Genomic DNA, 55,230 nt, shown 5'->3' on the forward strand with positions numbered 1-55,230 from the left:
GTACGCCCTCGTCCGCGGCACCGCCGTCGCGCACGGCGGCCGCACCAACGGTTTCACCGCGCCCAGCCCCCGGGCACAGGCCCGCGTCCTGCGCGAGGCCCTGCGCCGCTGCGGGGTCGACGCGGCGAGCGTGAACGTGATCGAGGCCCACGGCACCGGCACCGAACTCGGCGACCCCGTCGAACTCGCCGCCCTGGAGGACGCCTACGGCCGCGGCGCCGCGGCCGGTGTGCCGTGCTCGATCGGTTCGGTCAAGTCCGCCGTCGGCCACGGCGAGTCCGCCGCCGGGATCACGGCCCTGACCAAGGTGCTGCTCCAGCTGCGGCACAAGACGCTCGCCCCCACTCTGCACGCCGACCCGGTCAACCCCCAACTACGCCTCGCCGACAGCCGGTTCACGGTGCAGCACGAGGCCGCCCCCTGGCCCCGCCTGCGGGACACGGACGGAAGCGAGCTGCCGCGGCGGGCGGGCATCAGCTCGTTCGGCGCCGGCGGCGTCAACGCCCACGTGATCGTCGAGGAGTACGAGCCCCCCGCCCCGCAGCCCGCCCACGACGGCACACCGCAGCTGGTGGTGCTGTCCGCCCCCAGCCGCGAGCACCTCACCGCCACCGCCCGCCGCCTGGCCGGCCACCTGGCCGGACCCGGCAGCTCCACCGGCCTGCGCGCCCTCGCCCGCACCCTGCGCACCGGCCGCGCGGCGCACGACCACCGCCTCGCGCTCGTCGCCACCGACGCCGCCGAACTCGCTGCCGCCCTCGCCGCGTTCGCGGACGGCCGGCCGGCCGTCCGGGCGCTGCACACCGGCACCGCATCACGCGACCGGGCCGCCCAGGCGCCGGAGACCGACGAACTCATCGCCACCCTGTGGCGGGCCGGACGCCTGGACCAGCTGGCCGACCTGTGGTCGACGGGCTGGGAGATCGACTGGAACACCCTCGACACCGACACCGACACCGACACCGACACCGACACCGACACCGGCGCGGGCGCGGGCGCGGGTGCTGGTGCTGGTGCGGCGGTGGTGCCGCTGCCGCCGTCCGCGTTCCTGCGCACCCGGCGCTGGCTGCCGGACCCGGCCACCACCACCCCGCCGGCCCCCGCCCCCGAACCCGCCGCGGCATCCCCCGGACCGGCCCCCGCTCCCGAACCCGCCGCTCCCGAACCCGCCGCTCCCGAATCCGCCGCGCCCGGGCCGGCCCTCGCGCCCGGGCCGGCCGCCCCCGACCCGTCCCCCGGCCCCGCGCCCGCGCCTGCTGTCGCGTCCGACCCGCGCCTGGCGGGCGTCGTCGCCCTCGTCGGCGAACTCGCCGCCGGCCCCGGCGCCGAGGGCCCCATCGACACCGGCCGCACCCTCGTCGAGCTCGGCGTGGACTCCCTGGGGCTGATGAACCTCCGCTTCGAGATCACCGAGCGGTTCGGCGAGATGCTCCCGCTCCAGCTGCTGAGCGAGTTCAGCGTCGACGAACTCCTCGCCCACCTGTCCGCCCTTCACGCCCCCGACCGGGCCTGACCGCAGAGGGAACCGGAGCTCCGCCATGCCGCAGACCGACCCCGACGACACCCGCTACGAGCCGTTCGCGCTCACAGAAGTCCAGGAGTCCTTCCTCGCAGCACGCACCCTGGGCGGCGGCACCGGCGCGGGAACCCAGATCCATCTGGAGTTCGAGGCGGACCACCTCGACACCGACCGTATGGAAGCCGCCTGGAACGACGTGGTGGCCGCCACCGACATGCTGCGCGCCCGCATCCTGCCCGACGGCCGCCAGCAGGTCCTCGCGCACGTGAGCCCCTACCGCCTGGAGCGCACCGACCTGACCGGCGCCGCCCCCGCCGAGGCGGCCACGGCGCTCGAGCAGCTGCGCCGGCGTGCCCTGGACGGCTTCGACGCCCACCAGTGGCCGCTGTTCGCCGTCCGCGTCGCGCACCTGCCCGCCGGGCGTGCCCGGGTGCTGTTCACCGTCGACGAGCTGATCGCCGACGGGCCGAGCGTCTCGCTGCTCCTGCAGCAGTGGTACGCCCGCTACACCGACGGCACCTGGCCTGAAGCCCCCGGCATCTCCTTCCGCCAGTACGTCACCACCGCCCGGCAGACCCCGGTCCCGGCCGCGTCACTCGACTACTGGCAAACCCAGCTCGCCGGCGTCGACTTCGATGTGCCGCTGCCGCTCGCCGCACCCTCCGGCGAGCACACCGGCCCCGGTGGCACGGCGGCGCACTCCCGGCTGGCGCTGCGTCTGGAGCCCGACCGGTGGGAGCGGGTGAAGGCCGTGGCCAAGCAGGTACGGGCCACCCCCACCGCCCTGCTGCTGGCGCTGTGCACGGCCGCGGTGCAGGGCGGGGGGGACGCGCCGCTGCCGGTGGTGCTCACCACCTACAACCGGCGCCCCGTGCACCGGGACGTGGCACGGGTGGTGGGCCCGTTCCTGTCCACCTCCGTGTTCGTGGCACCGCCGCCGCAGGGCACCTTTGGGGAGCGGCTGGATGTGGTGCGCAGCCGGCTGTGGCAGGACCTGGAGCACTCCGCGGTCAGCGGGGTGCGCGCCCTGCGCGAGCGGGCCAGGACCGAGCCCGGGCGCCGGGGCGTCGCGGTCCCCATGGTCTTCACCAGCCTCCTCGGCAGCCTCAGCACCCTGGCCGCCGCCGGCGACCCGGCCCACTGGGCGTCGCGTATCGACCAGGACGCCTCGGCGACCCTCACCTCGGGCGTGCAGCTGGAAAGCTGCGTCCAGGAACGCGACGGGGCCCTGCTGCTGTCGTGGGACTACGCACCGACGGCCCTCGACGCGGCCCGCACCCGGGCCGCGTTCGCCACCCTGCGGGCGCTGCTGGAGCAGATCGCCGACGACGGCGCATCGGCCCTCGCCACCCCCGCCGCCCAGCCCCGCACCACCTCCGCGGCCCCGGCAACACCGGTTGACGACGATGCGCCGGTGCCGCTCACCGAGGTCCAGTCCGCCTACCTGGTGGGACGGATCGGCGGCCTCGACGGCGGCGCCCAGACCCGCGTCTACCAGGAGTTCGACCTCGGGCGGCACGACATCGACCGCCTGGAGCGGGCCTGGAACCGGCTCGTGGCCCACCATCCCATGCTGCGCGCCGCCGTCCACGCCGACGGCACCCTCACCGTCGCGCCGCACGACCGGGCCGCGGGCTACCGCATCGCCCGCCACGACCTCACCGCCGTCGCCGACCCCCAGGCCGCGCTCGCCGCCACCGGCGAACGGCTGCGCGCCGAGGCGTTCCCGCTCGGCGCCGCGCCCCTGTACGCGCTGGAAGCCAGTGCCCTGCCCGACGGCACCACCGTGCTGCACGTCGTCCTCGACGCCCTGCTCGCCGACGCCCGCAGCTTCGCCCTGCTGTTCGGGCAGCTGTTCGCCCTCCACGACGGCGACGACAGCGTCCTTGTCACACCGGCCGACCCGCGTCCCCATCTGCGGGCTCTCGCCGGCAGGCCCGGCAGCCGAGCGGGCGAGGCGGCCCGCGCCGCGTGGCGCGAGAAGTTCGCTTCCATGCCGCCCGGACCGGCGCTGCCCGACCCGGCACCCGGCGCCGGGCGCGCCCACCGCAGGGCCCCGCTCGGCTCCTGGCGCCGGCTGACCGAGCACGCCGCCGCCATCGGCGTCCCCGCCGACATGGTCCTGCTCACCGCCTACACCGACGAACTGCGCGCCGAGTTCGCCGGCGGCGGGCCCTTCACCGTCACCGTCGTCTCCTGGGACCGGCCCGCCGGCCTGCCCGGCGCCGCCGCGATGGTCGCCGACTTCACCCAGCTCGCCTGGCTCACCCTCGACGACACTCTGCCCGAGGACTTCGCCGCCCGCGCCCGCGAACTGTGGGCCCGCGTGCGCACCGACCTCGAACGCTCCGACATCCGCCCCGGCCTCGGCGAACTGCGCACCCGCGTCTTCCGCTCCGGCGGCGCCCTGCGCCTGCCGGTGGTCTTCACCCGCGTCCCCGAGATCGACCCTGCCCTGCACCCGGCCGGCGTGGCACTGCGCACCAGCCAGTCGCAGACCGCGCAGGTCGCACTCGACCATGTGCCGCTCCTCGTCGGCGACGACCTCGTCGGCCAGTGGGACGCCGCCGACGGCACGCTCGACGCCCGCCGCCTGGACACGATGTTCGACCGCTACGCCCGCCGGGTACGGCAGTTCGTCACCGCCGCCGCGCCCACCCCCGCAGGGCTGCTGGCCGCCGACGCCCACGTGGACGCCGACACCTACCCGCCCACCCCCGCCGCCCCCGCACTCCCCGCGGCCCCGGCGGCGCGGCCGGCACCGGCCGCCACCGCCGACGGGCACATCGACGGGCACACCGACGAGGGCACCGGCATGCGCGTCGTCGGCCCCGTCGACAACAACAGCGCCCTCACCCTCGCCGGCCTGCTGGAGTCCGGGCTCGCCGGCCGCGCCGACCGCACCGCCGTACGCCACGAGGGCCGCGAGACGACCTACCGTCAGCTCGGCGAGCAAACGGCCCGCCTGGCCCACCACCTGCACGCCCTGGGCGTACGCCCGGGCGACCACGTCGCCGTGCACATGGACCGCTCGCCCGACCTGGTCACCGCGCTCGTCGGCATCGTGCGCGCCGGAGCCGTCTACGTGCCCGTCGACCCCGCCAACCCGCCCGAGCGCGTGCGCTACCTCCTCGACGACAGCGGCGCCCGCGTCGTCGTCGCCGACCAGGCGCACGCCGGCGTCCCCGCCGCCGCGGGCGCCCACGTGGTCTGCCCCGACCGGCCCGCCGACCGGGCCGTGCTGGCGTCGTACCCGAGCACCCCGCCCGCCGTCACCCTCGGCGCCGACGACCCCGTCTACACCATCTACACCTCCGGAACCACCGGAAAGCCCAAGGGCTGCCGCAACACCCAGCAGGGCGTCGCCAACCGCCTGCTGTGGATGCAGGAACGCTTCCCCCTCGACGGCGCCGACCGGGTCGCGCAGAAGACGCCGTACGGGTTCGACGTGTCGGCCTGGGAGTTCTTCTGGCCCCTGATCGCGGGCGCCTGCATCGTCGTCGCCCGCCCCGACGGCCACGCCGACCCCGCCTACCTGGCCCGGCTGCTGCGCGACGAGAAGGTCACCGTCACCCACTTCGTGCCCTCCGTGCTCGGCATGTTCCTGCGCCACCCCACGGCCGCCGAATGCACCGCACTGCGCTACGTGTTCGCCAGCGGCGAGGCCCTGCCCGTCGCCACGATGCGCCACTTCTACGACGTCCTGGGCACAGGCACCGAGCTGCACAACCTCTACGGGCCCACCGAGGCCGCCATCGACGTCACCCACTGGGCCTGCCGCCCCGACTGGGACGAGCCGACCGTGCCGATCGGCCGGCCCGTCGCCCACACCTCCGTCCACCTCCTGGACGAAGACCTGCGCCCGGTCGAGCCCGGAGTGCCCGGGGAGATCGTCATCGGCGGCCCCCAGGTCGCCCTCGGCTACCACCAGCGGCCCGAGATGACCGCACAGCGGTTCATTCCCTCTCCCTTCCCCACGCGCGACCCCTCACCGCGCCTGTACCGCACGGGCGATCTGGGACTGCTCGGCCCGGACGGGCAGATCCGCTACCTCGGCCGGATCGACAGCCAGTTCAAGCTGCGCGGGCTGCGCATCGAACCGGAGGAGATCGAGGCGGCGCTCACCGCGGTGAGCGGCATCGCCGAGGCGCGTGTCCTGCCGGTCGCCGACGAGGCGTCCGGCGAGCAGGCCCTGGCCGCGGTGTGTGTGGCAGCGGCCGGGGCCGGCGCCCCGAAGGTCTCCGCGGTGCGCCGCGCGCTGGGCGAGAGCCTGCCGGCGTACCTGGTGCCGAGCCGCTTCTGCTTCGTGGCCCGGCTGCCGCTGACGACGAACGGGAAACTCGACCGGCAGGCCGCCGCCCGCCTCTTCGACATCCCGCCCCGCCCCGAACCCGCCCCCGAGCCCGCCCGCGCCCCGGCCTGTGAGCCCGTCCCGGACCCGGCCCGCGAACCCGCCTGCGAAGCGGCCCGTGAGCCCGTTCCGGCCGCTGCCGGCGGGACGCCGGTCCGTGCGCAGGTCCGTGCCGCGGTCGCCGCCGTCCTGGGGGTTGCCGAACTCGACGGCGACGCCGACCTGTTCGACCTCGGCGCGACCTCGTTCACGATGATCCGCCTCGCCCAGGAGATCGAGCGGCTCACCGGCACCGCCCTGCCCGTCGACACGCTCATCAGCAAGCCGACGCTCAACGCCCTGACGGCCGCCGCCCTCCCCGCGGCTCTGCCCGCCGCCCCGCAGGCGCAGTCCGCGCCGGCCGGCGGCACGGTCACCGCCGAGACCCTCGCCCGCACGGCCGCCGCCGTCCTGGGCGTGGACCGGGTCGGCGTGGACGACGACCTGTTCGACCTCGGCGCGACCTCCTTCACGATGATCCGCCTCGCCCAGGAGATCGAGACGGCGTCGGGCGCGCAGGTCCCCGTCGACGTACTGATCCAAAGCCCCACGCCCCGCAGCATCGCCGCCTCCGTCGCCTCCGCGGCCCCGCCCGCCCCGCCCGCCCCGCCCGCCGCGCCCGCCGCGCCCGCCGCGGCTCCGAGGGCTGGGCGGGCGGCCGATGTGCGCATCGCGCTCGACCCGAAGGCCAAGGCCGCCTTCAAGGACGCCTGTATCGCCGAACGGCGTCTGCCGCAGACCATGCGCCGCCTTCCGGTGCCGGCCGCCGGGCCCGGCGAGGCCCGCGCCCTGTTCGACGCCTCCTCGTTCCGCGAGTTCGACCACGGCCCGCTGCCCGCGCACGACCTGCTGCGCCTGCTGTCCACCGTCACCTGGGGCGAACTGGAGGGCCGCGCCAAGCGCCGCTACCCCTCCGGCGGCGGCTTCTACCCCGTCCAGGTGTACGTGTACATCGCGCCCGGCGCCGTCGACGGCGCCGAGCCCGGCCTGTACTACCTGCACCCCGCCGAGCACTCCCTGATCGCGCTGGCGCCCGACGCCCGCTACGGCACCGACCTCCACGTCCTGCACAACCGGGCCCTCGTCGAGGCGTCCGCGTTCGGCGTCTTTCTCGTGTCCACGCCCGCCGCCATCGCCCCCGCCTACGGCGAGCGCAACGCCGCCCGCTTCTCCACCATCGAGGCCGGGCACATCGCCCAGCTGCTGCTGACCGGCGCCCCCGAACGGGGCCTTGGCCTGTGCGCGGTGGGCGAGATGGACTTCGACGCCGTCCGCGGCGACTTCGCCCTCGACGCCGACCAGGAACTGCTGCTGTCCCTGTGGGGCGGGGCCCTCACCCCCACAGGCCGTGCCACCCGCGCCGCCCTCACCGCCGACCCGGCCCCTGCCGCCGACCCGGCCCCTGCCGGCGGTGGGGGAGCGGGCGACCAGGAACGGGCCGTGGCCGTCGTCGGCTTCGCCGCCGACCTGCCCGGCGCCCGCACCCTGGCCGAACTCGACACGCTCCTGGCCCAAGGCGCCACCGCGACCGGGCCCGCCCCGCACGAGCGCTGGGCGCCGCTGCGCTCCCACGCCCGCCGCCAGGGCGCGCAGGCCGGCGGCTACCTCGCGGACGTCCTGTCCGTGGAGGCGGAGGAGTTCGGCATCGCGGACGCCGAGGGCGCCGCCATCGACCCGCAGGAGCGGCTGCTGCTGTCCGTGACACGCCGCTGCCTCGAGGACGCCGCGCTCACCCCGCAGCGGCTGGCCGCCGCCGGCCCGGTCGGCGTGTTCGTCGGCACCATGTGGCAGGACCACGCCCTGTACGGGGTCGCCGCCCGCACCGGACAGCGCCCCTCGGGCAGCACGCATGCCACCCGCGGCGGGCTCGCCCACCGCACCTCCCACGCCTTCGGACTGACCGGACCGAGCGTGGTGATCGACACCGGCTGCGTCTCCGGACTGGCCGCCGTCGAGGCCGCGTTCCGGGCCGTGGCGAGCGGCCGCTGCGAGGCCGCCCTGGCCGCCGGATCCAACCTGGTGCTCCACCCCGACCACCTCGACGTCCTGTCCGAGATGGGCCTGCTCGCCGACGACGCCGACTCGTGCGCCTTCACCGACCGTGCCGGCGGCTGGCTGGTCGGCGAAGGCGTCGGCGCCGTACTCCTCAAACCGCTGGAGCGCGCCCTGGCCGACGGCGACCCGGTGCACGCCGTCCTGCGCGGCGCGGCGCTCCAGCACTCCGGCACCACACGGCAGTTCGGCATCCCCGACCCGCGGCGGCAGGAGGAGACGATGCGCGCCGCGCTCGACGACGCCGGCCTCGCGCCCGCCGACATCGGCTACGTGGAGGCCGCCGCGGCCGGCGCTGCGCTCGCCGACGCGCTCGAGTTCACCGCCCTTACGCGGCTGTTCGACCAGGGCGGCCACGACGGCGCAGGCCCGGTGCCGGTGGGAACCGTCAAGCCGAACACCGGGCACCTGGAGGCCGCGTCGATCTTCGCGCAGCTCGGCAAGCTCGTCGCACAGTTCCGTCGCCCCGCCCTGTATCCGACCCGGCTGACGTCGGCCCTCAACCCGGCGCTTGCCCGCACCGAAGACACGGTGACCCTGGCCCGGCCAGGCGCCGACCACTGGCGCACCGCACCGGGAGCCGCCCGCCGGGTCCTCGTCAACGGCTTCGCCGGCGGCGGCTCCTACGGCAGCCTCGTCGTGGAAGAGCCCCCCGCACCGGCGGCGGGCACCGGCGACACGGCCGCCCTGGCGCTGCCGCTGTCGGCGGACACGCCTGGGAACCTGGCCGACCTCGCGGACCGGCTCGCCGCCGCCTGGGAGGACGACCCGCACCTGGACACCGGCCCGGTGGCCCGCGCCCTGCGCGAGGGCCGCCCCGACCGCCCGGCCCGCGCCGGCATCCTGGCGGACCGCACCACCGCCCCGGCCGCCCTGCGCGCCCTCGCCCGGCGCGTGCGCACCGAAGGCCCCGGCATCCTGGAACGCCACGCCCCGGCATCCGGCGAGGAGAGTGCCGCGCTCGAGGCCTGGCTGAGCGGCGAGGCCCCGGCCTGGCCGCCCCTGACCACCCCCCGCGCGTCCCTCCCCGCAACGCCCCTGACGCGCCGCACCTTCCCCCTGCCCACCCCACCCGCCGGGCCCGCGCCCACGGCCTCCGCAGGGGGAGGCAGCGCGCCCGCCGAGGCCGCGCCCACGGAGCCCTCCGAGCCTGCGCCCTCCGAGGCCGCGCCCACGGCAGCGGCCGGAACCGGGACGCCGCCCGTCCCGGCGCCCGCCACGGGAGCGTCGCACCCGCAGGGCGGGCACACACCGCCCGTTGCGCCCGCCGCGTCCGTGTCCGCCGGGTCCAGCGCCACGGCGGAGCCCGCCGGGCCCGGCGAGCACCCGCTCGCGGCGGACGGACCGCCCGCATCACCGGCCGCACCGCGTGGGGCCGAACGCCCCGCGCCCGCCGCCTCGCTGTCCGCGCGGATGGAGGCCGTGTGGGGGATCGGGGGCAGTGCCCCCGCCCCCGAGACCCCCGCCCCCGAGACTCCCGCCGCCCCCGCACCCCACGGCCCCGGCTCCGCGTTCGCGCGGCTCGCGCGTGTCGTCGCCGCGGAGATCGGCGCGGACGCGGTGCAACTCGACGCACGCCAGGACCTGTTCGCGCTCGGGGCGACCAGCCGGCAGCTGCTGCGGATCGCCGCGCGGATCGCCGCGGACGGCGGACGCGAGCTTGCGCTGGAGACCTTGTTCACCGCGGCCGACCTCGGCGCTCTCGCCGACGAGGCCTACCCCGCCACGGCCACCGCTGTCGCCCTCTGACCCGACCCACCGACTTCCGCACCACCACGAAGGCTGTGATCACGATGACCCGGATCCTCATGTTCCCCGGCCAGGGCGCCCAGCGCGTCGGCATGGGACGGGAGTTGTTCGACCGCTTCGGCGAACTGGAGCAGCAGGCCAGCGACGTGCTCGGCTACAGCCTGCGTCGGCTGTGCCTGGAGGACCCCCACAACCAGCTCGGCAACACCCGCTACACGCAGCCGGCGATGTTCGCCGTCAACGCCCTCGCCCACCGCGCCGCCCTCCAGGACACCGGGGTGCGGGCCGACGTCGCCGTGGGGCACAGCCTGGGCGAGTACAACGCGCTGGAGGCGGCGGGCGCGTTCGGCTTCGCCGACGGTCTGCGCCTGGTGGCCGCCCGGGCCGCCGCGATGGCCCGTATCGAGGGCGGCGGCATGAGCGCCGTCGTCGGTCTGCCCGAGGCGCAGCTGCGTTTCCTGCTGCTGCGTGCCGGATTCGCCTCCCTGGACCTGGCCAACCTCAACACGCCCGCCCAGATCGTCCTGGCGGGCCCGGCGGCGGACCTGGAGGAGGCCGGGCCGATCCTCGAGGACGCGGGCGCCCGCATGGTGCGCCGGCTCGCCGTCAGCGGCGCCTTCCACTCCCGCTACATGGCCCCGGCCGCGGAGGAGCTGTACCCGGTCGTCGAGCGGACCGGCTTCGGCCCGCTCGCCTTCCCCGTGATCGCGAACGCCACCGCCCGCCGCTACACGCCCGAACAAGTCGGCGAGCTGCTGCTGCAGCAGATCCACCAGCCGGTGCGCTGGCGCGAGACGATCGAGTCGATCCTCGACGAGGAGTACGGCGCCGAGCCGGAGTTCACCGAGATCGGCACCGGGAACGTGCTGACGGGCATGCTGCGCCAGATACGGCGCGAGCGGGTGCCCGCGGGGGCCCGGTGAGCGCCACCGCCGCCGGCCCGGACACGGTCCAGCTCTGGTTCTGCCTCAACGAGGCCCTCGACGAGGCGACCAGCACCCTGCTGGCCGGGCACTGGCTCGATGAGCACGAACGCGAGATCGCCGGCCGTTTCCTGTTCGAACGCGACCGCCGCCAGTACCTGGTCGCCCACGCGCTGGTACGGCGGGTGCTGTCCTTGGAGACCGGCATCCCGGAGGCGGAAGCGACGATCTGGCGTTCCTCACGCGGCCGGCCCTTCCTGCAGATGCCGCCCGCCTCGCCGCTCCCGCCCGGTCCCGGCACGGAGCTGGACTTCAACCTGTCGCACGCGCACGGCTGCAACGTCGTGGCCGTCACCCGCGGCCGCCGCGTCGGCGTCGACGTCGAACGCCTCGACCGGGGCGGCGAACGCGGCCTGGACTGGATCGTGGAGAGCTTCGCCCCCGAGGAACGCGACTACCTCACCGGCATCGGGCCCGGCAGCAGACGCGACCGGGCCACCTTGCGGCTGTGGACGCTGAAGGAGGCCTACGCCAAGGCCCGCGGCCTCGGTCTCGGCCTGCCGTTCGACTCGTTCGCCTTCGAACTCGCCGAGGACCGCGGGGTGGTGGGCTTCCGTCCCCCGCAGGGCGACAGCGCGGAGCGCTGGCTGTTCGCCGAACTCGAGCCCAGAGCTCAGGTGCTGGTGTCCCTCGCCGTCGAGAAGACGGCGCACGAGGCCGCGCCGCCCGCCCGGCTGCTGATCCACGACGGATTCCCCTGGGGCCGCGCCGCGCCCCGCGAGGTGGCGCTGCCCGCCGGGCACCGCCACCTGCCGGCCCTCGCGGGCGCCGCCGCCCACTGACCGAGCACCCACATCCGACGGAGGAGCACCGTGACATCCGTGACAGGAGCAGCCCAGGACACGACACGGCCCGTGGCCGACCAGCAGACCTTCCGGGACGCGATGGCCCTGCTGGCCGCGCCCGTCACCGTCGTCACCGCCCTCGACGCGGCGGGACGCCGGTATGCCTTCACCGCCGGCTCGGTGACTTCCATCTCGCTGGACCCGCCGCTGGTGATGGTGGGCATCGCGCTCACCTCGAGCTGCCATACGGCGATGGCCGCGGCCGGCGAGTTCTGCGTCAACATCCTCGGCGAGGACCACCGCGATGTCGCCCAGCGGTGCGCGACGCACGGCGCGGACCGGTTCGCGGGCGGCGAGTTCGCCGCCTGGGACGGGTCGGGCGTGCCGTATCTGCCGGACGCCACGGTCCTGCTGCGCTGCCGCACCACGGAACGGGTACGCGCCGGCGACCACGATCTCGTCCTGGGCACCCCGGTGGAGATACGCACCGGCGACCCGGCGACGCCGCCCCTGCTGTGGTACCGCCGCGGCTTCCACACCTCGGCCCCCTCGGCGGCCGCGCTCGTGTGACCCGGGCCTGCGGCCGAGTGCCGCCCTCGCCCGTCGTCCGCCGGGCCGGAGCCTGACGGCGCGGAGGTCCTCTCGTCGCGGATGACGATGCCGCGCCCTTGCGTTACCGGGACTCTTGCAGAAAGCCCCGGCGTTCACGCCAGGGGGTGAATGCATCTCCTGCGCCTGACGGGCGTCCAGCGTGCCACCGTCGAAGATGAACGCCATCTGGTCGTCCCACGGTCCGTGCGGGGGCACCCAGCCGGCCATGAGAAGGCCGCGCAGGGTGATGTCCTCTTGGCGGATCCGGGGCCGTTCGTCGGACGGGGTCAGCTTCGATAGGGGTCGGCGTACGGTTCGAGTGACTGGCGGACTGTCTCCTGCACAGACGCCATGCGCGGACCGGGCCCGTAGAAGCGCGCCCTGGCCTTTCCGTGCGGCACCAGCCAGTCCAGGCGGACGAGCTCACGCATGTCGCGGATGGCCTGCTGGTCGGAGAGTTCGGCGTCCTGCTGATAGACGGTGCGCCGCACCTTCGACCCCCAGAAGGCCGGCAGCAGCGCGTAGACGACACGCTCGTCCAGACCCATCTCAGTTGCGGCTTCGCCCAGGTGGATCCAGGCCCGCGACAGCAGGTCGGTGCGGCGCTGGGCTTGCTGGGCCTGCCGGTGGTGGGCCTCAAGGCAGAAGCGGATCCACGGGTGCGTGTCCCGTCCCGGGCTCCACTTCGGGCCGCCGACCTGCTGCAGCACGCGGTAGTAGCCGTAGGTGTTCTGGCCGCGACCGAGCCATTCCTCGATGGAGGAGAACTCCGGCGGCATCAGCGCCTCACGGGCGAACACCAGCGTCGACAGCGCGCGGGACATGCGCCCGTTGCCGTCCTTCCAGGGGTGGATGTTGACCAGGTTCAGGTGCGCCATCGACGCGCGCACGTGCACCGGAGCGTCCAGGTCTCCGGTGTTGAGCCAGTCGATCAGCTCCCGCATCAGCAAGGCCACCTGCTCGAAGTCGGGAGCGGTGTAGGCGGGGACGAGCGGGTCGTCGGGGCTGGTGACGAAGACCGGTCCGTCGCGCCACCTGCCGGGCCGCTTGTCCAGGTGATGGCCCTGCAGCATGAAGTGCAGGCCGTTGAGCAGGCCCGCGTCATACCGGAAGCCGTCATCCGTGTCCGCGAGGGCCTGGATGTAGGTCATCGCACGCTGATAGCCCTCCAACTCCACCCGGGTGCGATCCTCCGTCTCCAGCGGCTCCTCCCCCGCCATCAGCGCCTCGACATCGTCCACGGTCGCGGCATAACCCTCGATCGTGTTCGACCCGGCGATCGCCCGCGCCGTGAGATTCCGCCGTAGCTGCCCCGACCAACGAGGCTGCGCGCGCAGCTGATGTCGCAACCGCAGCCGCATCTCCTCGATCTCCTCAAGGACACGACGATCTTCAGCATCCAGCGTCGGCGTCTCATACAACATGCTCCATGACACCATGACACAATCATTATGTCAAGCCTTACGGCTTCTCTCGACCGTGCGGGCTGACCGGCGTAGTCCGACGTGCAGACCCTGCCCTCGGAGAAGAACGGGCAAGCCAGGCCCTCTTCATCTGCCGGAGCTGCGGGGTCGTTGCCCACGCGGACCGGAACGCTTCCCGCAACATCGCCCGCAAGGGCGAGGCCGCGTGCACTGCGGGGCGTGGGCCACGCGTCCCTGCCACCCCATAGGGGTGTCTGGACGGAGGAGCCCACCCGGCAGCCAGTTGGGCGCTACCTCCAAGCCCGGTCCTTCAGGGCCGGGTCAAGTCGACAAGGAGACCTCCTACTGCCCCGCCGCCGGATTGGCGACCAGAGCGTCGAAGCGGCGCATCAGCGCCTCCTGTTCGAGGGAGAGCCGCTCGATACGGCTGCGCAGCCGGGCGATCTCCCCGGTCAGGCTCAGCACGGTCGCGTCCGGGCCCGCCTCCGGTCCGGTCTGCGGACCGGTCGGCAGGGGAGGAGCGGACGGCCGCGGCATGGGGTGGATGCGGGCCGTGAACTCCGCGGTGCCCGGTACGGCCAGCCGCGGATCGTGCTGCAGGATCGCCTCCATGCGGCCGCGCAGCGCCGGGCCCGGCTCGACGCCCAGCTCGTGGACCAGCCGTTTGCGTGCCCGGTCGTAGACGCTCAGCGCCTCCGCCTGCCGGCCGCACCGGTACAGGGCGACCATCAGCAGGTCGTAGAAACGTTCCCGCATCGGGTGGTCGGTGGTCAGTTCCTCGAGCTCGCCGGTGATCTCACCGTGCCGCGACGCCCGCAGGCACGCGTCGTACAGGGCCTCCAGGGCGGTCAGCCGGTTCTCCTCCAGCTGGGCGGCCTCGGCCGCGCAGATGTCGCCGAGGACGCTGCCCTCCAGGGCCGGTCCGCGCCACAACGCCAGTGCCTGGCGCAGCAGTTCGGCGGCCTGTTCGGGGTCGGCGGCGGCCGCCGCACGGCCCTGGGCGGCCAGCCGGTGGAAGCTGTCGGCGTCGGTGCCGGCCCGGCCCAGCCGCAGGACGTAACCCAGGGAGCGGGTCACGATCCACTCGTGGTGCTGCTCGCCGGAGCCCGGTTCGGGCACCGGCAGCAGCCGGCGCAGCCGCGCCACATGGGCCTGGAGCGCGTTGGTCGCGTTCGCCGGCGGCTGTTCGCCCCACAGTTCGTCGATGAGCCGGTGCACGGACACGATCTGCCCCGACTTCACCACGAGCGCGCCCAGCAGCGCGCGCTGTTTGGCGCCCGTGGGAAGGATCCTGACACCGGTTCGCTCGTCGTGGATCTCCACCGGACCGAGAATGCGGAACTTCATCGTCTTCCTCGCACGTCCCTCAGAATCGGTCGGGATCGGTGAACCCCAGCGGCACGGCCGGCTCCTTGCCCAGCGCGAGGTCGGCCACCACCTCGCCGATGCCGGTGGAGTGCTTGAAGCCGTGGCTGTTGCAGCCCCCGGCGACCACCAGGCGCGGGTTGCGCCCGGGCCGGCCGATGACGAACTGGCCGTCGGGGGTGCGGGCGTAGACGCCTCCCACCGCCCGGGTGGGCGTCTCGCCCACGCCGGGCACGGCAGTGGCCAGATGCCGCGCCAGCACGCTCCAGTCGGTGGGGGACACCGAGCGGTCCACGGCCTCGATGTCGACGGTCGTGAAGTGCCGGCCGCCGTCCTCCAGGCCCAGCTTGAGCTCGGCGTGGCCGGGCAGCACTCCGTGCCCCCAGATCACGTCGCCGCCGTCGAGTTCGCGCATGAACACCGGCAGCCGCCGCAGCGTGAACCGCTCGTGCGGCCGGGCCGGGGTGAACCAGGTGGTCGGCATCCGCACCACCTCGAGCGGCAGCGAGGGCACCAGCTGGGAGAGCCAGGGACCCGCACTGACCACCGCCTGCCCGGCCCGCAGCACCCGGCCCGCCGCCGTGTGCACGGCCACGCCCGGGCCGGTGAACTCCAGCGCCACCACCCGCGTGTCGGTCAGCACCTCGGCCCCCGCCGAGCGGGCCGCGCCGACCGCCGCCCGGATCGTCATCTCCGGCAGCGTCAGCCCGCCGGCCGGTTCGACGACGCCGATGTGGCCGGCCCCCAGCCCGTCGTGGGCCGGCGCCCGGCGGCGCAGCTCCCGCTCGTCGAGCACCTCGATGTCCAGGCCGTGCTCGCGCGCGGCCCGCAGCGCGCCGCCCACGATCCGCCCCTCGGGCGGGCCGATCAGCATCGCCCCGGTCGGATCGAGCAGATGCGCGCCGCTCTCCCGTTCCAGCTCCTGCCACAGCTGCCGTGAGCGCTGCGCCAGCGGCACGAGCCCGGGATGCTCCAGGCACGCCGTGCGGAACATGCGGCTCTCGCCGTGCGAAGAGCCGTGGGGGCTCGCCAGACCGTACCGTTCGACGCCGGTCACCCGCGCCCCGCGCCGGGCCAGCTGCCACAGCGCGCACGCGCCCCAGGCGCCGAGCCCGACGACGACTATGTCCGCGTCCGTGTTGCTGCCGCTCACGGCGCCCCCACCGCCCCCACCGCGCCCGCCGGCCCCGCGGCTCCCGGCGCGTTCAGTGCGGCCGTCGCGTCACGGGCCACCTGCTGCAGCAGCGTGCGCGGGTCGGCCTGGAAGTAGAAGTGCCCGCCGTCGAACATCCGCAGCCCCATGAAGCGGGCGCAGTGCTGCTCCCAGCCGGCCAGCCGCTCCGGCGGGACGACCACGTCGCCGTCGCCGCCGTACGCGGACACCGGCATGCTCAACGCCGGCGCGCCGGGCAGCGGACGCCAGCTCTCCACCAGCTTCAGGTCGTTGCGCAGCGCCGGGGCGAACATCTCCCACAGGTCCGCATCCTGCAGGACCTCCAGCGGGGTGCCGCCCATCGCGGCCAGATGCAGCCGCAGTTCGTCGTCGGGCAGGTCATGGCGGCGGGTGCCGTCGCCCGCCGGGCGCGGCGCGCCGCGCGCGGACAGCCCCAGCCACACCGGCAGCCGCTGCCCTTCCGCGGCCAGCTGCTGGGTGAGCTCGTAGGCGATCAGGGCGCCCATGCTGTGTCCGAAGAACGCGAAGGGGCCGCTCAGATCGGCCGCCAGCCGGCGCCGGAAGAAGCCGGCGAGCGTGCGGGCGTCGTCGATCTGCGGTTCGCCGGTGAGCCGGCCGCGGCCCGGCGCGTCGAGCAGCCGCACGTCCCACGAGGAGGGCAGCAGCCCGGGCCAGTCGCGGTACAGCAGATGCGAGCCGCCCGCGTGATGGAAGACGAACAGCCTCAGCCCGCCATGAGTGCCGTACATGTCTGCTCCCTCGGGTCGGGCCGCGCTCACGCGGCGGCTGCGGCAGCGGCCACGCCGTCGCCGGCGAACGCGGGAGCGACGTGCTGGGCGAACAGCTCCATGGCGCGCTCGGCGCGCTCGTAGGGCAGATGACCGGGGTTGAACTGCAGGCTCAGGCACACGTCCGAGCCGTACCAGCCGCGGATCGTGTCGATCTGCGCGCTCACCTCGTCGGGTGTGCCGGCCAGCACCTTGTTCTCGGCCAGCGCCGCATCGAAGTCGTAGCCGCGGGCCTTGTCGGCGAACTTCTCGTAGCCGGGGTACTGCGCCGAGCGCGCACCCGCCCAGGACGCCACCGCCGCCGCCATCTGCTCCACATAGTTGAGCTCGCACGCACGCGCGTCCGCCAGGACGGTGTCGCGGTCCTCGCCGAGGTAGCAGGTGTACTTGATCTGGATCCGGCCCGGGCCCTGGTGGCCCGCGGCCCGCCGCGCCCGCCGGTAGGCGTCCGTCATCCCCGTCAGCTGCTCGCGGCTGGTGACCGACGGCACGACCTGCAGATGGTGCCCCTGCTCACCGGCGAGCGCACACGATTCGGCGCTCGTCGCGGAGGCCACGAACACCGGCGGATGCGGCCGCTGGTAGGGCCGCGGGAAGCCGGTGACCGGACCGAAGCGGTGCACCTGCCCCTCGAAGCGGACCTCCTGGCCGCTCCACAGCGCCACACACGCCTCGACGACCTCCGTGAACCGGGTCCGGCTCTCCTGCATGGGGACACCGAACAGCTCGAACTCATCGGGCAGGAAACCGCGTCCGAAGCCCACGTCGAGGCGGCCGTGGGAGAGGTTGTCGAGCAGCGCGAGGCGCGCCGCGACCTGCACCGGGTGCGCGAAGGAGGCGATCACCGCGCCGGTCACCAGCCGTATACGGCTGGTGCGCGCCGCCGCGGCGGTCAAGAACACCACCGGGTCGGGGCTGTAGCCGCCGTAGGGGGAGCCGTAGTGCTCGACGGTCTGGACATGCTCGAAGTCCAGAGCCTCGGCCAGCTCGACCAGTTGGAGACTTTCGTCGTAATAGGTGCTCGCGCTCTTCTTGACCGGGTCGACGACCGGGAAGAAGTTGACGCCGAATTCCATGGGGGCTCCGTCTGTGATCCGATTCCGGCTTCACGAAAAAGCCGAGGACAACTCTTCGACTATCGGACCTTAGACGGTGAAGGAGCGCGGCGGGACGTGCGCGAGCGGGACTCCAGCCGCTGTATGAGAGGTCTTGAGTTTCTTTCAGCCGGTGCGGACCGTGTCCTGGTCGGAAAGCAGCCGCCACCAGTGGCCGAGCGTCGGGCGGGCCATCAGCTCCGGAAAGCCGACCTCGATACCGCGCCGGTGCCAGGCGGAGATCAGCCGCATCGTGCTGATGGAGTCCAGCCCGTGGTCGACCAGGTCCTCGTCGTCGCCGGGCAGTTCGGCCGGCTCCAGCTGCATGCAGCCGGCGACCATCTGCCGCAGCAGCTGCCGGGTGAGCGGATCCGCGCCCGGCGGCACCTCACGTTCCGAATAGGTCTCCATGGCCCGGAAACCTAACAGCGCGCCAAGGCGCCGCGGAAGACGATCCGCTATGTACGCGCGGGCCGGTCAGCTATCTGTCAGCGACGCGTCAGACAGTGCCCCTGCAGAACTGCTCGACAGCGACTGGAGATTGACCCGACGGTCGACTCGAAAAGAGCTACCGTGCCTCTCGTCCATGGATCGTGAGGAAAGGACAGCGGGTCCTGTCATGGCGCAATATCGACCGCGCCCCGGATACCGGCTCGTAAAAGGGTCCGGAAGCCGGGCGCAGGCCGTCGAGGTACGGAGGAAACCATGAAGATTCAGGTTCTGGGTCCGCTGAGTGGCCACGTCAACGGGATGTCGATCGTTCCGACTGCGGGCAAGCCGCGGCAGATCCTGGCGCTGCTCGCCCTCTACCCCGGACGGGTCATGCCCGTCCCCACCCTCATGGAGGAGATCTGGGGCACCGAACTGCCCCTCAGCGCGCTCACCACACTCCAGACATACATCCTCCAGCTGCGCCGCCGGCTGGGCACCGCCATGGGCCCCGACGCCCCCGGCACCGCGAAGGACGTGCTGGCCACCCGGCACGGCGGCTACCTGCTGCAGATACCGCCCGAAGCGGTCGACGTGCACGAGTACGAGCGGCTCGTCGCCGAGGGCCAGCAGGCCTTCGAGGAGGGCGAGGACGAACGCGCCGCCCGCACCTACCGGCAGGCACTGGAACTGTGGCAGGGCTCCGCCCTGGTCGATGTGCGCGTCGGCCCCATCCTGGAGATCGAGGTCATGCGGCTGGAGGAGAGCAGACTGGTCACCCGCGAGCGCCGTATCGACGCCGATCTGCGCCTGGGCCGGCACGTCGAGGTGATCGCCGAACTCACCGACCTCATCGCCCGCCACCCCCAGCACGAGGGCCTGCACTCGCAGGCCATGGTGGCGCTCTACCGCTCCGGCCGGCAGGCCACCGCCCTCGACGTCTTCCACCGGCTGCGCCGGCGCCTGATCGAGGAGCTCGGCGTGGAGCCCTCGCCGCAGCTGCAGCGCCTGCACCAGGCCATGCTCGCCGTCGACCCGCAGCTGGACATCGCCTCCAGCCCCCGCCGCACCTCCACGTTCAACCTGTACGCCGCCTGACCCACGCAGACGCTCAACCACCGGCGCGGGGGCGGCGGTTGGCTGATTCGAGCCGTTCTCCAGGCCGGTGGACGAGGCTCGGTGCCCATGAACGGTTCCGTGCAGAAAACAGCCGAAAGAGGTGGCCGGGCCCCGGCGGGCCGCCCACCGCTGCGGCTGTACTGCTTCGCCCACGCCGGCGCCGGGGTCACCGGCTTCGCCCGCTGGCCCGCCCGCTCGGGCCCGGACCTCGACATCGTTCCCGTGCCGCTGCCCGGCCGGGAGACCCGGCGCCGCGAAACGCGCCTGACCACACGCGCCGGCCTGCTCGCAGACCTGCTCGACGAGATGACCCGCGCCGCACACCTGGGCCCTTACGTCCTGTACGGGCACAGCCTGGGCGGCATGGTCGCCTACACCCTGGCCCGCGCCCTGATCGACCAGGGCATGCCCCCACCGGCGCTCCTCGCCGTCGGCGCCTGCCCGCCGCCGGACGCCGTGCCCGCGGGCCGCGGGAGCGAGTTGAGCGACGAGCAGCTCCTCGCCTTCCTCGGCGACCTGGGCTCCGCACCCACCGGCCTGCTCGCCGACGCGGGCAGCGTATGGCACCGCACCGTGCTGCCCGTGCTCCGCGACGACCTCGCCCTGGGCGCCGCCCTGCGGGCGGCCGCCCTCGATCCGGCCACCGGAGGGCCCCTGCCGCTGCCCGTCCTGGCCGTCGACGGCGCCGACGACCCGGTCGTCGGCGCCGAGACGATGGACGGCTGGCGGCACTGGACCAGCGGCCGGCTGGTGCGCCGCACCGTTCCCGGCGACCACTTCTTCGTACGCGGCCGGGAGATCCCCCGGCTCATCGGGCGGGCCTGCCGCGTCGTGCAGCGCACCGAGCCCCTATCTGGAGGACAACTGTGAGGGAAAACAACCGATGAGACGGGTCGTCATCACCGGCATAGGCGTCGTCGCCCCCGGCGGCGTGGGCACCGGACGCTTCTGGGACACGCTCACCGCGGGCCGCACCGCCACCCGCGGCATCACCCTGTTCGACGCATCCGGCTACCGCTCACGCATCGCCGCCGAGGCCGACTTCGACCCCGCCGCGCACGGCTTCACCCCCGCCGAGGCCGCCCGCCTGGACCGGGCCTGCCAGTTCGCCCTCGTCAGCGCCCGCGAAGCCCTCACCGACAGCGGCCTGCCGCCCGGCGGCGACCCGCTGCGCACCGGCGTCACCCTCGGCAGCGCGGTGGGCTGCACCACCGGCCTCGACGACGAGTACGCCGTCGTCAGCGAACGGGGCAGCACCTGGGAGGTCGACCACACCCGCGCCGTCGCCCACCTCTTCGACTACTTCGTGCCCAGCTCCATGGCCGCCGAAGTGGCCCGCGCCAGCGGCGCCCAGGGCCCCGTCTCCCTCGTGTCCACCGGCTGCACCTCGGGCCTGGACTCCATCGGCCACGCCGTCGACCTGATCCGCGAGGGCAGCGCCGACGTCATGGTCACCGGCGCCACCGAAGCACCCATCTCGCCGATCACCGTCGCCTGCTTCGACGCCATCAAGGCCACCAGCCCCCGCAACGACGAGCCGGCCACCGCCTCAAGGCCCTTCGACCGCACCCGCAACGGATTTGTCCTCGGCGAGGGCTCCGCCGTCCTGGTCCTGGAGGAGTTCGAACACGCCCGCCGCCGCGGCGCCCGCATCTACGCCGAGATCGCCGGGTTCGCCGGCCGCAGCAACGCCTACCACATGACCGGCCTGAAAGCCGACGGCGTCGAGATGGCCGAGGCGATCACCGCCGCCCTGGACGAGGCCCGGCTCGATCCCACCGCCGTCGACTACATCAACGCCCACGGCTCGGGCACCAAGCAGAACGACCGGCACGAGACCGCCGCCTTCAAACGCAGCCTCGGCGCGCACGCCCACACCGTCCCGGTCAGCTCCATCAAGTCGATGATCGGGCACTCCCTCGGCGCGATCGGCTCCCTCGAGGTCGCCGCCAGCGCCCTGGCCATCGAGCACAACACCGTGCCACCGACGGCGAACCTGCACGAGCCGGACCCGGCCTGCGACCTCGACTACACCCCCCTCACCGCCCGCGAACAGCGCACCGACACCGTGTTGAGCGTCGGCAGCGGCTTCGGCGGCTTCCAGAGCGCCATCGTCCTGACCCGGCCGCGCCTGAAGGAGGCAGCATGACCACGGCCCTGGCGGACCACCCCACAACCCAGCCCGCCGTGCGGCCCGCACAGCGGCCCGCCGCCCGGCGCACCGCCGCCACCGTCGTCACCGGCATCGGCGTCGCCGCCCCCAACGGCCTGGGCACCGAGGCCTGGTGGCAGGCCGTCCTCGCCGGCGAGAGCGGCATCCGCCCCCTCACCCGCTTCGACGCCACCCGCTACCCGGTCCGCATCGCCGGCGAGGTCCCCGGCTTCGTCGACGAGGACCACCTGCCCAGCCGGCTGCTGCCGCAGACCGACCGGGTCACCCGGCTGTCCCTGGCCGCCGCCAAGGAAGCCCTCGACGACTGGGGCCAGGACCCCGCCACCCTGCCCGACTACAGCGCCGGCGTCGTCACCGCCGGCTCCGCCGGCGGCTTCGAGTTCGGCCAGCGCGAACTGCAGGCCCTGTGGAGCAAAGGCGGCCAGCACGTCAGCGCCTACCAGTCCTTCGCCTGGTTCTACGCCGTCAACACCGGCCAGATCTCCATCCGGCACGGCCTGCGCGGCGCCAGCGGCGTCGTCGTCGCCGAACAGGCCGGCGGCCTCGACGCCCTCGCCCAGGCCCGCCGCCACATCCGCAAGGGCAGCCGGCTCATGATCACCGGCGGGGTCGACTCCGCCCTGTGCCCCTGGGGCTGGGCCGCCCACCTCGCCGGCGGCGCCCTGAGCCCGACCAGCGACCCCGCCCGCGCCTACCTGCCCTTCGACACGGCAGCGAACGGCCACGTGGTCGGCGAGGGCGGCGCCCTGTTCGTCCTCGAAAACGCCCACGCCGCCCAGGCACGCGACGCCCGCGTCCACGGCACCTTCGCCGGCTACGCCGCCACCTTCGACGGCCCCGGCACCCCCCGCCTGGCCGACGCCGCCCGCCTGGCCCTCACCGACGCCGGCGTCCGCCCCGACGAGATCGACGTCGTCTTCGCCGACGCCGCCGGCGAACGCGGCGCCGACCGGGCCGAAGCAGACGCCCTGGCCGCCCTGTTCGGCCCGGCGGGAGTGCCCGTCACCGCCCCCAAGACGATGACCGGCCGCCTCCTGGCCGGCGGCGCCTGCCTGGATGTGGCCGCCGCCCTGCTCAGCCTGCGCGACCAGGTCATCCCCCCGACCACCGGCACCCGCCGACCCGCCGACGACTGCCCCGTCGACCTGGTCACCACCCCCCGCCACGGCATGCGACTGCGCAACGCGCTCGTCCTGGCCCGCGGCCGGGGCGGATTCAACTCCGCGGCCGTCATCAGCCAGGGCCCCGGACCGAGATGACACGCAACGAAGAGGAGACACCGGCATGGACCGCCTGGAACTGACCGACCTGAAGGCCCTGCTGCGCGAGTGCGCCGGCGTCGAGGAAGGCGTCGACCTCGACGGCGACGTCCTCGACGTCCCCTTCCTCGCCCTCGGCTACGACTCGCTGGCCCTGCTGCAGACCACGGGCCGCATCGAACGCGACTACGACATCGCCCTCGACGAAGAAGGCCTCGACGAGGCGGAAACCCCCCGCGACTACCTCGCCCTGGTCAACCGGGCCCTGTCCGCCCGGGCAGCGGTGTGACCCCGGCCGGGCCGGCGCCGCACACGGCCGCGCACACCGACGTCCTGGTCGTCGGCGCCGGCCCGGCCGGACTCGCCCTGAGCCTGCTGCTGCTGCGCTCCGGGATCCAGGTCACCCTCGCCGAGAAGTCGACCACCTTCGCCCGCGACTTCCACGGCGAAATCCTCCAGCCCGGCGGCCAGCGCATCCTCGACGACCTCGGCGTGCTGGCCGCCGCACATGACCGCGGCGCCCGCACCCTCGACGGCTTCCAGGTCCTCGAACGCGGCCGCGTCCTGCTCGACATCGACTACCGGCGACTGAACTCCCCCTACGCGCAGCTTTTGGCCCTGCCCCAGCGCCACCTGCTCGAAGAACTCCTTGACGCCTGCCACCGGCTGCCCGGCTTCACCTACCTGCCCGGACACCGCATCCACGCCCTGGCCCACGCACGCGGCCGCTGCACGGGCGCCACCCTCACCGGCCCCGCCACGCGCACCACGGTTGCCGCGCGCGTCGTCGTCGCCGCCGACGGACGCTTCTCCAGGACCCGCACCCTCGCCGGCATCGACGCCGGACGCACCGAGGCGTTCGACCAGGACATCGTCTGGTTCACCCTGCCCGCACCCGGCCGCGCCACCCGTCGGGTGCGCATCCACCGCGCCGCGGGCACCGCCGTACTCGTCCACGACACCCACCCCGACCGGCTGCGCATCGGCTGGGCCCTGCCGCACCGCGGCTGGCAGCAGGCCACGGCCCGCGGCATCGCCCCCATCAGGGACGAACTGGCCGCCGCCGTCCCCGAACTGGCCGACCTCCTCCATACGCACCTGACCAGCCTCGCGGACCTGACCCTGCTGGACGTGTTCGCCGCCCACGCCCGGCAGTGGGTGCACGACGGTCTCGTCCTGATCGGCGACGCCGCCCACACCCACAGCCCGCTCGGCGCCCAGGGCATCAACCTCGCCCTGCAGGACGCCGCCGCCCTGCACCCCGTCCTCATCGACGCCCTGCACACCGGCGGCTGCACCCGCGAACGCCTCGCCCCCTTCCAGCACGCACGCGAAAAGGCCGCCACCCAGGTCACCCGCGTCCAGCGCCTGCAGGCCACAGCGTTCCTCGGCTGTGCCGGACCCCTCCCCACCTATCTGCGCGCCCGCGCCGCCGCCCTGGTCACCCGCACCCGCCTCGGCGCCCACCTCACCTCCCGCATCGCCTACGGACCCACCCCCGCCCCGGTGCGGACCGACCTGTTCACCGCCGCCCCCGCACTCCAGAAAGGCGCACCGACACCATGACCGCCCCCAGCCGCCGGCGTTTCGTCGCCCAGGCCCTCACCGCGGGCGCCGCCGCGTCCCTGACCACCACCGGCCTCGCCCCCGCCGCCCGCGCCACCCCCACCACGGCGGCGCGCGCCGCCCTGGTCACCCCCGACGACCCGCGCTACGCGGCCCTGTCGGTCCGCGGCAGCAACAAACGCTTCACCGCCCGCCCCGACGCCTTCTGCCTGGCCGCCACCACCGCCGACGTCGTCCGCGCCACCGCCGCCGCCGTGCGCCGCCGCCGGCGCATCGCCGTCCGCAGCGGCGGCCACTGCTACGAGAACGTCGCAGGCGACCCGGCCGTCCAGCTCGTCATCGACCTCGCCGCCATGAACGCCGTCACCTACGACCCCGCCCGGCGCGCCTTCATGGTCGAGGCCGGCGCCCAGCTCATCGACGTCTACAAAACCCTGTACTACGGCTGGGGCGTCACCCTGCCCGGCGGCGCCAGCGCCACCGTCGGCTTCGGCGGACACATCACCGGCGGCGGCTACGGCGCCCTCAGCCGCGCCCACGGCCTCGCCTCCGACCACCTGTACGCGCTCGAGGTCGTCGTCGTCGACGCCCAAGGCCGCGCCCGCGCCGTCGTCGCCACGCGCGAGCCCGACGACCCCCGCCGCGACCTGTGGTGGGCCCACACCGGAGGCGGCGGCGGCAACTTCGGCATCGTCACCCGCTACTGGTTCCGCTCCCCGCACGCCCACGGATCCGACCCCGCCCACCTGCTGCCGCGCCCGCCCGCCGACATCCTCTCAGGCGCGGTGATCTACCCCCGCGACGGCATGGACCAGGCCTCCTTCGGCCGTCTCATACGCAACCACGGCCAGTGGCACGAGCAGCACAGCCACCCCGCCTCGCCCTACGCCGGCCTGTACAGCGGCCTGGTGCTGCCCGGCCGGCTCAGGGACAACGACCCCGGGCAGAGCGCCATCGTCTTCACCCACCTCGACGGCACCCTGCCCGGCGCCCGCGAACTGCTGGAGCGCTACGTCGCCGCGCTCACCGAAGGCGTCGGCGCCACCCCCTACATCACCGACACCGCGAGCGAACCATGGCTGACCGCCACCGTCGCGCTCGCCGAGTCGCAGGACACCGACAAGGGCCGGCACAAGATCAAGTCGGCGTATCTGCGGCGCGCTTTCACCCCCGCCCAGACCGACGCCCTGCACACCCACCTGAACTCCACCGACCACCGCAACGACAGCGCATCGGTGTCCATCCAGTCCTACGGCGGCCGCATCAACACCCTGACGCCGGGCGCCACCGCGAGCGCACACCGCGACAGCGTCCTCAACGTGATCTTCATGAACACCTGGCAGGACCCGCAGGCCGACGCCCCCAACATCGACTGGCTGCGCCGCACCTACCGGGACGTGTTCGCCGCCACCGGGGGAGTGCCCGTCCCGGGCCGCGGCAGCGACGGCTGCTACATCAACTACCCGGACATCGACCTGGCCGACCCGAGCTGGAACACCTCCGGCGTGCCCTGGCACCACCTCTACTACAAGGACAACTACCCGCGCCTGCAGCGCATCAAGGCCAAGTGGGACCCGCGCGGCGTCTTCCGCCACACCCTGTCCGTCCGCCCCGCCTGAGCACCGGACCGGCCGCCGGGCACCGGACCGGTACGGGCGGACCCGCCCGTACCGGGCGACCCGCACCGCCGCTTCTCAGCCCACCCGGCCCAACTCCCGCATCAGCGCACGCTCGAGCGGGCTCAACGGCACGTCCGGACGCAGCCGCTCCGGATGGCCCGCCGCAGGCCCGGACAGCGGACCGGGGCGCTCGGCCGCGGCGCGCGCACACTCGCCCGCCAGGCAGACGGCCCCGTATGCCACCAGACCCCGCCACACCCCCCGCAGGCCCCGCGCCACCGCGTGCCGGGCGGCCGTGCCGCCGCCGCCCGCGGCCTTCGCCGCATCCGACGCACACGAAAACTCGTCGATCACCGGGAATCCTTACGCTCGGCGTGCCCGGCGGGCACTCATCGTCAGGTTCCGGCGGGCCGGTCGCAACGGGACCGAACGCGCCTGGAGAGTCGACCAGGCCACAAGGCGCCCCCACCAGACTCGGCCGTCCCGCAACATCTGTGTAAGGAGAGGCCGTGCCGTCCAGCACCACCGTCCGCAGCCAAGCCCCCGCACCCGCCGGCCGGGCCACTCAGGTGGCGCCGGGCGTCCACGCCTACCTCCAGCCGCCCGGCGGCTGGTGCCTGAACAACGCCGGCATCATCGTCTCCGGCGGCGAGAGCGCCCTCGTCGACACCGCCGCGACCGAGTCCCGCGCCCGGCACCTGCGCACCACCGCGCTCGGCCTGAACGCGGCCGCCCCCCGCGCGGTCGTCACCACCCACTTCCACGGCGACCACGCCTTCGGCAACCACCTGTTCCCCGAAGCGCTCGTCATCGGCCACGAACGCACCCGCAGCGAGATGATCGCCGCCGGGCTCCACCTGACCGGCCTGTGGCCGGACGTCGACTGGGGCACCATCCACCTCGCCCCGCCCCAGCTCACGTTCACCGACCGGCTGACCCTGCACGTCGGAGAGATCCGCGCCGAACTGGAGCACATCGGCCCCGCGCACACCTCAGGCGACACCGTCGTGTGGCTGCCGGAACACAGGGTGCTGTTCACCGGCGACCTGGTGATGAACGGGGTGACGCCGTTCTGTCTGATGGGCTCGGTCACCGGCTCGCTGGCGGCCCTGGAGCGGCTGCGGGCCTTCGGCGCCACCACGGTCGTCCCCGGCCACGGCCCCCTCTGCGGGCCCGAGGTCCTCGATCAGGTCGAGGGCTATCTGCGCCGGGTCCAGCAGCTCGCCGCCCAGGGCCACCGGGCCGGCCTGACCCCCCTCGAGACCGCCCGCGACGCCGACCTCGGCCCCTACGCGCAGCTCCTGGACAGCGAACGGCTCGTGCCCAACCTGCACCGCGCCTTCGCCGAACTCGACGGCGCAGGCGAGGCGGACCCGCTGCCGATGCCCGTCATGCAGAGCGCGCTCGGCGAGATGATCGACCACCACGGCGCGCTGCCCTGCTGCCTGGCCTGAGCCGCGCCGCGCCGACGAACAGAGGCGGCCCGCCGGAGCGGGCCGCCTCTGTTGTGCGCCGGGCCACGGTCTCACACCACGTGATCCGGGCTGACCTTGCGGAACTTCGTGCGCAGTTCCCCGTCCTCGTAAGCCAGGACGTCGGTGACGAAGCAGCTCGGACCGACCACCGGCTCCCGCACACCGGGTCGGGTCTGCACCACCAGCGCGTAGTACTCGGTGCGCAGCGTGCCGTCGTCCTGGGGGAAGACCTCCAGCATGTTGAACCAGTGGCGGCGCTGCACCGGGTCGGCGGCGTGCGTGGTCCTCTGGTACTCGCCGATCGCCGCGGCGATCGCCTCCCGGCCCACCAGCGGGTCGCCACCCGGACGGTGGTCGAAGACGCCGTCGCTCGTGAACGAGCCGGCGAACTCCTCGGCCCGCATGCCGTCCAGGTGACGCACCTGGCCGGCGTAGAACTGCTGCACCTGTGCGTAGATCTCGCTCTGCGACACCGTGGCCGCCATGGCTGTGCTGGTCACCTGGTTCCTCCGAGGATGTTCCGGCCTTCAGGCCGGGGAAGCCGGGCAGGCCCGGCGCGCGCACTGTCGCGGCCCGCCGAGCCTCGCTGCGCGAGGTGGACCCGCCCTCGAGCCGCACTGGGACCGGCCAGCCGCCCGCGCGCCCGTGGACCGGTTCTCGAGCGAACCTCCATACGCGCACGGCACATTGACCCGCACCCGCACCCGCACCCGCACCCCGCACCCGCACCCGCACCCGCACCGGCCCGCATCGGCACCGGGGGGTCGGACGAAGGAGGCCCGCGCATGGACCGCACGTTCCGGGACGTGGTGCTGCTGCTGCCCGGCCAGGGCGCGCAGTACCCGCGCATGGCCGCCGGACTCCACGGCAGCGACCCGGTGTTCACCGACGCCGTCGACCAGTGCCTGGCCCTCTTCGGCAACGGCGAAGAACTGCGCGCCGACTGGCTCGGCGACCACCCGGCCATCGGCATCGACGACGTACGCCGGGCCCAGCCGCTGCTGTTCACCCTCGACTACGCGCTCGGCCGCATGGTCATGTCCTGGGGCGTGCGCCCCGCCGCCCTCCTCGGCCACAGCGTCGGCGAACTCGCCGCCGCGACCCTGGCCGGCGTGTTCACCCTCGAGGACGCGGTGGCCGTCATGCGCGACCGGGTCGCCCGCATCGCCCCCACCGACCCCGGCGGGCTGCTGACCGTCGCCGGCACCCCCGACGACGTACGCCCCTTCCTCGCCCGGCACCCCCAGATAGCCGTCGGCGCGCTCAACGCCCCCCGCCAGACCGTTCTCGCCGGCCTCACCGGCCCGCTGGACGCCATCGCGGCCGACCTGCGCCACGCCGGGATCACCGCCCTGCCGGTGGCCGCCCACCACCCCTTCCACAGCCCGGTCCTGGCACCGCTGTTCCAGGACCTGACCCTGTACCGGCAGATCGCCGCCCGCCCGCCCCGCATCCCCCTGTGGTCGGCCTTCACCCGCACCCGGCTGGAGGCGGACACCGTGGCCGACGCCGCCTTGTGGGCGAGCCACCCCGTCGCCCCCGTCCACTTCTGGCCCACCCTCGACAAGCTCCTGTCCACCGGCCGTCACCTGCTGGTCGAGACCGGGCCCGGCAAGGGGCTCACCACGATCGCCTGCCGCCACCCCGCCGTGAGGCTGGGCCACCACACCACCACCGCGCTGCTGCCCGCCCCCAGCCGCACCCCGGACGGCGACCGGCAGCAGACGGGCCGGGCCCGGGAACAGCTGCTCGCCGCCACCACTGCCCCCCAACGGGCCTGAATCCCGCGGACCGCGGGGTCCGTCGAGCACCCTGCCCGCCCGGACGGCAGGTGCTCACCACCGGCCGTCGCGGCCGCCGCACACCTCGAACCCGCCCCCGGACGATCAGTAGTTCCCCAGGCCGCCGCAGACGTTGAGCGCCTGCGCCGTCACGGCCGCCGCGTCGTCGCCGACCAGGTACTCGACCATCGCGGCGACCTCCCGCACCTGCACGTAACGGCCGTTGGGCACCCGGGTGGTGATGCGCTCGTACGCCTCCTGCTCGCTCACGCCCCACGCGCCCGCATAACCGGCGCGGACCCTTTCCGCCATCGGCGTCTCCACGAACCCGGGGCACACCGCGTTGACGGTGATGCCGGTACGGGCCAGTTCCAGGCCGAGCGCCTTGCTGAAGCCCACCACGCCGTGCTTCGACGCCGAGTACGGGGCAGCGAGCACCACGCCCTGCTTGCCCCCGGTCGAGGCGATGTTGATGATCCGGCCCTGCCCCGCCTCCTGCATGCCGCCCGCCGTCAGGACCTCCTTGGTGACCCTGAAGACACTGGTGAGGTTGGTGGCGATGACGTCGGTCCACAGCTCGTCGGTGATCTGGGCGGTCGGGCCGCCGCCGCTGCGGCCGGCGTTGTTGACCAGGATGCGTATCGGGCCGTGCTGCTCCACGACCGTGCGCACCAGCTCGCCGATCTGCTCCTGCTCGCGCACGTCGCACACCGAGCCGGTGACCGCCAGGCCCTCCTCCACGAGCTCCTTGACGGTGCTGCTCACCGTCTCCTTCGAGCGCCCGCACAGGTGCACCGGGATGCCGGCTGACGCCAGCCTGCGCACGATCTCCAGGCCGATACCGCTGGTGCCGCCCGTCACCAGGGCGATCCGCTGATCCTTGATGGTCTTGCTCATCGGTTACTCCTCAGGGTCGATGGCTGCCCGGCCCGGGCTGGAGGACGAAGGCACCGGGGTGCCACACAGCGCTGCAGTGGGGCAGCCGGCACCGCCCCGGTTCGGTCCACGTCTCGAAGGGGCCGCCACGGGCGCCGGCCGGCCGGCAGGGCAACTGTGCCACCGGCCGGAAGGCAGGGGCCTGGTCATGGACTTGTGCTCGACGGGACGTCGGCTCCCGCCCGATCCGGCCCCGAGCCGGACTCGAGTCACCCCGCTGGAGTCCCGTTCCCGGCTCCTCGCCCCAGCCGCCGGCCGGCGGCGAGTTCCTGCCGCGCCGCCCGGAGCGGGCGCGAGAACCGGTCGAAGGCTGCTCGAGGCGCGCTCGGGGCGTTCTCGGTGAGCGGTCTCAGCGCGCGACCCGCTCCAGCAGCGGCACGTACAGGTTCGGGTCGCTGCTGCTGAGCGTGCGCAGCCTGGCGCGGTGCGCGGCGAACTCGGGACGGGCCAGCGCGGCGCGGAAGGTCTCCTCGTCCTTCCAGTCGGCGATGTTCACATACAGGTGCGGCTCGTCGACGTGCTGCAGCAGACGGTGGCTCAGGAACCCGTCCTGCGCGGCGAAGAACGCCGACGTGGCGTCGAAGGCCGCCTCGAACTCATCGCCGGGGCCGGTCACGTGGAACCGGTTGATGAAAGTGATCACAGTGCATCCTCTGGTCGGGGACCTCCTCGCGTCACCGTCCCGCCCCGCGCTAGAGCAGCCGTCGAACGGGACCGGTCCCGGCCCCCGGGCCACGGCCCGGTCCCTCTGCTCGGGCGCCCCGCCTTCCGCCGGCCTCGCGCCTCCCCGCCCCCGCCTCTCCGCCCCCGCCTCCTCGACCGGTCCTCGACCGGTCGCCGACCGGTGCTCCGCCCGCGCTCCGGCACGCTTTGGGACCCTCGGCCGGATGACCGCTACCCGTAAGGAAGCCGACGTGGATCCGACCAGCCCGGCAGTCCTCGCCGAAGGACTGCGCAAACGCTACGGCGACCGTGACGCCCTCGACGGATTCGACCTGCGCGTGCCTGCCGGCACCGTCCACGGACTGCTGGGCCCCAACGGTGCGGGCAAGACCACCTCGGTCGGCATCCTGTCGACCCTGCTGAAGGCCGACGCAGGACGCGCCGAGGTGGCCGGCTACGACGTCGTCCGGCAGGCCGCGGACGTGCGGGCGAGCATCGGCCTCGTCGGCCAGTACGCCGCCGTGGACGAGGTCCTCAGCGGACGGCAGAACCTCGTCATGTTCGGCCGCCTGCACCACCTGTCCCCGGCCGCCGCCCGCCGCCGCGCCGACGAACTGCTCGAGCACTTCCGGCTCGCCGACACCGGCAAGAAGCCGCTGAAGGAGTACTCGGGCGGCATGCGCCGCCGCCTGGACCTCGCGGCAAGCATGGTGCTCGCCCCGCCGGTGCTGTTCCTGGACGAGCCGACCACCGGCCTCGACCCGCGCAGCCGCGGCGAGGTGTGGGAGGCGGTCCGCACCCTCGTCGAGACCGGCACCACCGTGCTGCTGACCACCCAGTACCTGGAGGAGGCCGACCAGCTCGCCCACGCCGTCTCCGTCATCGACTCCGGCAAGGTCATCGCCGAGGGCACCCCCGACGAGCTCAAGAGCCGCATCGGCGGCGACCGCATCGACGTCGTGGTGCGCCGCACCGACCAACTGCCCGCCGCCGCGGCCGCGCTGGCGCGCGTTGCCGCCGGCGAGCCGGACACCGACCCCGACACCCGCCGCCTCAGCGCCCCCGTCACCGACCGCGCCGCCGCGCTCGCGGAGATCGTCCGCGCCCTGGACGCGGCCGGCGTGGCCGCCGAGGACATCGCGCTGCGCCGCCCCACCCTCGACGAGGTGTTCCTGCACCTGACCGGCACCGGCACGGACGCGCCGGCGGCCGACCGAGAGGCGGTGGCGGCATGAGCATCACCGCACCCCGCCCGCTGGGCCAGGGCCTCGCCCCGGTCATCGCACGCACCCCGCTCGCCCGGCTGCGCTGGGCCCTCGCCGACGGCTGGACCGTCACCCTGCGCGGCCTGACCCACTGGGTACGCGAACCGGGCACCCTCATCGGGTCGTTGGTCTTCCCCGTCATGATGGTGCTGATGTTCGGGTACTTCTTCGGCGGCGCCATGCAGGTGCCCGGCGGCGGAAACTACCGCGAGTTCCTGGTGCCCGGCATGTTCGTCATGACGATGGTCTTCGGCATGGGCGAGACGGTCACCGCGGTGGCCGCCGACAAGAACCGGGGCGTCACCTCCCGCTTCCGCACCATGCCCATGGCCCCCTCCGCCGTGGTCGTCGGACGCGCCGTGACCGACATGCTCTCCTCCCTGCTGGCCCTGGCCGTCCTGTTCGCCACCGGCCTCGCCATCGGCTGGGACGCACACGGCACCCTCGGCGAAACCACCCTCGCCGTGGGCCTGTTGCTGCTGCTGCGCTTCGCCCTGGTGTGGGCGGGCATCTACCTCGGACTGCTGATGAAGGGCCCCGAGGGCATCACCATGGTGCAGACCCTGGAATTCCCGATCGGCTTCCTCACCAGCGCGTTCGTCGCACCGTCGACGATGCCGGGCTGGCTGGGCACGATCGCCGAGTGGAACCCGTTGTCCTCCACGGTGCTCGCGGTGCGGGAACTGTTCGGCAACCCGGGCTTCGGCGGAGACTCGTGGATCGCGCAGCACGCACTGCTGATGGCCGTGGTGTGGCCCGTCATCCTGTGCGCGATCTTCTTCCCCTTGTCGGTGCGCCGCTTCCGCAACCTGACAAGCTGATCACCGACGCAACACGAACACGTACCACGAACGACGCGGCACAAGAGAACAGCAAGAGAGAGCGGGACGCATGGTGTGGTTGGCGCCTGAGCAGGCCGGACTGCTGGCGCAGTGCGCGGTGGTCTTCGAGGCGGGGGACCCGGCGCGCACGGGCCGCCTCGTCTTCTTCAACCCCGACGGCGCCCCGCCGCCCCACGAGGCGGCGGGCGAGGCCGGCGAGGCGGGCGAGGCCGCTCTCGTCGTCCCGCACGACGGCGGCGTCGCCCTGCGCACCCTGCCCGCCGTGCGCCTGCCCCTCGCCGCGGCGCTGCCGGCCCTGATCGCGGCACGCCGCCGCTACGGCCACGACGGCGCCGGCGTGCATCCGGCCGCCGCGTTCTGGGGGGCGGCCGCCGCCCTCGGGCTGCACCTGGCCGCCCGCGAGCGGCTGCTGCCCGGCGTCTCCGCCGCCGGCTACGACACCTGGCGCGCCGGGCCGCTCGACCCCGAGGACGTCCTGCGGCTGCGCGAACTCGCCCAGGCCGCCCCCGGCGAGGCCGTCGCCGCCCCCGGCAGCGACACGACCACCCTGCTGCGCGCCTTCCTCGACGCCGTCGCCGACACACTGCCGCGCACCGCCGCCGCCCAGGCCGCCACCGGACGGGCCGCGTTCTCCGCCACCGCACCCCAGCACGTGCCGCAACTGCGCGCCTGGGCCGAGGAGATCTCCGCCGGACTCGACTCCGGCGTACGGGTGTCCCTGCACGTCGGCCTCGCCGGCACCGCCGGCGGGCCGCCCGCCCTGCACCTCGTCCCGCGCGCCCACAGCCTCGCCGACCCCACCCTCGCGCTCGACGCGGGCGAACTGTTCGCCCGCGCCGACCACGCGCTCGGCCCGCGCGCCCAGAGCGACACCGTCCTCGCGCTGCGCCGGGCCGCCGGCGTGTGGGAGCCGCTGGAGCGGCTGCTGCCCGTCCCCTCCGCCCTGGCGCTGACCGACCGGGAGACGACCGACCTGATCGGCACCGGCGCGGCCCGCCTGCGCGCCCACGGCATCGACGTCCACTGGCCCGAAGGCGCCGCCCGGTCCCTGACCGCCCGCGCGGTCGTCGGCGCCGACCGCGTCCCGCCCACCGACCTGCGCTCCTTCCTCGGCGGCGACGGCACCGTCGACCTGCGCTGGCAGCTCGCCCTCGACGGCGAACCGCTCACCGAGGACGAGACGGCCCACGTCGCCGGCGCGGGCCGCCCCGTCGTCCAGCTCCGCGGCCGCTGGACCCTCGTCGGCGCCGACCTCGCCCGCAAGGCCCGCGAACGCGACCTCGGACCGCTGACCGCCATCGAAGCCCTCGCCGTCGCCCTCACCGGCCACACCCGCATCGGCACCGAACAGGTCCCGGTCGCCCCCAGCGACTGGCTGCTGGCCCTTCGCGCCCGCCTCGCCGACCCCGACGGCGGCACCGAACCCCTGCGCCGGCCCGAAGCGCTGGCCGCGACCCTGCGCGACTACCAACTGCGCGGCCTGCGCTGGCTCGAGCGCATGACCTCCCTCGGCCTCGGCGGCTGCCTCGCCGACGACATGGGCCTGGGCAAGACCATCCAGCTCATCGCCCTCCACCTGCTGCGCCAGGAACACGACGACACCCGCGGACCGACCCTCGTCGTGTGCCCCGCCTCCCTGCTGGGCAACTGGCAGCGCGAAATCAACAGATTCGCCCCCGGCACCCCCGTACGCCGCTACCACGGCACCGGCCGCAGCCTTCAGGGCGCCGACGACGGCTTCGTCCTGACCACCTACGGCACCATGCGCCTGGACGCCGAGCAGCTCGGCGCCCACCGGTGGAGCACGGTCGTCGCAGACGAGGCCCAGCACGTCAAGAACCCGCTCTCCGGCACCGCCAAGGCCCTGCGCCTGATCCCCGCCGACGCGAAGATCGCCCTGACCGGCACCCCCGTGGAGAACAGCCTCTCCGAACTGTGGGCCGTCCTGGACTGGACCACCCCCGGACTGCTCGGCACCCACGGCCACTTCCGCCGCCGCTGGATCGCCCCCATCGACGCCGAACGCGCCGACCCGGCCGGCGAGCAACCCACCGCCCGCCGCCTGGCCGGCCTCGTGAAGCCGTTCCTGCTGCGGCGACGCAAGTCCGACCCGGGCATCGCACCCGAACTGCCGCCCAAGACCGAGACCGACCGGCCCGTCGCCCTCACCGCCGAACAGTCCACCCTCTACCGCAAACACGTCGACGACGTCATGGGCCAGATCCGCGCCAGCCAGGGCATCGCCCGCAGCGGCCTGGTCCTCAAACTCCTCACCGGCCTGAAGCAGATCTGCAACCACCCCGCCCACTTCCTGAAGGAAGACGCCCAGGGGCCGGGCACCACGGCCTTGTCCGGCCGCTCCGGAAAGCTCGAACTCCTCGACGAACTCCTCGACACCATCACCGCCGAGGACGGCGCGGCACTGGTGTTCACCCAGTACGTCGCCATGGCCAGACTCCTCGAGCGGCACCTGCGCGCCCGCGGCATCGGCGCCCAGCTCCTGCACGGCGGCACCCCCGTGCCCCGCCGCGAGGAACTCGTCCAACGCTTCCAGGACGGCGAAGTCCCCGTCTTCCTGCTGTCGTTGAAGGCCGCCGGCACCGGACTGAACCTCACCCGCGCCGACCACGTCGTGCACTACGACCGCTGGTGGAACCCGGCCGTGGAGGCCCAGGCCACCGACCGCGCCTACCGCATCGGCCAGACCAGAACCGTCCAGGTCCACAAGATGATCGCCGAAGGCACCATCGAGGACCGTATCGCCGCCCTCCTGGAGTCCAAGAAGGAACTCGCGGACGCCGTCCTCGGCTCCGGCGAACAGGCCCTGACGGAACTGACCAACGACGAGCTGGCCAACCTGGTCGAACTGAGGAGCATGTGATGCGCGATCACGAGGCGAGCGGCGCCCGCGGCTTCCCCGCCTTCCCCGCCCGCAAGGGCGGCCGCGCCCGCGGCCAGTCGTTCTGGGCCGCCCAGTGGACCCAGGCCGTCGAGGACACCTGGCCGCAGGAGGAACCCCTGAAGAAGGGCCGGGCCTTCTCCCGCACCGGCCGCATCGGCCCCATCACCGTCAGCGCCGGCCGCGTCGCCGCCGAGGTCTACGGCGGCGACGCCGCCCACACCACCGCCCTCACCCTCAAGGCCTGGGACGACGACGAGTGGGACCTGCTGTGGGACAGGACCGCCGACCGGCCCGCGGAGACCGAGGCGCTGCTCGAGGGCGAACTGCCCGAGGACCTCCTCGAAGCGGTCGAGGACGCCCGCCTGCGGCTGCTGCCCGGCTACGGCGACCTGGACGCGGACTGCGACTGCGACGCGCTCGACCACCCCTGCCCGCACGCCACCGCGCTCGCCTACCAGCTGTCCTGGCTCCTCGACGAGGACCCCTGGCTGCTGCTCCTGATCCGCGGCCGGGACACCGCACAGGCGCTCGACGAGCTGAAGTCGGTCCTGCTGCTGCGGGCGATGACCGCCACGGACGACGACGTCGACGAGCCCGAGCCGGACGTGGAGGACCAGGAGCCCCAGGAGACCTACGAGAGCAACCGCCAGGCCTACGACCGCCCCGCCGTCGCGCTGCCCGCCCTGCCGCCGCTGCCCGAACCGCCGGCCTCCAGCAGCGAACCGGTCACCGGCATCGAGGCCGACCCGCTGGAACGGCTCGTCACCGACGCCGCGGTGCGCGCGCGTGAACTGCTCGCCCACCTCGCCGGGTTCGGCGAGGCGCCCGCCCCGCCGCTCGACGAGTGGCACGACACGGTCCGCCTCGCCGCCACCCACCCCGACCCGCGCGTCCCGGCCCGGCTCCGCGAGGCCTGCGACCGCCCCGACGACCTGGACCGCGCCGCCGAGGCCTGGCGCACCGGCGGCCCGGCCGGCCTGGACGTCCTGGAACACCCCTGGACCCCCACCGAACAGGACACCGCCCGCGCCCGCACGGCGCTCGCCGCCGGATGGGACGACGACCTGCCGCCCCTGACCGTGGACGGCAACCACTGGACCCTGACCGGCCGCGGCCTCCAACTCCGCCAGGGCCGCGACACCCGCTGGTACCCCTACCGCGACCGCTCCGGCACCTGGTGGCCCGCCGGCCCCCCGGACACCGACCCCGCGGTCGCCCTCACCGAACTCCTCCACGCCCCGCAGGAGTCCTAGGGCGTGTTTCGAAAGTCCCGCCTGGCCCACGACGCCTGGCACGCACACTCGCTGCGTTGTCGGAGTCATCCAAGTACGTCCAGTACGAGGATGATCCTCCGCCTTGCGATTGCACGCACCAGACGCCGCGAGCCCCGCCCTGCGGGCGGACGGCGCCACTTTCGAAACACGCCCTAGCCGAGCCCTGCGCCCACCGGGGCGGCGCCGCACCCGTCCGGTGCTCACAGCCGGACACACCGGACGGGCAGTGCCGCAGCCGGCAAGCGCTCCGGCACGGCGGCATGGCGTCCACGCTCTCCGGCACCTCGGCAGCACACCCGCCGGCCTGCTGTTCCCGTTCCGGCTGTCGCAGCGACAAGGCGCACGGCTCCGGCGCGTTCAGTCCTCGGCCAGGAGCTGCCGGGCGAACCGGCGGACGGCATCGGTGAAGGCGTCCGGGGCGTCGAAGTTCGCGAGATGGCGTGCCCGCGGGATCAGTTCGACGCGGGCGTGCGGATGGGCGCGGGCGAAGTCCGCCTCCCCGGCCCGGAAGACGGTGTCCTTCTCGCCGTTGAGGATCAGTACCGGAGCCTTCACATGACGCATCGCGCCCGCGTCGAAGCGTCCCAGCACCTCGCCCCAGGCGGCGGGCAGGGTGTGGAAGGCGTAGCCGGCGCGGATGGTCTCCGCCACCACCTCCGGCGGGTAGAGCCGTCGCAGCAGCCGGTCGTTCAGGCGGGCCAGGCGGTCCACCGGTATACGGGGGACCAGCTGGGCGGCCCACCGGTACGGCGTTGCCCACCGGCCGCTGGTGGCGGCGCTGGCCCCGGCGAGGACCAGCCCGCGCACGTGGTGCGGACAGTGCCGTGCGAACTCCAGCGAGGCGTACCCGCCGAGCGAGTGCCCGACCACCACGGCGGGCCCGCGATCGAGCGCGTCCACCGCGGAAGCGATGATCTGCGTCGCGCTGCTCAGGCTCCAGGGCTGGGCCGCGCGCTTTCCGTGACCGGGCAGATCGACGGCGGCCACCGCGAACTCGTCGCGCAGCGCGGCCAGTTGCGGGCTCCACTGCCCGGCGCTGAAGCGCGTTCCGTGCACGAAGACGATCGGCAGGCCATCCGCTGTTGTCATCAGTCCCCCCAGTGAGCACGTGGTGCGAACGGCGACTGCCCAGGCACCGGGCAGTCGCCTGCAAGGCGCGCCTTCGACGCACTCCCAAGTCTCCCTCATGCCGCGGGCTCCCTGGCCGCACCCCTTCACGTCCCATGCCCCTCATGCCTCGCGGCTCAGGCGATCCTCCAGCGCGCGAAACCACCATCGAGGCCGACAGGTTTTCGCACGCGCGATCAGCGGAAGGGGGCGCGGCCCATGAGTGGCGGCACGCTCGTCGAGGGGGTCCGGGCGCAGGCGCGCCGTGCGCCGGAGGCGACGGCGCTCGTGTGGCACGGCGACGAGATCAGTTACGGCGCCCTGTGGCGACGCGCCGAGCGGGCGCGGTCCCGGGTCGCCGGCACGCCCGGCCGGGGGCCCGTCGGGGTCCCGGCCGTCAAGTCGCCCGACACGATCGCGCTGGTCCTCGCCTGCCTGCTGGAGCGCCGCCCGGTGCTGCTGCCGTCCGCGACGCTCGGCAAGGACGTGACGGAGCAGCTGTACGAGCAGGCCGGCGCCGCCCCCCTGCCCGACCGGCCGGACGACCGGCCGGATGCGACGGCGTACGACCAGCCGGACGGCACGGCCCACGACACGCCGGAAGCCGCCCCCGCCGGCCAGGGCGACACGCCGGAAGCCGGCCCCGCCGCGCCCGCGCTGCTGCTGACCACCTCCGGGTCGACCGGGCTGCCCAAGATCGTGCCCGTCTCCGCCGGCGCGATCGACCGGTTCAGCAGCTGGGCCGCCGGCGCGTTCGGGATCGGTCCCGGCACGAACGTCCTCAACTACGCGCCGCTCAACTTCGACCTGTGCCTGCTCGACGTGTGGACCACCCTCGCCCACGGCGGACGTGTCGTCCTCGTCGACCCCGACCAGGCCATGAGCGGCCGGCATCTGCTGGACACACTGGAGCGCCACGACGTCCACGTCGTCCAGGCCGTGCCCATGTTCCACCGTCTGGTCACCGACGCCGCCCGCGAACACGGCACCACCGCCCTGCCCGCCGTGCGCCACGCCATGACGACCGGCGACGCCCTGCCGGGGCCGGTCCTGGCCCAGCTGCCGGGCCTGTTCCCGAACGCGCGGCTGCACAACATCTACGGCTGCACCGAAACCAACGACAGCTTCGTGCACGAGATCACCGACGCGCAGGCCGCATCCGGCGCGCCGCTGCCGCTGGGCCGTCCGCTGCCCGGCGCCGACGCGCTCGTCGTCACCGACGGCGGCGAGGTCCTGGACGGCCCCGGCAGCGGCGAGTTGTGGGTCACCACCCCGTTCCAGACCGACGGATACCTCGGCGCGGCCGCCACCCGGCCCGTGTTCGTGCCCCACCCCACCGGCGCGGACGCCGGCGACCGGCGCTGGTACCGCACCGGCGACCTGGTGCACCGCAGCGCCGACGGCGTCCTGACCCTCGCCGGCCGCACCGACTTCCAGGTCAAGGTCCGCGGCGTGCGCATCAACGTCCAGGAGGTCGAGCACGTCCTGCTCGCCCACCCCGACGTCAGTGAGGCCGCCGTCCTGGCCCTGCCCGACCCGGTCGCCGGCCGGCTGCTGCACGCCGTGGCGCGCCGCACACCGGGCAGCACCCTCAACAGCCTGACGCTGCGCGGCTATCTGGCACGCGGCCTGCCGAGGGCCGCGATCCCCTCGGCGCTGCGCTTCACCGACGAGCCGCTGCCCAGGACCTCCACCGGCAAGGTCGACCGCGACCGTGTCGTGAAGGACCACTTCACCAAGGAGAACTGACATGCCCCACGCCCAGGCTCAGGCCCAGGCCATCAAGGAGTTCCTCGTCGAGGAGTTCCTGCCCGACACGCCCGCACGGGAACTGGACGACCACCACGACCTGCTGGAGGGCGGCGTCATCGACAGCCTCGGCCTGCTCAAGGTGATCGCCTGGCTGGAGGACCGCTACGGCATCAACACCGACGACGTGGACCTGGACCCGGAGTCCTTCCACTCCGTCGCGGCCATCGAGGCGTTCGTCGCCGAGGCCACCCGCGTCCGGGCGGAGGCCGCGTAGTCATGCACGACGCCGTCGCCGCCCTGATCGCCCAGGACCGGCCCGTCGAAGCGCCCCAATGGCACTCCTTCTTCGACCGGCTGGGCGACGGCGCGCTGCGCCGGGGCGAGAGCGTCGCGCTGCTCGCGTCCCTGTCCACGCAGATGCCCGGCCGCGCCACCCTGACCGCGCTGCTCGACTCGCTCGCCGAACGCCGCCCCGAACAGGGCGCCGGGCTCCCCGAGTTCGGCGGCGCCGTCAACATCGTCGGCACCGGCGGCGGCCCGAGCACCCTCAACATCTCCACCGCCGCCGCCCTGACCGCCGCCGCGATGGGCACCCGCGTCGTCAAGACCGGCTCCCGCGCCTACACCTCCCGCCTCGGCTCCCTCGACCTCCTCGAACGCCTGGGCATCGAGACGACGACGTCCTACGAGCAGACCCACGACATGCTCGAGCGGTGCGGCATCGCGTTCGCCGGCCCGTTCGTCTACCCGGCCGAACTGGGCCTGCTCGCCCGCAGCGTGCTGCCGCTCGACATCCGCCGGCTGGGCCGCTTCGTCAACGCCGTCGGCCCTTTCCTCGCCGACATGCCGGTGGCCGCCCAGCTCACCGGCATCTCCGATCCCCGGCTCGTCGCCGGTCTGCGGCACGCCGCCGAGCACACCGCCCGCCGCACCGGCCGGTCCGTGTGGCTCGCCACCAACGACACCGGCACCGACGAACTGATCGGCTTCACCACCAACCTGGTGCGCACCTACGAGGGCGGCGGCGAGGACGAGTTCACCCTCGCGGGCGCCGCGCTCGGCCTGCGCCCCGGCACCGTCTCGGACCTGCGGCCGGGCGACGACCCCGTCCGCGACGTCCTGGACCTGCTCGCCGGCCGCGGCCGGCCGGCGGCCGAGGACGCCGTCTGCCTCAACGCGGCGGCACTCGCCGTCGCCGGCCGTCTCACCGGCGACTGGCACCAGGCCCTGCGCGGCGCCCGCGCGGCTTTGACCGACGGCTCGGCCCTCGCCCTGATCGACCGGCTGCGACGCGCCACGGAGGTGGCCCATGCCTGACCCCCGCCCCATCCCCGGCACCCCGCGCCCCGGCATCGGCGGCCCCCGCCCGGGCCCTGGCACCGTCGGCCCGCGTCCGGACGCCTCCGGCACCGGCCCCACCTCCGGCGGCCTGCGCCCGGGGCCCAGGGACCCCCGCCCGGACGCCGGCACCGGCGACCCCCGCCCGGACGCCGGCACCGGCGACCCCCGCCCGGACGCCGGCACCGGCGACCCCCGCCCGGACGCCGGCCCCGGCGGGCCGCGCCCGGGCACCGGCGACCCTCGCCCCACCCCCGGCGGCTTCTTCACCCACGTACGGCCCGGCCGGCCCGGCCTGGCCCTCTTCCTCAACGCCGGCGACCCGCCCCTGGAGCACCTGCCCGACCTGGCCGCCCTGCTCGACGAGAGCGACGTCGACTGCCTGGAACTGGCCGTCCCGTTCCCCGGCTCCGTCACCGACGGGCCCGTCATCCGCGCCTCCGCCGACCGGGCGCTGGCCGCCGGCACCGACCTGCCCGCCGTCCTCGCCGCCGTCGCCCGCATCCGCCCCGGCCTCAAAAGGCTGCGCATCGCGCTGCTCGCCGACTTCAGCCACACCGTCAAGGGCACCGCCCCCGGCGACTTCGCCGCCGCCGTGCGCGACGCGGGCTGCGACGGGCTGCTGCTGCACGGCGTGCCGCCCAGGCTGCGAGGCGCCCACTACGAGGCCGCCCACACCGCAGGGCTTCCGCTGGTCACCACCTGCTACGCCGTCTCCAAAGCCGACGCCGTCGCAGAGGCCGCCGCCCACGCCTCCGCCTACCTGTACCTGGTCGCCCACTACGGCCGCAGCGGCACCGCCGCCGCCCTCGACCGCGACCGGCTCGCCCGCTCCATCGCCGACCTGCACGCCACCGCCTCCGTGCCCGTCGCCGTCGGCTTCGGCGTCAAGACCCGCGCCGACATCGCGCTGCTGGAGGAGCTGGGCGCCGACGCCGCCGTCGTCGGCAGCGCCGGCGTGGCCCGCATCGCAGACGCCCTGGCCAAGGGCCGCGACCCCGTCGAGGAGTTCGGCTCCTTCGTGAGGGAGCTGCGCGGCCGGTGAACGACCGGAGCGAACACCACCGTATGAAGGGAGAACCCGCATGATCGTCCGCAAGCTCGACGAGGTCACCTGCGTCGACTGGGGCAACGGCCTCAGCCGCAGATTCCTCACCCAGGCCGACGGCGTCGGCTACACCGTCACCGACACCATCGTCCGGGCCGGCACCAAGTCCCGCCTGGAGTACCGCAACCACCTCGAGAGCTGCTACTGCATCGAGGGCAGCGGAGAGGTGATCGACAGCGACGGCGTCGCGCACCCCATCACCCCCGGCACCCTGTACGCCCTCGACCGGCACGACGCCCACTGGCTGGTGGCGAGCCCGCACGAGGACCTGCGGCTGGTGTGCATGTTCACCCCCGCACTGCGCGGCGACGAGAGCCACAACCTCGACTCGCCCGAGTTCTCCCACTACTGATGTTCGACGCCACCAAGGACCAGCAGGCCCTGCGCGACGGCCTCGCGCCCCTGCTCGCCGAGCTCGACGCAGGACACATCGAGCGGGACGCGGCCGCCGAGTTCCCCCGCGAGGCGTGGCGGCACCTGGCCGCCGCCGGCCTGTTCGCTCTGCCCTTCGACGAACAGTACGGCGGCCTCGGCCAGTGCTTGACGACCACCATGTACGTCCTGGAGGGACTGGGGGAGGGCTGCCGCGACGCCGGACTGAACTTCTCCGCCTGCACCCACCTGGTCTCCGTCGGCGTACCGCTGCACCGCTTCGGCTCCGAGGCGCTCAAGGAGCGCTTCCTGCCCGGCGTCTGCACCGGCGAGGTGATCGGCGCGCACGCCATCAGCGAACCCGACAGCGGCTCCGACGCACTGGCGATGCGCACCCGCGCGGTACGCGACGGCGACGCATACGTCCTGAACGGCAGCAAGGCGTTCGTCAGCAACGGACCGGTCGCCGACGTGTTCACCGTCTACGCCCGCACCAGCGACCGCCCCGGGCCGCTGAGCATCACCGCCTTCCTCGTCGACGGCGACACCCCGGGCCTGACCCGCGGCCGGCCACTGGCCAAGATGGGGCTGCGCACCTCCCCGCTGTGCGAACTGTTCCTCGACGACTGCCGCGTCCCCGCGGACCGGGTGATCGGCCGGCCCGGCGGCGGGTTCCTCGTCCTGGACCACGTGATGCGCTGGGAGATCCTGTGCTCCTTCGTCATCAACGCGGGCGAGATGAAAAGCCGCCTGGACGCCTGCGTCCAATACGCCACCACCCGCACCCAGTTCGGCCAGGCCATCGGCACCTACCAGGCCGTCTCCCACAAAATCGTCGACATGGCCACCGACGTGGAGACCTCCCGCCGCTGGCTCTACGAGACCGCCCGGCGGATGAGTGCCGGCGAGAACGTCACCCGCGACATCGCCATGGCCAAACTCGTCACCAGCGAAGCCAACGTCGCCTCCGCGCTGGCCGCCGTGCAGATCTTCGGCGGCAACGGCTACATGGCCGAGTACGGCATCGAGAGCCAGCTGCGCAACGCCGTCGCCGGAACGATCTACTCGGGCACCTCGGAGACCCAGCGCAACCGCATCGCCGCACTCCTCGGCCTGTGACCCCGCCCGACCATTGGAAGCTGCCATGACGACGACCTCCCTGAGCACCGGCGCCCTCGCGGCCACCGAATTCCTCGACCACACCAGCGACCAGGTGCGCGCCTTCGTCGCCGACGCGCTGCCGCCCGGCGCCACCACCCCCACCGAACAGGCCGTCGCCCTCTACTACGCGGTCCGCGACACGATCCGCTACGAGGTCTACGGCGCCGACCTGACCCGCCAAGGCCTGCGCGCCTCCACCGTGGCGGCCACCGGCTCGGGCATGTGCCTGCACAAGTCGGTCCTCTACGCGGCCGGCCTGCGCTGTCTGGGCATCCCCGCCCGGCTCGTGCTCACCGACGTACGCAACCACCTCGCCTCCGACAAACTCGTCAGCCTGCTGGGCGGCGACGTGTTCCACCAGCACTGCCTGACCTCGGTCCGCCTCGAGGGCCAATGGGTACGGGCCACACCGGTGTTCAACAAGACCCTGTGCCGGCTGTACCGGATGGCGCCGCTCGACTTCGACGGCACCGCCGACAGCGTGCACCACCCCTTCGACCTGAAGGGCCGCCGCCAGATGGAGTTCCTGCGCTTCCACGGCGAGTTCGACGACCTTCCCTACGAAGCCGTCCTCACCGACCTGCGCGCCGCGCACCCCGGCCTGTTCCGGGGCGGCGACGACCGCTTCGCCGCCGGCTCCCTGGTACGCGACGCCGACCGGACGGCGGCCGCCTGATGCTCGTCAAGTTCTGCGGCGCCACCACCATCGCGGAGGTCGACGCCATGGCCGCCTCCGGCGCCGATCTGATCGGCCTGTGGCACCACGTCCCGGGCGGCCACGCCGACCTGACCCTCGATCAGCTCACCGCTCTGTCGGCCCGGGCCCGCGCCGCGGGCCTCGCGCCGGTGCTCGTCACCTTCTCCGCCGACCCCGAGCAACTGGCGGCCGCCGTCCACGCCGCCCAGGTCCCCTGGATCCAACTGCACGGCTACCAGCCCCCCGGCGTGCTGCGCGCCCTGCGCGCGACATGCCCCGACGGCCTGAAGATCGCCAAAGTGCTCCACGTCCGCGACGACACCTGCCTGGAAGGCCGGCTCACCGCCGCCTACGAGCGCGCCGGGGCCGACTGCTTCCTGTTCGACGCCGTCACGGGCGACGGCCGCGTCGGCTCCACCGCCCAGCGCCTCGACGACACCACCGTCACCAAGCTCGCCGACGCCACCGGCCTGCCGTTCCTCCTCGCCGGCGGCCTCGGCCCCGACAACCACGGCGACTTCCCCGCCACCAGGGCCCACCCCCGCTTCCTCGGCATCGACGTCGACTCCGCCGCCCGCGGCGACGACCGACTGCTGAACGAGCAGCGCGCAACGGCCGTCACCCGCGCCTGGCGCGCCTGAACCCGCGGCGCCGACCGGGACACCCGGCCGGCCACCGGCTGAACCGGACGGGTCCCCGGTCCACCCTCTCGCGGCCCGGGTGGCGGCCGCTTCCCGTCAACGCTCGATCAGCACGTCCTCGGTGCGCCCGCCCCGTTCCACCGTCAGGCGCTGTGCGTGCGGCGGCGAACTGCACGATGAAGCGAGAGGTCCAGTCGTCCAGGAACGTCGGCCCCGATGACCGCATTGCCGCAGCCGCCTGTTCCACGGGTGTTGAGCGGCCGCTGGGTTTCGTCGGTGATGCTCATGGCGCGTTCGCCGCCGCGACGGCCGGAGCGCCGAGGAGAACGGACAGCGCCTCGTGCGGGTCCCGCGCGGGCCGGACCCGGTCGAGTGCGCCCGCCAGGTGCCGGGGGCCGACGCGGCGGTCGGTGCGGTAGGGACGCAGCCAGTAGGGCCCCTCGGGCCGTTCGTGGGACGCCGGCGGGAACGGGATGCGCCAGGGAGCAGACAGGCATACGCCGTATGCGTTGTCCCAGCACTCACGGGTGCCCGGTCGTACGAGCCAGTACATCCACGGGCGGCCCTCCTCGGCGATCACCGGGCCGCAGCCGCCGGGGTGCGTGTCCGTGAGACGCAGAAGCTCCTTGCCTGCGTGCCCGGCCTCGGTGACCACTACGTCGAAGTACGTGCCCAGAGGCACCACGGTGGGCAGGTGCGCGACCTTCTGGAGGCGTCGGACCAGGGCGGCCAGACCGGACCAGTCGTCGCCGGAGCACAGGGTCGTCACGTGCCCTCGCCTTCGACCGGCAGCGTGCACCAGGTGCACGTACCGTCCGGGCTGACGCCCCAAGCACCCTTCCGGGCTCGTACGACGGCGTCCACCAGCTCGAGCCCCCGGCCGCTCTCGGCGTCCTCAGCGGGCCGCACCCCGGAGTGCGCTGACCGGCGTACGCCGTCGGCCACCCGAATCTGCAGGAGGTCACCTTCGAGGTGGACAACCAGCCTGATGCCGGTGCCTCCGCTGTGCACAAGTGAGTTGGTGAGCAGCTCGCTCACGATCAGCTCCGCGTCGTCGACCAGAGCGTGCAGCCCGCGAGAGGTCAGATGTCCCCGGACCAGGCGCCGCGTGCCCGACACACGGCGGGCGTCCCGCTCCCGTGCAGAGCGGTCCGCGCCGGGCCGGATCGCGAAGGCAACGACGACCGCGGGCCGCGTTGGGTGCGGGGTGAGGGACGGGCTGGTGAGCGTCACGTCAGCGCTCCCGGTGTCGTAGGTGCTGCCGGAGGGCGTTTGTGGTTCATGGCGTCGGCGATGGATTCCGTGCCGCCGCGTCCGGTCGTGCATGAGCTGCTCACCCTGTCTCCCCAGGCCGAGATCGTTCGGTGTCTGCCATGAGGTAACCGCTCGATCACGCTCTGCGGGTACCGTTGAAGGCAGGTGCGACCGTGAACACCGTGAACGCCGTGCGAATCGTCGGGAGTTGAGATCATGGCCGCGAGGAAACGCACACCCAATCCCGCCCTGGCCGGGTTGCTCGAGCAGGCGAAATGGACGCGTACCCAGCTGGCGCAGCAGGTCAACCGGCTGGCTCCGCAGGCCGGGTTGGCACTGACGTACGACCGCACGGCCGTGGCGCACTGGATCGCGGGCGTGCAGCCGAAGCCTGAGGTCAGGCCGTTGATCGTGGAGGCGCTGTCGGCCCGTCTGGGCAGGCCCGTCACGCACGCCGAAGCCGGCCTGGAACCCGCACAGGCTTCGGTCGGCTTCCGCACGCCCGACACTGTCGAGGAATTGCTGGACCTCGGAAGGGCGGACATGGACCCCTCACGTCGCGGCGTACTCGCCGCCACCCTGTTCTCGGCGGCTCTCGCCGCCCCCGCTTTCGCCACGGACGCGCACGCGGCGGAGGAGCCCGTCACGCCAGGGAAGGCCACGACCCGAATCGGAGCCTCCCAGGTGGCCTCCGTCCGGTCGATGACCGACCGGATCGCCGACATCCTCGACGAGTTCGGCGCCGGGCACGCCCGCCCCATGGCCGCGGCGTTCCTCGTCAACACCGTCGGCCCCTGGCTGCGTGCCCAGGCCACCGAGCGCGTGCACGCCGAGATGCTGGCCGCCGCCTCCGACCTGACGTACCTCACCGGCTGGATGGCGATGTACGAGAAGGCCCACGGCCTCGGCCAGACCTACTACGTCAAGGCCCTCCAACTGGCCCGCGAGGCACAGGATCACGTGACGTACTGCCGCACCCTGCGCGGCATGTCCCTCCAGGCGTCCAACCTCGGCCATGGGCGCAAGAGCCTGGAACTCGCCGATTCGGCCGCCGAGGCCGCCCCGTCCGCAGGCCCGCGGCTCGTGGCGTTCCTCCGCGGCCAGCAGGCGCACGCGACTGCCATGGTGGGCGACTACCAGCAGGCCCATGCCCGGCTGCGGGAAGCGGAGACGGCCCTGTCGAGGGCCGACAGCCGACGGGACGCCATCGGCGGGTACGACCAGACCGCGTACCTCTTCCATGCGGCGCACGTGCTGTACGAGGAGCGCGACCTGCCCGGCAGCATCCGCACCCTCAAGCAGTCCATCAGGGTCCAGCCGGCCAACGAGCGCCAGGGCCGCGTCCACGCCTACGCCGTCCTGGCCCAGCGACAGCTCGAACGCGGCCATCTCGACGCCGCCTGCGACGCGTGGACCCGTTTCCTGGGGGAGTACGAACACGTCTCCTCGGCCCGCGGCGACGACCACTTCGCCACCATGCGCAAGCGACTCGCACCCCACGCAAAGGCACGGGTCGTGCGGGAGATGGCCCCTCGGGTGAGGGAGATCGCCGCCCTCAAGGCATAGACACAGCCGCACGCCGACCGACCCCGGCCGGTCCGGGGCAACGCGACCACAGAGCCACGCGAACGACAAGGGACCCCATCGACCTCGACGCGGTCGACAGCACCCCTGTCTACGACCTCGGGCCGTACTTCGAGGAGATGGGGCCGCGCGGTGAGGTCCGTGAGCCTGCCTGGCCTGGTGAGATGCTCAAGGACTACTGGGGCGAAGGCCGCCCGTAGGGCTTGGTCGTTGACATCGCGGAGATTGAGAGGGGGAATCCCGGCGGGCCGTTCCGCGCGTGGGCACTCTCGGCGGGGGAGCGGAGCTGGTCGTCAGCAGGTATGCCGACCTGCCGCTTCTGATCTCGACCTCCTCTGCACCAGCGGCCGGCCCCGGCGTCCAGGGGGCAGACTCACACCAGCCACAGCGAGATCGTCTCAACTGCCGGCCATTCGCGGTGGCCTCACGCGACTGGCTTCCTTCGCTTTCAGCATCAGCATCAGCGTCCGCCTGATGGCCTGAGGGGCGCTGCCCGACCCCGTACAAGGCGCGGGATCCACCCGGCTTGCGGCGCACCCGCGCGCGTCATTCCGACAGACGTGAACCCCGCTGCCGTCACCGTGGCGGCGGCAGCGAACAGGGCAATCAGCCGGACACCGCCGACAGGGGCGTTCGTCTGCGGCGCGGCGAAACCGCCGGGCACCGCATACACCACGAGCCGGTCTCCCGCCTTTGTCCCGGCAGGGCACGCGTCCCCTATGGGGAAGAACTCCGACTCCCGCAGGCTCCGGTCGAGTTCCGTGCCGTCGAGCCGCTCGAGCGAGCACTCCCACCAGTCCCTCGTGACCTTCCCCGTCGGCGCGTTCCGCTCATGCCGGACGGCCTTCGTCACCACGGCATCCAGCGGCTTGCCCCACACATCGAGCACGGCCTGGTCGAGAAACGCCAGCAGCACCATGGCCAGCAGACACTCCACGATCGCGGCTGCCCCGAAGTGCCAAGGCCCGAGATGGATGAAACACACGGCGATCAGCGCGAACCCCGAGCCGAGGAGCACCAGCCCCGCGACGACGGCCACGGCGGTGTGAGGCCACCACGTGGGAACGAGCACCACCGCGACCACGGCCAGCCCGCACGTCAGCACCGAAGCGGCGACCCCCACCAGCGCACCGGCCCTCCAGGACCGCGCCCTCCCGCCCACCGCTACCTCCCCCATGCCTGAAGCCTCCGTGCGGTTTCATTCCCGTCCGTGAGCGGTCCGACCCCCGTGCGAGCGACGAACCTGGACCACGCCGGCGATGCCGAGGGCGTCCGCCCGAACGGTGTCGGCCTGATGCAGCGGCCACCACACACCAGCGCCCCGGAGCCGTACACGAAAGTCGAGTCCTCAAGTAGCGTCTGCTGGTGGGGCCGCCTGTCCATCTGAGCAGGCGGCCCGCCATCGAATAACGGAGGCGTCTCAACACGCGAGAAGCTATTTCAGTGCAAATGGCTGTCTGTAGAATTCATGCATGCCTGACACCTGGATTGCTCTCGATGCTGCATCCCGACGCAGGAACTGGTACTGGACCGGATATTTGGCGGCGGTATACATTGGTGCGGGAGTAGCGATGGCGCTCACTGCAGAAGCGCCGTTCTGGTGGGTATTCTCTGTTGCGGCCTGCTGGCTATTCTCGACCATCTATATGATTAATCGGGGTCACGGTCGGACGCAGCTTATCTCGGATCGGATAGTGTTTCATACCATCACTGGTCGTAAATCCATCCAGTGGGCCGAGGTTGCCCGCATCGAAAAGCGGCGCCATCAGGGACGTAGCAGTGAGTGGTGGGATTTGCGCCTGGTTCGATCGCGCGGTCGGTCGCTGACAATCCCTGGCGTCTTTACCGACAAGCGCTTTGATGAGCGTTTTGAGGAAAATTTCGCACTGCTTCAGGAGTATTGGTCTCGCGCAAAGTGAAACCCTCTGTGCAGAGAAGACAGATGGGGACGTTATGAAACCCCCGATCCCCAGGCCGAGATCGTTCGGGTGTCTGCCGAGGCCCTGTCCACCGGCGCCGAAGTCCGGGGCCGTGCTGCCGCCTCTGATCGACACGCCCCGACATTTTGATGTCATTTCTGAGTGGCAATTGATATCATTATTGGGTGTTGTCGGGCTGTGGAGGAATGACTGATGGCCAGGACTGTGATCGATCTGGACGAGGAGATCGTCGAGCAGGCGATGCGGGTGTACGGGGTGAAGACGAAGGCCGCCGCAGTGCGGGCGGCCATGGAGGAGGGGGTGAGGCTGCGGCTGCGCCGGGAGCTGTTCGATGCCATTGACGATGGCGAGTTCGAGGACGCGTTCGCGGAGATCCGCTCGCAGACGGGGCCGCGGAATCCGGACGGCTCGTTGAAGCGCGAAGGCGGGGCCTCGGAGGCGTGAAGGGGCGCTACCTCATCGATAAGTCAGCGCTGGCCCGCCGGGGCAAACCGGCAGTGCGGGCGCGACTGGATGCGCTGGACCGCGATGGGCTCCTGGCGGTGTGCGCCCCCACCGAGTATGAGGTTCTGTACTCGGCACGCGGAAAGCCCGAGGCGCTGCGACTGCGCACCCTGCTCCGTGGATTCGACTACCTGCCCTGCAATGACGCGGAGTTCGAGCGGGCGCTCGAGATCCAGGCCCTGGCCCTGAACGCCGGCTTTCACCGGACGCTGTCGCTGGCCGACGTCCTCATCTCGGCAACCGCCGAACGGCACCGGGCCACGGTCCTGCACTACGACGGCGACTTCGACATGATTGCTTCGGTGAGCGGGCTGCAGGCCGAATGGGTCGTGGAGCCCGGCACCGCCGACTGAGCCGGGAACGCGCGCACGTCGCAGCGCGGTCGCCGAGTCGACGCCCGAGGCGGTCGACGTCTCGGACACGGCGATGGCCATCGCCGCCGACCTCATGCAGCACGACCGGGCCCTGCCGGGGGTACCTTCGCAACCCGCATCAACCCCCACGCCTGACACCAGGCGCTCCCAGGGGGCGCAGGCACCCGAGCAGTTGGCCGAGCGCGACCGAAGCAGCCACAGTCAGCCTGGTAAGGAGGTTTACGCGACCTGGGTCTACGACGAGCGCACAGGACGGCTGACCCAGCAGCCACCGACCGCAACTGACACTCCTCGCGCTCGAGCCGCCCCATGCGTGGGCAGGGCTGCCGGGCATCAGGGCGCCCGAGGTGGGCGGTTGAGGCAACGCTGTGGGGGCGGTACCGCCACGGGAACCGCACCACACCTCGACCGGGGGCGCTATGGCAACTCGCGCAGACTCGCGAGGGTCAGGCCGCCCGCGCGCCGCGCGGCGTGGTGCGCCCGCCCCGCGCGGTGCGGCCCCACGGCTTGTAGACGGAGACCACCGCGGCGACCGTCAGCAGCGCGAAGAGCACCGGCACGCTCCACAGCAGGAAGTCCGCGGGCCAACCTGGCTTCGGCGGCGCGCCGCCTGCCTTCGCGGTGTTCTCGGTGGCCTGCATGACGATCGGGTGGATCACGAACCACGCGAAGATCGTCATGAACAGGGTGATCACCCACTTGACGACGATCCACCAGTGCAGCAGCAGGCCCCACTTGGTGCCGCACGACAGCAGGATGCCGGACAGTGCGGCGGTGATGCTGAACACCGTGACGCAGGTGTCGTCGAAGACGTACATCGCGTAGTAGACGCCCTTGGCGACCGCGGCGTCCTCGGTGGTGTAGCCCATCACGGCCAGCACCGCCATCGCCAGGGACAGGCCGACCCAGCCCACGGAGGTGACGACGTGGATGGCGAGCGTCAACTTGCGTGCCCTGCGGGAGAGTTCGAACTTCTTCTTGGTCCTGCCCCGCTTGGTGGGGGACTGGCCTACTGCGGTGGCGGACAAGGCGGCGACCTTTCGTGGGCGACGAAGGGGAGACAAAGGGGGGAGTGGGGCGGGCAGGCCCGCGTGAACGGCTCCGCAGCCGCCGGGCAGGCCCGGCGTCGCGCGCACGGGCGCATGCGGGCGAGGCCTTCCACGGGCAGCATCCCCGCCGCCGCTCGAGAACGGCTTGAGCAGCGCACCCGCCCGCGCCCCGCCCGCCTCCCGTCTCCGGACGCGTTCCAGCCAGTCTCCGGGGACCCTCCAGCCCGTCTGTTCAGCCTTGCACCACCAAGGTCCGAGGAGTCTCGGGGAAGCCGAGACCGACAGGGTGGAGCAGGCGTGACAGTTCTGGTGACAGGAGCGACAGGATCCGTCGGCCGGCATGTGGTCGACCACCTCGTGGCGGCGGGGCAGCAGGTGCGGGCCCTGACCCGCAACCCGGCGACCGCGGGACTCCCCGACGGCGTCGAGGTGTTCGCAGGCGACCTCGAGCAGCCGCAGACGCTGCGCGCGGCCCTCGACGGCGTCGAGCGCCTCTACCTCTTCCCCGTCCCCGAGACGGCACAGGAGGTCGTCGCCCTCGCCAAGGAGGCCGGTGTGCGGCGCATCGTCGTGCTCTCCTCGTCCTCCGTGCTCGACACCTCCGGCGACAACCACAGCGGTGAGCACCACCGCGCCGTGGAGCGCGCCGTCGAGGAGTCCGGCATCGCGTGGACCTTCGTGAGGCCCGACGAGTTCGCCACCAACCTGCTGTGGAAGTGGGGCCACTCCATTCGCACCGAGAGCGTCGTGCGCACCCCCTACGGCGGCGCGCCGCGCGTCCTGATCCACGAGGCCGACGTCGCCGCCGTGGCCGTCGCCGCGCTCGTCGAGGACGGCCACGCCGGCCAGGCGTACGTCCTGACCGGACCGCAGGCCATCACCCAGGCCGACCAGGTGAAGGCGATCGCCGCCGCCACCGGCGCCCCGATCACCTTCGAGGAGATCACCCCCGACCAGGCACGCGAGCAGATGGGCCACTTCATGCCGCCGCCGGTCGTCGAGATGATCCTCGGCTACCTCGCCGACGCGATGGACAACCCGCCCGTCCCCCTCGACACCGTCGAGCGCGTCACCGGCCGCCCGGCCCGCACCTTCGCCCAGTGGGCGGCCGACCACGCCGACGACTTCGCCCCCCGGCGCGAGACGGTGGCGGCGTGAGCACCGCCACCGGCCCCGCGACCGCCGCGGACACGAAGCCGGCCACCACCGGCGCCGGCACCGCCACCGCCGCCGAGGCCGCCACCGGCCCCGCCGCCCACGGCAACGCGCACGTGCAGCTGACCGGCAGCGGCCGGCCCGAGGACCATGTCGTCGCCGGCCACGGCACGCGCCCGGCCGCCGGCCGCGGCAAGGTCGTCGTCCGTGTCGAGGCCGCCGGCGTGTCCTTCGCCGAGGTGCAGATGCTCCAGCACCTGCACCCCTTCCCGCCCAAGTTCCCCTTCGTGCCCGGCTACGACCTGGTCGGCCGCGTCGTCGAGACCGGCGAGGGCGTCACCGGATGGCAGAGTGGCGACCGGGTGGCCGCCATGCCCCGGCACGGTGCCTGGCAGGAGTACGTCGAGGTGCCCGCCAAGGCCCTCGCCGCGGTGCCCGAGCACCTCGACGCGGCCGTCGCCGTCTCCCTGATCACCAACGGGGTCACGGCCTACCAGATGCTGCACCGGCTCACCGCCTTGGCCGCCGGCTCCACGGTGCTGGTGCACGGCGCCAGCGGCGGCGTGGGCACCCTGCTCACCCAGCTCGCCGTGCACGCCGGGCTGCGTGTCATCGGCACCGCCTCGCCCGCCAAGCACGACGCCGTCCGCGCGCTGGGCGCCGAGCCGCTCGACTACCGCACCCCCGATCTGCCCGCCGCGGTACGGGAGTCGGTGCCCGGCGGCGTCGACGCGGTTTTCGACCACATCGGCGGCCGCGGCCTCGACGCCGGCTGGGCGATGCTCGCCGACGGCGGCACCCTGGTCTCCTTCGACTCGTCGGTGGCCGGCTACCGGCCCGGCCAGTGGTTCCGGCCGCACGTGCCGGCGCTGCGCCGCACCGCCGCCCGCTGGATCGCGGCCAGGCTCCGCCTCACCCGCGGCCGCCGCCAGAGCATGTACTACGTCAAGCCCGGCGACGACTTCCGGGCCGACCTCGCGGCCCTGTACCGGCTGGTCGACGAGGGCGTCCTCACCCCCGAGATCGCCGGCCGCCACCCGCTGGCGGCGGCCCCGGCCGCCGTGCGCGCCCTGCTGGACGGCACCACCGTCGGCAAGCACGTCCTGATTCCCTGACACCCGGTAAGGAACCGCACCCATGCCCGCAGCACTCGCCGAGCAGACCGCCCTCAGCGTCCAGGAGCGCAACAAGCAGATCGCGCTCGACTGCGCCGCCGCCTGGAACCGCTGGGACCTGGACGGCATCTTCACGCACTGGTCGCCCGACATCAGGCACTTCTCCGAGGACCGCCCGGTCGACTCCGAGCTCATGAAGGCCGCGATGCGCGGCGGACTCGCCGCCTTCCCCGACCTGCACCTGGACGTCAAGAGCGCCGTCTCCGAAGGCGACCGCGTCATCCTGCGCATCACCGTCACCGCCACCCACCTCGGCGACTTCTTCGGCAAGGCCGCGACCGGCAAGAAGGTCAGCTGGTTCATGCTCGAGGAACTGCGCTTCGACGACGCCGGAAAGATCATCGAGCACTACGACGTCTTCAACTACCTGCCCATGCTCAAGGAGCTGGGCTTCGTCGACCAGAGCGTCCTCGGCGGCTGAACACCGCCCGCACCACGGAGGGGCCCGGACCGCGCCAACGGACGCTGTTGGTTAATTCGGGCCCTGTTGCTTCGCCCCGCTGACTTGGTCGGCGGGGCGAAGTGCTGCGAAGTGGCTGGTTCGGGTGCGGGCTCGGGGCGTGTCGGTGAGGTGGGCGTCGATGCGGGCGAGGTTGATGGCGGCGCCGGTGAGCTGGTGCTGGAGGCTGGTTTTGGCGAGGCCGCGGTAGCGGGATCTGCGCAGGCCGCAGCGTCCGATGCCTTGGGAGATGGTGCCTTCGACGCCAGCGCGGATCTTGTAGCGGGCTTTCCAGTCGTCGGTCTGCTGGAGAGCGCGGGTGCGTTGAAGGGCCTGGTGCTCGTCGTGCTGCCGCAGGGTGAG

General features: G+C 73.4%; 49 protein-coding genes and 2 pseudogenes (1 of these 51 cut by a window edge). 35 read left to right on the forward strand and 16 right to left on the reverse strand.

Features of this window, described 5'->3' with window-relative positions:
* The 5 genes in view from ACZ4SA_RS23370 to ACZ4SA_RS23390 are tightly spaced (at most 44 nt apart) and all read left to right on the forward strand, a layout consistent with a single transcriptional unit that may run on beyond the window.
* A protein-coding gene (locus tag ACZ4SA_RS23370) for an SDR family NAD(P)-dependent oxidoreductase (RefSeq protein ID WP_468277671.1) crosses the window boundary here: on the forward strand, positions 1 to 1,513 show its 3' portion. The gene continues 4,754 nt to the left of window position 1, outside the view; only the last 1,513 of its 6,267 coding nucleotides appear in the window; the start codon falls outside the window, past its left edge; it ends in the stop codon at positions 1,511 to 1,513.
* Between the two features lie 25 nt (positions 1,514 to 1,538).
* Complete coding sequence (locus ACZ4SA_RS23375; RefSeq protein WP_468277674.1) at positions 1,539 to 9,710, forward strand: amino acid adenylation domain-containing protein; 8,172 nt, start codon at positions 1,539 to 1,541, stop codon at positions 9,708 to 9,710.
* Between the two features lie 44 nt (positions 9,711 to 9,754).
* A complete protein-coding gene (fabD, locus tag ACZ4SA_RS23380) occupies positions 9,755 to 10,633 on the forward strand; it encodes an ACP S-malonyltransferase (RefSeq protein ID WP_468277788.1) in 879 nt (292 codons plus the stop codon).
* Positions 10,630 to 11,475 (forward strand): 4'-phosphopantetheinyl transferase family protein, encoded by an 846-nt coding sequence (locus tag ACZ4SA_RS23385; RefSeq protein WP_468277676.1) that lies wholly within the window; start codon positions 10,630 to 10,632, stop codon positions 11,473 to 11,475. Before fabD ends, ACZ4SA_RS23385 begins: the two co-directional genes overlap by 4 nt.
* Positions 11,476 to 11,514: 39 nt before the next feature.
* Positions 11,515 to 12,048: a flavin reductase family protein gene (locus ACZ4SA_RS23390; protein WP_468277679.1), complete on the forward strand. Its 534-nt coding sequence runs from the start codon at positions 11,515 to 11,517 to the stop codon at positions 12,046 to 12,048.
* A 308-nt stretch (positions 12,049 to 12,356) separates the two neighbouring features.
* Here the strand turns inward: ACZ4SA_RS23390 and ACZ4SA_RS23395 are convergent, their stop codons facing one another.
* The gene (locus ACZ4SA_RS23395) at positions 12,357 to 13,493 is read right to left on the reverse strand and encodes a Fic family protein (RefSeq protein WP_468277681.1); all 1,137 of its coding nucleotides are present in this window, start codon (positions 13,491 to 13,493) and stop codon (positions 12,357 to 12,359) included.
* Positions 13,494 to 13,531: 38 nt separating this feature from the next.
* Here ACZ4SA_RS23395 and ACZ4SA_RS23400 point away from each other — a divergent pair.
* Positions 13,532 to 13,741, forward strand: a pseudogene (locus ACZ4SA_RS23400) (zinc ribbon domain-containing protein); the annotation flags it as partial.
* Positions 13,742 to 13,835: 94 nt separating this feature from the next.
* Here the strand turns inward: ACZ4SA_RS23400 and ACZ4SA_RS23405 are convergent.
* The 5 genes from ACZ4SA_RS23405 to ACZ4SA_RS23425 all read right to left on the reverse strand — a co-directional run bounded on the left by ACZ4SA_RS23405 (position 13,836) and on the right by ACZ4SA_RS23425 (position 18,325).
* Positions 13,836 to 14,840, reverse strand: a complete 1,005-nt coding sequence (locus ACZ4SA_RS23405) for an AfsR/SARP family transcriptional regulator (RefSeq protein WP_468277683.1) — start codon at positions 14,838 to 14,840, stop codon at positions 13,836 to 13,838.
* Positions 14,841 to 14,859: 19 nt separating this feature from the next.
* Positions 14,860 to 16,011, reverse strand: a complete 1,152-nt coding sequence (gene solA / locus ACZ4SA_RS23410; RefSeq protein ID WP_468277685.1) for an N-methyl-L-tryptophan oxidase — start codon at positions 16,009 to 16,011, stop codon at positions 14,860 to 14,862.
* A complete protein-coding gene (locus ACZ4SA_RS23415; protein WP_468277688.1) occupies positions 16,008 to 16,781 on the reverse strand; it encodes a thioesterase II family protein in 774 nt (257 codons plus the stop codon). Before ACZ4SA_RS23415 ends, solA begins: the two co-directional genes overlap by 4 nt.
* Positions 16,782 to 16,807: 26 nt before the next feature.
* On the reverse strand, positions 16,808 to 17,896 hold the full coding sequence (locus ACZ4SA_RS23420) for an LLM class flavin-dependent oxidoreductase (protein WP_468277691.1): 1,089 nt from the start codon (positions 17,894 to 17,896) through the stop codon (positions 16,808 to 16,810).
* 144 nt (positions 17,897 to 18,040) lie between these two features.
* The gene (locus ACZ4SA_RS23425) at positions 18,041 to 18,325 is read right to left on the reverse strand and encodes a phosphopantetheine-binding protein (RefSeq protein ID WP_468277693.1); all 285 of its coding nucleotides are present in this window, start codon (positions 18,323 to 18,325) and stop codon (positions 18,041 to 18,043) included.
* Positions 18,326 to 18,619: 294 nt separating this feature from the next.
* On the opposite strand from ACZ4SA_RS23425, the gene ACZ4SA_RS23430 reads away from it, so the two are divergent.
* From ACZ4SA_RS23430 to ACZ4SA_RS23460, 7 genes are all read left to right on the forward strand, one after another.
* Positions 18,620 to 19,441, forward strand: a complete 822-nt coding sequence (locus ACZ4SA_RS23430) for an AfsR/SARP family transcriptional regulator (RefSeq protein WP_468277695.1) — start codon at positions 18,620 to 18,622, stop codon at positions 19,439 to 19,441.
* Between the two features lie 87 nt (positions 19,442 to 19,528).
* On the forward strand, positions 19,529 to 20,332 hold the full coding sequence (locus ACZ4SA_RS23435; protein WP_468277698.1) for a thioesterase II family protein: 804 nt from the start codon (positions 19,529 to 19,531) through the stop codon (positions 20,330 to 20,332).
* Positions 20,333 to 20,345: 13 nt separating this feature from the next.
* Positions 20,346 to 21,611: a beta-ketoacyl-[acyl-carrier-protein] synthase family protein gene (locus tag ACZ4SA_RS23440; RefSeq protein ID WP_468277700.1), complete on the forward strand. Its 1,266-nt coding sequence runs from the start codon at positions 20,346 to 20,348 to the stop codon at positions 21,609 to 21,611.
* Positions 21,608 to 22,894, forward strand: a complete 1,287-nt coding sequence (locus ACZ4SA_RS23445; protein ID WP_468277701.1) for a ketosynthase chain-length factor — start codon at positions 21,608 to 21,610, stop codon at positions 22,892 to 22,894. Before ACZ4SA_RS23440 ends, ACZ4SA_RS23445 begins: the two co-directional genes overlap by 4 nt.
* A 25-nt stretch (positions 22,895 to 22,919) precedes the next feature.
* Positions 22,920 to 23,183, forward strand: a complete 264-nt coding sequence (locus ACZ4SA_RS23450) for an acyl carrier protein (protein ID WP_356635859.1) — start codon at positions 22,920 to 22,922, stop codon at positions 23,181 to 23,183.
* The gene (locus ACZ4SA_RS23455; RefSeq protein ID WP_468277704.1) at positions 23,180 to 24,460 is read left to right on the forward strand and encodes an FAD-dependent monooxygenase; all 1,281 of its coding nucleotides are present in this window, start codon (positions 23,180 to 23,182) and stop codon (positions 24,458 to 24,460) included. Before ACZ4SA_RS23450 ends, ACZ4SA_RS23455 begins: the two co-directional genes overlap by 4 nt.
* Positions 24,457 to 26,079, forward strand: coding sequence for an FAD-binding oxidoreductase (locus ACZ4SA_RS23460; protein WP_468277706.1), 1,623 nt, complete (start codon positions 24,457 to 24,459; stop codon positions 26,077 to 26,079). Before ACZ4SA_RS23455 ends, ACZ4SA_RS23460 begins: the two co-directional genes overlap by 4 nt.
* Positions 26,080 to 26,154: 75 nt before the next feature.
* Here ACZ4SA_RS23460 and ACZ4SA_RS23465 read toward each other — a convergent pair whose 3' ends face one another.
* On the reverse strand, positions 26,155 to 26,433 hold the full coding sequence (locus ACZ4SA_RS23465) for a DUF6059 family protein (protein ID WP_468277708.1): 279 nt from the start codon (positions 26,431 to 26,433) through the stop codon (positions 26,155 to 26,157).
* A 155-nt stretch (positions 26,434 to 26,588) separates the two neighbouring features.
* Here ACZ4SA_RS23465 and ACZ4SA_RS23470 point away from each other — a divergent pair, with 155 nt between their 5' ends.
* Positions 26,589 to 27,533 carry an MBL fold metallo-hydrolase gene (locus ACZ4SA_RS23470; RefSeq protein WP_468277711.1) on the forward strand — a complete coding sequence of 315 codons (945 nt, stop codon included), beginning with the start codon at positions 26,589 to 26,591 and terminating at the stop codon, positions 27,531 to 27,533.
* Between the two features lie 71 nt (positions 27,534 to 27,604).
* Here the strand turns inward: ACZ4SA_RS23470 and ACZ4SA_RS23475 are convergent, their stop codons facing one another.
* Positions 27,605 to 28,054 carry a nuclear transport factor 2 family protein gene (locus tag ACZ4SA_RS23475; RefSeq protein ID WP_468277713.1) on the reverse strand — a complete coding sequence of 150 codons (450 nt, stop codon included), beginning with the start codon at positions 28,052 to 28,054 and terminating at the stop codon, positions 27,605 to 27,607.
* A 285-nt stretch (positions 28,055 to 28,339) separates the two neighbouring features.
* Between ACZ4SA_RS23475 and ACZ4SA_RS23480 the strand changes: the two genes are divergently transcribed.
* A complete protein-coding gene (locus tag ACZ4SA_RS23480; protein WP_468277715.1) occupies positions 28,340 to 29,335 on the forward strand; it encodes an acyltransferase domain-containing protein in 996 nt (331 codons plus the stop codon).
* A 105-nt stretch (positions 29,336 to 29,440) separates the two neighbouring features.
* Here ACZ4SA_RS23480 and ACZ4SA_RS23485 read toward each other — a convergent pair whose 3' ends face one another.
* Together ACZ4SA_RS23485 and ACZ4SA_RS23490 are read right to left on the reverse strand one after the other, a co-directional pair.
* Positions 29,441 to 30,232: an SDR family NAD(P)-dependent oxidoreductase gene (locus tag ACZ4SA_RS23485; RefSeq protein ID WP_468277718.1), complete on the reverse strand. Its 792-nt coding sequence runs from the start codon at positions 30,230 to 30,232 to the stop codon at positions 29,441 to 29,443.
* A gap of 388 nt (positions 30,233 to 30,620) precedes the next feature.
* A complete protein-coding gene (locus tag ACZ4SA_RS23490) occupies positions 30,621 to 30,914 on the reverse strand; it encodes an antibiotic biosynthesis monooxygenase family protein (protein WP_468277720.1) in 294 nt (97 codons plus the stop codon).
* 244 nt (positions 30,915 to 31,158) lie between these two features.
* Here ACZ4SA_RS23490 and ACZ4SA_RS23495 point away from each other — a divergent pair, with 244 nt between their 5' ends.
* From ACZ4SA_RS23495 to ACZ4SA_RS23510, 4 genes are all read left to right on the forward strand, one after another.
* Entirely contained in the window at positions 31,159 to 32,169 is a 1,011-nt protein-coding gene (locus ACZ4SA_RS23495; protein WP_468277723.1) for an ATP-binding cassette domain-containing protein, read from the forward strand.
* Positions 32,166 to 33,020 carry an ABC transporter permease gene (locus tag ACZ4SA_RS23500; protein ID WP_468277726.1) on the forward strand — a complete coding sequence of 285 codons (855 nt, stop codon included), beginning with the start codon at positions 32,166 to 32,168 and terminating at the stop codon, positions 33,018 to 33,020. Before ACZ4SA_RS23495 ends, ACZ4SA_RS23500 begins: the two co-directional genes overlap by 4 nt.
* Before the next feature lie 70 nt (positions 33,021 to 33,090).
* A complete protein-coding gene (locus ACZ4SA_RS23505; protein ID WP_468277729.1) occupies positions 33,091 to 35,922 on the forward strand; it encodes a DEAD/DEAH box helicase in 2,832 nt (943 codons plus the stop codon).
* Positions 35,922 to 37,196, forward strand: coding sequence for an SWIM zinc finger family protein (locus ACZ4SA_RS23510; RefSeq protein WP_468277732.1), 1,275 nt, complete (start codon positions 35,922 to 35,924; stop codon positions 37,194 to 37,196). The genes ACZ4SA_RS23505 and ACZ4SA_RS23510 overlap by 1 nt, the downstream gene beginning before the upstream one ends.
* Before the next feature lie 378 nt (positions 37,197 to 37,574).
* Here ACZ4SA_RS23510 and ACZ4SA_RS23515 read toward each other — a convergent pair whose 3' ends face one another.
* Positions 37,575 to 38,306, reverse strand: coding sequence for an alpha/beta fold hydrolase (locus tag ACZ4SA_RS23515; protein WP_468277735.1), 732 nt, complete (start codon positions 38,304 to 38,306; stop codon positions 37,575 to 37,577).
* Positions 38,307 to 38,543: 237 nt separating this feature from the next.
* On the opposite strand from ACZ4SA_RS23515, the gene ACZ4SA_RS23520 reads away from it, so the two are divergent.
* The 8 genes from ACZ4SA_RS23520 to ACZ4SA_RS23555 are packed head-to-tail and all read left to right on the forward strand — an operon-like array spanning position 38,544 to position 45,393.
* Complete coding sequence (locus tag ACZ4SA_RS23520) at positions 38,544 to 40,073, forward strand: AMP-binding protein (protein ID WP_468277738.1); 1,530 nt, start codon at positions 38,544 to 38,546, stop codon at positions 40,071 to 40,073.
* A gap of 1 nt (position 40,074) precedes the next feature.
* Positions 40,075 to 40,350 (forward strand): acyl carrier protein, encoded by a 276-nt coding sequence (locus tag ACZ4SA_RS23525; RefSeq protein WP_468277741.1) that lies wholly within the window; start codon positions 40,075 to 40,077, stop codon positions 40,348 to 40,350.
* 2 nt (positions 40,351 to 40,352) lie between these two features.
* Positions 40,353 to 41,393 (forward strand): anthranilate phosphoribosyltransferase, encoded by a 1,041-nt coding sequence (locus ACZ4SA_RS23530; RefSeq protein WP_468277743.1) that lies wholly within the window; start codon positions 40,353 to 40,355, stop codon positions 41,391 to 41,393.
* On the forward strand, positions 41,386 to 42,459 hold the full coding sequence (trpA, locus tag ACZ4SA_RS23535) for a tryptophan synthase subunit alpha (RefSeq protein ID WP_468277746.1): 1,074 nt from the start codon (positions 41,386 to 41,388) through the stop codon (positions 42,457 to 42,459). Before ACZ4SA_RS23530 ends, trpA begins: the two co-directional genes overlap by 8 nt.
* A 40-nt stretch (positions 42,460 to 42,499) precedes the next feature.
* The gene (locus tag ACZ4SA_RS23540; protein ID WP_356632391.1) at positions 42,500 to 42,874 is read left to right on the forward strand and encodes an ectoine synthase; all 375 of its coding nucleotides are present in this window, start codon (positions 42,500 to 42,502) and stop codon (positions 42,872 to 42,874) included.
* The gene (locus tag ACZ4SA_RS23545) at positions 42,874 to 44,013 is read left to right on the forward strand and encodes an acyl-CoA dehydrogenase family protein (RefSeq protein ID WP_468277748.1); all 1,140 of its coding nucleotides are present in this window, start codon (positions 42,874 to 42,876) and stop codon (positions 44,011 to 44,013) included. The genes ACZ4SA_RS23540 and ACZ4SA_RS23545 overlap by 1 nt, the downstream gene beginning before the upstream one ends.
* A gap of 25 nt (positions 44,014 to 44,038) precedes the next feature.
* Positions 44,039 to 44,731 (forward strand): transglutaminase-like domain-containing protein, encoded by a 693-nt coding sequence (locus ACZ4SA_RS23550; RefSeq protein WP_468277751.1) that lies wholly within the window; start codon positions 44,039 to 44,041, stop codon positions 44,729 to 44,731.
* On the forward strand, positions 44,731 to 45,393 hold the full coding sequence (locus tag ACZ4SA_RS23555; protein WP_468277753.1) for a phosphoribosylanthranilate isomerase: 663 nt from the start codon (positions 44,731 to 44,733) through the stop codon (positions 45,391 to 45,393). The genes ACZ4SA_RS23550 and ACZ4SA_RS23555 overlap by 1 nt, the downstream gene beginning before the upstream one ends.
* A 283-nt stretch (positions 45,394 to 45,676) precedes the next feature.
* Here ACZ4SA_RS23555 and ACZ4SA_RS23560 read toward each other — a convergent pair whose 3' ends face one another.
* Together ACZ4SA_RS23560 and ACZ4SA_RS23565 are read right to left on the reverse strand one after the other, a co-directional pair.
* Positions 45,677 to 46,162, reverse strand: coding sequence for a hypothetical protein (locus tag ACZ4SA_RS23560; protein ID WP_468277756.1), 486 nt, complete (start codon positions 46,160 to 46,162; stop codon positions 45,677 to 45,679).
* On the reverse strand, positions 46,159 to 46,626 hold the full coding sequence (locus ACZ4SA_RS23565; protein WP_468277758.1) for an ATP-binding protein: 468 nt from the start codon (positions 46,624 to 46,626) through the stop codon (positions 46,159 to 46,161). Before ACZ4SA_RS23565 ends, ACZ4SA_RS23560 begins: the two co-directional genes overlap by 4 nt.
* Before the next feature lie 237 nt (positions 46,627 to 46,863).
* On the opposite strand from ACZ4SA_RS23565, the gene ACZ4SA_RS23570 reads away from it, so the two are divergent.
* Positions 46,864 to 48,213 (forward strand): hypothetical protein, encoded by a 1,350-nt coding sequence (locus ACZ4SA_RS23570; protein WP_468277760.1) that lies wholly within the window; start codon positions 46,864 to 46,866, stop codon positions 48,211 to 48,213.
* Between the two features lie 80 nt (positions 48,214 to 48,293).
* Positions 48,294 to 48,431: pseudogene (locus ACZ4SA_RS23575) on the forward strand (S-adenosylmethionine-dependent methyltransferase); the annotation flags it as partial.
* Positions 48,432 to 48,691: 260 nt separating this feature from the next.
* Here the strand turns inward: ACZ4SA_RS23575 and ACZ4SA_RS23580 are convergent.
* On the reverse strand, positions 48,692 to 49,408 hold the full coding sequence (locus tag ACZ4SA_RS23580; protein ID WP_468277762.1) for a hypothetical protein: 717 nt from the start codon (positions 49,406 to 49,408) through the stop codon (positions 48,692 to 48,694).
* A 295-nt stretch (positions 49,409 to 49,703) separates the two neighbouring features.
* On the opposite strand from ACZ4SA_RS23580, the gene ACZ4SA_RS23585 reads away from it, so the two are divergent.
* The 3 genes from ACZ4SA_RS23585 to ACZ4SA_RS23595 all read left to right on the forward strand — a co-directional run bounded on the left by ACZ4SA_RS23585 (position 49,704) and on the right by ACZ4SA_RS23595 (position 51,028).
* Positions 49,704 to 50,150 carry a hypothetical protein gene (locus ACZ4SA_RS23585; RefSeq protein ID WP_468277765.1) on the forward strand — a complete coding sequence of 149 codons (447 nt, stop codon included), beginning with the start codon at positions 49,704 to 49,706 and terminating at the stop codon, positions 50,148 to 50,150.
* 213 nt (positions 50,151 to 50,363) lie between these two features.
* Positions 50,364 to 50,615, forward strand: coding sequence for a type II toxin-antitoxin system VapB family antitoxin (locus ACZ4SA_RS23590; RefSeq protein ID WP_468277767.1), 252 nt, complete (start codon positions 50,364 to 50,366; stop codon positions 50,613 to 50,615).
* Complete coding sequence (locus tag ACZ4SA_RS23595; RefSeq protein WP_468277769.1) at positions 50,612 to 51,028, forward strand: PIN domain-containing protein; 417 nt, start codon at positions 50,612 to 50,614, stop codon at positions 51,026 to 51,028. The genes ACZ4SA_RS23590 and ACZ4SA_RS23595 overlap by 4 nt, the downstream gene beginning before the upstream one ends.
* 467 nt (positions 51,029 to 51,495) lie before the next feature.
* Here ACZ4SA_RS23595 and ACZ4SA_RS23600 read toward each other — a convergent pair whose 3' ends face one another.
* The gene (locus ACZ4SA_RS23600; protein ID WP_468277772.1) at positions 51,496 to 52,077 is read right to left on the reverse strand and encodes a DUF2269 family protein; all 582 of its coding nucleotides are present in this window, start codon (positions 52,075 to 52,077) and stop codon (positions 51,496 to 51,498) included.
* A 318-nt stretch (positions 52,078 to 52,395) separates the two neighbouring features.
* Between ACZ4SA_RS23600 and ACZ4SA_RS23605 the strand changes: the two genes are divergently transcribed.
* The 3 genes from ACZ4SA_RS23605 to ACZ4SA_RS23615 are packed head-to-tail and all read left to right on the forward strand — an operon-like array spanning position 52,396 to position 54,849.
* The gene (locus tag ACZ4SA_RS23605) at positions 52,396 to 53,256 is read left to right on the forward strand and encodes an NAD(P)H-binding protein (protein ID WP_468277775.1); all 861 of its coding nucleotides are present in this window, start codon (positions 52,396 to 52,398) and stop codon (positions 53,254 to 53,256) included.
* Entirely contained in the window at positions 53,253 to 54,368 is a 1,116-nt protein-coding gene (locus ACZ4SA_RS23610; RefSeq protein ID WP_468277777.1) for a zinc-binding dehydrogenase, read from the forward strand. Before ACZ4SA_RS23605 ends, ACZ4SA_RS23610 begins: the two co-directional genes overlap by 4 nt.
* A gap of 22 nt (positions 54,369 to 54,390) precedes the next feature.
* On the forward strand, positions 54,391 to 54,849 hold the full coding sequence (locus tag ACZ4SA_RS23615) for an ester cyclase (protein ID WP_468277780.1): 459 nt from the start codon (positions 54,391 to 54,393) through the stop codon (positions 54,847 to 54,849).
* 51 nt (positions 54,850 to 54,900) lie between these two features.
* On the opposite strand, the gene ACZ4SA_RS23620 is transcribed toward ACZ4SA_RS23615, so the two are convergent.
* A partial coding sequence (locus ACZ4SA_RS23620) for a transposase (RefSeq protein WP_468277782.1) occupies positions 54,901 to 55,230 on the reverse strand: 330 nt, incomplete at its 5' end.

Source organism: Streptomyces sp. NPDC027962 (assembly GCF_055566095.1).

What these genes read in the sequence shown, in the direction of transcription:
- ACZ4SA_RS23375 (WP_468277674.1), top strand. Translation starts at nt 1,539, where the DNA reads ATGCCGCAGACCGACCCCGACGACACCCGCTACGAGCCGTTCGCGCTC.
- fabD (WP_468277788.1), top strand. Translation starts at nt 9,755, where the DNA reads ATGACCCGGATCCTCATGTTCCCCGGCCAGGGCGCCCAGCGCGTCGGC.
- ACZ4SA_RS23395 (WP_468277681.1), bottom strand. Translation starts at nt 13,493, where the DNA reads ATGTTGTATGAGACGCCGACGCTGGATGCTGAAGATCGTCGTGTCCTT.
- ACZ4SA_RS23405 (WP_468277683.1), bottom strand. Translation starts at nt 14,840, where the DNA reads ATGAAGTTCCGCATTCTCGGTCCGGTGGAGATCCACGACGAGCGAACC.
- ACZ4SA_RS23415 (WP_468277688.1), bottom strand. Translation starts at nt 16,781, where the DNA reads ATGTACGGCACTCATGGCGGGCTGAGGCTGTTCGTCTTCCATCACGCG.
- ACZ4SA_RS23420 (WP_468277691.1), bottom strand. Translation starts at nt 17,896, where the DNA reads ATGGAATTCGGCGTCAACTTCTTCCCGGTCGTCGACCCGGTCAAGAAG.
- ACZ4SA_RS23425 (WP_468277693.1), bottom strand. Translation starts at nt 18,325, where the DNA reads ATGGAGACCTATTCGGAACGTGAGGTGCCGCCGGGCGCGGATCCGCTC.
- ACZ4SA_RS23430 (WP_468277695.1), top strand. Translation starts at nt 18,620, where the DNA reads ATGAAGATTCAGGTTCTGGGTCCGCTGAGTGGCCACGTCAACGGGATG.
- ACZ4SA_RS23435 (WP_468277698.1), top strand. Translation starts at nt 19,529, where the DNA reads ATGAACGGTTCCGTGCAGAAAACAGCCGAAAGAGGTGGCCGGGCCCCG.
- ACZ4SA_RS23440 (WP_468277700.1), top strand. Translation starts at nt 20,346, where the DNA reads ATGAGACGGGTCGTCATCACCGGCATAGGCGTCGTCGCCCCCGGCGGC.
- ACZ4SA_RS23445 (WP_468277701.1), top strand. Translation starts at nt 21,608, where the DNA reads ATGACCACGGCCCTGGCGGACCACCCCACAACCCAGCCCGCCGTGCGG.
- ACZ4SA_RS23450 (WP_356635859.1), top strand. Translation starts at nt 22,920, where the DNA reads ATGGACCGCCTGGAACTGACCGACCTGAAGGCCCTGCTGCGCGAGTGC.
- ACZ4SA_RS23460 (WP_468277706.1), top strand. Translation starts at nt 24,457, where the DNA reads ATGACCGCCCCCAGCCGCCGGCGTTTCGTCGCCCAGGCCCTCACCGCG.
- ACZ4SA_RS23480 (WP_468277715.1), top strand. Translation starts at nt 28,340, where the DNA reads ATGGACCGCACGTTCCGGGACGTGGTGCTGCTGCTGCCCGGCCAGGGC.
- ACZ4SA_RS23485 (WP_468277718.1), bottom strand. Translation starts at nt 30,232, where the DNA reads ATGAGCAAGACCATCAAGGATCAGCGGATCGCCCTGGTGACGGGCGGC.
- ACZ4SA_RS23495 (WP_468277723.1), top strand. Translation starts at nt 31,159, where the DNA reads ATGACCGCTACCCGTAAGGAAGCCGACGTGGATCCGACCAGCCCGGCA.
- ACZ4SA_RS23500 (WP_468277726.1), top strand. Translation starts at nt 32,166, where the DNA reads ATGAGCATCACCGCACCCCGCCCGCTGGGCCAGGGCCTCGCCCCGGTC.
- ACZ4SA_RS23505 (WP_468277729.1), top strand. Translation starts at nt 33,091, where the DNA reads ATGGTGTGGTTGGCGCCTGAGCAGGCCGGACTGCTGGCGCAGTGCGCG.
- ACZ4SA_RS23510 (WP_468277732.1), top strand. Translation starts at nt 35,922, where the DNA reads ATGCGCGATCACGAGGCGAGCGGCGCCCGCGGCTTCCCCGCCTTCCCC.
- ACZ4SA_RS23515 (WP_468277735.1), bottom strand. Translation starts at nt 38,306, where the DNA reads ATGACAACAGCGGATGGCCTGCCGATCGTCTTCGTGCACGGAACGCGC.
- ACZ4SA_RS23520 (WP_468277738.1), top strand. Translation starts at nt 38,544, where the DNA reads ATGAGTGGCGGCACGCTCGTCGAGGGGGTCCGGGCGCAGGCGCGCCGT.
- ACZ4SA_RS23525 (WP_468277741.1), top strand. Translation starts at nt 40,075, where the DNA reads ATGCCCCACGCCCAGGCTCAGGCCCAGGCCATCAAGGAGTTCCTCGTC.
- ACZ4SA_RS23530 (WP_468277743.1), top strand. Translation starts at nt 40,353, where the DNA reads ATGCACGACGCCGTCGCCGCCCTGATCGCCCAGGACCGGCCCGTCGAA.
- trpA (WP_468277746.1), top strand. Translation starts at nt 41,386, where the DNA reads ATGCCTGACCCCCGCCCCATCCCCGGCACCCCGCGCCCCGGCATCGGC.
- ACZ4SA_RS23540 (WP_356632391.1), top strand. Translation starts at nt 42,500, where the DNA reads ATGATCGTCCGCAAGCTCGACGAGGTCACCTGCGTCGACTGGGGCAAC.
- ACZ4SA_RS23545 (WP_468277748.1), top strand. Translation starts at nt 42,874, where the DNA reads ATGTTCGACGCCACCAAGGACCAGCAGGCCCTGCGCGACGGCCTCGCG.
- ACZ4SA_RS23550 (WP_468277751.1), top strand. Translation starts at nt 44,039, where the DNA reads ATGACGACGACCTCCCTGAGCACCGGCGCCCTCGCGGCCACCGAATTC.
- ACZ4SA_RS23555 (WP_468277753.1), top strand. Translation starts at nt 44,731, where the DNA reads ATGCTCGTCAAGTTCTGCGGCGCCACCACCATCGCGGAGGTCGACGCC.
- ACZ4SA_RS23570 (WP_468277760.1), top strand. Translation starts at nt 46,864, where the DNA reads ATGGCCGCGAGGAAACGCACACCCAATCCCGCCCTGGCCGGGTTGCTC.
- ACZ4SA_RS23580 (WP_468277762.1), bottom strand. Translation starts at nt 49,408, where the DNA reads ATGGGGGAGGTAGCGGTGGGCGGGAGGGCGCGGTCCTGGAGGGCCGGT.
- ACZ4SA_RS23585 (WP_468277765.1), top strand. Translation starts at nt 49,704, where the DNA reads ATGCCTGACACCTGGATTGCTCTCGATGCTGCATCCCGACGCAGGAAC.
- ACZ4SA_RS23590 (WP_468277767.1), top strand. Translation starts at nt 50,364, where the DNA reads ATGGCCAGGACTGTGATCGATCTGGACGAGGAGATCGTCGAGCAGGCG.
- ACZ4SA_RS23615 (WP_468277780.1), top strand. Translation starts at nt 54,391, where the DNA reads ATGCCCGCAGCACTCGCCGAGCAGACCGCCCTCAGCGTCCAGGAGCGC.